Origin of the sequence: Exiguobacterium sp. J17977 (assembly GCF_018616375.1) — a bacterium.
GTDB classification, from domain to species: Bacteria; Bacillota; Bacilli; order Exiguobacteriales; family Exiguobacteriaceae; genus Exiguobacterium; species Exiguobacterium mexicanum.
In genome coordinates, this window is sequence record NZ_JAEQBB010000010.1 from 1 (window position 1) to 57,671 (window position 57,671).

47 protein-coding genes, 1 tRNA gene and 1 pseudogene (1 of these 49 running past the window's edge) are annotated in these 57,671 nt (G+C 39.7%); 19 read left to right on the forward strand and 30 right to left on the reverse strand.

What is annotated here, in order from left to right:
* Positions 1 to 331: 331 nt before the first annotated feature.
* The 14 genes from KNO58_RS14210 to KNO58_RS14275 form a co-directional block, all read right to left on the reverse strand.
* Complete coding sequence (locus tag KNO58_RS14210) at positions 332 to 1,171, reverse strand: hypothetical protein (protein WP_214754945.1); 840 nt, start codon at positions 1,169 to 1,171, stop codon at positions 332 to 334.
* Positions 1,172 to 1,750, reverse strand: coding sequence for a hypothetical protein (locus tag KNO58_RS14215; protein ID WP_214754947.1), 579 nt, complete (start codon positions 1,748 to 1,750; stop codon positions 1,172 to 1,174).
* Positions 1,751 to 1,780: 30 nt separating this feature from the next.
* Positions 1,781 to 2,887: a lysozyme family protein gene (locus tag KNO58_RS14220; protein WP_214754949.1), complete on the reverse strand. Its 1,107-nt coding sequence runs from the start codon at positions 2,885 to 2,887 to the stop codon at positions 1,781 to 1,783.
* Positions 2,887 to 4,839, reverse strand: a complete 1,953-nt coding sequence (locus tag KNO58_RS14225; protein WP_214754951.1) for a VirB4 family type IV secretion system protein — start codon at positions 4,837 to 4,839, stop codon at positions 2,887 to 2,889. The genes KNO58_RS14220 and KNO58_RS14225 overlap by 1 nt, the downstream gene beginning before the upstream one ends.
* A 17-nt stretch (positions 4,840 to 4,856) precedes the next feature.
* Positions 4,857 to 5,477, reverse strand: a complete 621-nt coding sequence (locus KNO58_RS14230) for a hypothetical protein (protein ID WP_214754953.1) — start codon at positions 5,475 to 5,477, stop codon at positions 4,857 to 4,859.
* A 1-nt stretch (position 5,478) separates the two neighbouring features.
* Positions 5,479 to 5,778 (reverse strand): DUF5592 family protein, encoded by a 300-nt coding sequence (locus KNO58_RS14235; protein ID WP_214754955.1) that lies wholly within the window; start codon positions 5,776 to 5,778, stop codon positions 5,479 to 5,481.
* 6 nt (positions 5,779 to 5,784) lie between these two features.
* The gene (locus KNO58_RS14240) at positions 5,785 to 7,746 is read right to left on the reverse strand and encodes a pLS20_p028 family conjugation system transmembrane protein (protein WP_214754957.1); all 1,962 of its coding nucleotides are present in this window, start codon (positions 7,744 to 7,746) and stop codon (positions 5,785 to 5,787) included.
* A 15-nt stretch (positions 7,747 to 7,761) separates the two neighbouring features.
* Positions 7,762 to 8,178, reverse strand: a complete 417-nt coding sequence (locus KNO58_RS14245) for a hypothetical protein (RefSeq protein ID WP_214754959.1) — start codon at positions 8,176 to 8,178, stop codon at positions 7,762 to 7,764.
* A gap of 16 nt (positions 8,179 to 8,194) precedes the next feature.
* A complete protein-coding gene (locus KNO58_RS14250) occupies positions 8,195 to 8,437 on the reverse strand; it encodes a hypothetical protein (RefSeq protein ID WP_131486085.1) in 243 nt (80 codons plus the stop codon).
* Positions 8,438 to 8,453: 16 nt separating this feature from the next.
* A complete protein-coding gene (locus KNO58_RS14255; protein ID WP_214754961.1) occupies positions 8,454 to 10,817 on the reverse strand; it encodes a VirD4-like conjugal transfer protein, CD1115 family in 2,364 nt (787 codons plus the stop codon).
* A gap of 14 nt (positions 10,818 to 10,831) precedes the next feature.
* Positions 10,832 to 11,932: a hypothetical protein gene (locus KNO58_RS14260; RefSeq protein WP_214754963.1), complete on the reverse strand. Its 1,101-nt coding sequence runs from the start codon at positions 11,930 to 11,932 to the stop codon at positions 10,832 to 10,834.
* Positions 11,933 to 11,998: 66 nt separating this feature from the next.
* Positions 11,999 to 12,223 carry a hypothetical protein gene (locus KNO58_RS14265; RefSeq protein ID WP_012390467.1) on the reverse strand — a complete coding sequence of 75 codons (225 nt, stop codon included), beginning with the start codon at positions 12,221 to 12,223 and terminating at the stop codon, positions 11,999 to 12,001.
* Between the two features lie 12 nt (positions 12,224 to 12,235).
* Positions 12,236 to 12,418 (reverse strand): hypothetical protein, encoded by a 183-nt coding sequence (locus tag KNO58_RS14270; protein WP_051627825.1) that lies wholly within the window; start codon positions 12,416 to 12,418, stop codon positions 12,236 to 12,238.
* Between the two features lie 297 nt (positions 12,419 to 12,715).
* On the reverse strand, positions 12,716 to 13,204 hold the full coding sequence (locus tag KNO58_RS14275) for a helix-turn-helix domain-containing protein (protein WP_214754965.1): 489 nt from the start codon (positions 13,202 to 13,204) through the stop codon (positions 12,716 to 12,718).
* A gap of 367 nt (positions 13,205 to 13,571) precedes the next feature.
* Between KNO58_RS14275 and KNO58_RS14280 the strand changes: the two genes are divergently transcribed.
* Positions 13,572 to 13,763, forward strand: a complete 192-nt coding sequence (locus tag KNO58_RS14280; protein WP_260570663.1) for a helix-turn-helix domain-containing protein — start codon at positions 13,572 to 13,574, stop codon at positions 13,761 to 13,763.
* A gap of 206 nt (positions 13,764 to 13,969) precedes the next feature.
* Here the strand turns inward: KNO58_RS14280 and KNO58_RS14285 are convergent, their stop codons facing one another.
* From KNO58_RS14285 to KNO58_RS14295, 3 genes are all read right to left on the reverse strand, one after another.
* A complete protein-coding gene (locus tag KNO58_RS14285) occupies positions 13,970 to 14,998 on the reverse strand; it encodes a hypothetical protein (protein ID WP_214754970.1) in 1,029 nt (342 codons plus the stop codon).
* Positions 14,999 to 15,241: 243 nt separating this feature from the next.
* On the reverse strand, positions 15,242 to 16,108 hold the full coding sequence (locus KNO58_RS14290; protein ID WP_214754972.1) for a hypothetical protein: 867 nt from the start codon (positions 16,106 to 16,108) through the stop codon (positions 15,242 to 15,244).
* A gap of 1,019 nt (positions 16,109 to 17,127) precedes the next feature.
* Complete coding sequence (locus KNO58_RS14295) at positions 17,128 to 17,940, reverse strand: S1 family peptidase (protein WP_214754974.1); 813 nt, start codon at positions 17,938 to 17,940, stop codon at positions 17,128 to 17,130.
* 312 nt (positions 17,941 to 18,252) lie between these two features.
* Between KNO58_RS14295 and KNO58_RS14300 the strand changes: the two genes are divergently transcribed.
* Both KNO58_RS14300 and KNO58_RS14305 read left to right on the forward strand, forming a co-directional pair.
* Positions 18,253 to 19,278: a tyrosine-type recombinase/integrase gene (locus KNO58_RS14300; protein WP_214754976.1), complete on the forward strand. Its 1,026-nt coding sequence runs from the start codon at positions 18,253 to 18,255 to the stop codon at positions 19,276 to 19,278.
* A gap of 639 nt (positions 19,279 to 19,917) precedes the next feature.
* Positions 19,918 to 20,499, forward strand: coding sequence for a YcxB family protein (locus KNO58_RS14305; protein WP_214754978.1), 582 nt, complete (start codon positions 19,918 to 19,920; stop codon positions 20,497 to 20,499).
* Positions 20,500 to 20,773: 274 nt separating this feature from the next.
* Here the strand turns inward: KNO58_RS14305 and KNO58_RS14310 are convergent, their stop codons facing one another.
* The 7 genes from KNO58_RS14310 to KNO58_RS14340 all read right to left on the reverse strand — a co-directional run bounded on the left by KNO58_RS14310 (position 20,774) and on the right by KNO58_RS14340 (position 24,550).
* Positions 20,774 to 20,887 carry an IS3 family transposase gene (locus tag KNO58_RS14310; RefSeq protein ID WP_214754980.1) on the reverse strand — a complete coding sequence of 38 codons (114 nt, stop codon included), beginning with the start codon at positions 20,885 to 20,887 and terminating at the stop codon, positions 20,774 to 20,776.
* 370 nt (positions 20,888 to 21,257) lie between these two features.
* Complete coding sequence (locus KNO58_RS14315; RefSeq protein ID WP_214754982.1) at positions 21,258 to 22,244, reverse strand: N-acetylmuramoyl-L-alanine amidase; 987 nt, start codon at positions 22,242 to 22,244, stop codon at positions 21,258 to 21,260.
* A 15-nt stretch (positions 22,245 to 22,259) separates the two neighbouring features.
* Complete coding sequence (locus KNO58_RS14320) at positions 22,260 to 22,490, reverse strand: BhlA/UviB family holin-like peptide (RefSeq protein WP_214754984.1); 231 nt, start codon at positions 22,488 to 22,490, stop codon at positions 22,260 to 22,262.
* 99 nt (positions 22,491 to 22,589) lie between these two features.
* Positions 22,590 to 23,108: a hypothetical protein gene (locus tag KNO58_RS14325; protein ID WP_214754986.1), complete on the reverse strand. Its 519-nt coding sequence runs from the start codon at positions 23,106 to 23,108 to the stop codon at positions 22,590 to 22,592.
* A 24-nt stretch (positions 23,109 to 23,132) separates the two neighbouring features.
* Positions 23,133 to 23,654, reverse strand: a complete 522-nt coding sequence (locus KNO58_RS14330; protein ID WP_214754988.1) for a hypothetical protein — start codon at positions 23,652 to 23,654, stop codon at positions 23,133 to 23,135.
* Positions 23,655 to 23,671: 17 nt separating this feature from the next.
* A complete protein-coding gene (locus tag KNO58_RS14335; RefSeq protein WP_214754990.1) occupies positions 23,672 to 24,208 on the reverse strand; it encodes a hypothetical protein in 537 nt (178 codons plus the stop codon).
* 268 nt (positions 24,209 to 24,476) lie between these two features.
* A tRNA-Arg gene (locus KNO58_RS14340) sits at positions 24,477 to 24,550 on the reverse strand.
* An 859-nt stretch (positions 24,551 to 25,409) separates the two neighbouring features.
* On the opposite strand from KNO58_RS14340, the gene KNO58_RS14345 reads away from it, so the two are divergent.
* From KNO58_RS14345 to KNO58_RS14360, 4 genes are all read left to right on the forward strand, one after another.
* On the forward strand, positions 25,410 to 26,477 hold the full coding sequence (locus KNO58_RS14345) for a hypothetical protein (RefSeq protein WP_214754992.1): 1,068 nt from the start codon (positions 25,410 to 25,412) through the stop codon (positions 26,475 to 26,477).
* 690 nt (positions 26,478 to 27,167) lie between these two features.
* Positions 27,168 to 28,052 carry an FAD-dependent thymidylate synthase gene (locus KNO58_RS14350; protein ID WP_214754994.1) on the forward strand — a complete coding sequence of 295 codons (885 nt, stop codon included), beginning with the start codon at positions 27,168 to 27,170 and terminating at the stop codon, positions 28,050 to 28,052.
* Positions 28,053 to 29,683: 1,631 nt separating this feature from the next.
* Entirely contained in the window at positions 29,684 to 30,283 is a 600-nt protein-coding gene (locus tag KNO58_RS14355) for a sigma-70 family RNA polymerase sigma factor (RefSeq protein ID WP_214754996.1), read from the forward strand.
* 1,712 nt (positions 30,284 to 31,995) lie between these two features.
* On the forward strand, positions 31,996 to 32,364 hold the full coding sequence (locus tag KNO58_RS14360; RefSeq protein WP_214754999.1) for a hypothetical protein: 369 nt from the start codon (positions 31,996 to 31,998) through the stop codon (positions 32,362 to 32,364).
* Positions 32,365 to 34,008: 1,644 nt separating this feature from the next.
* Here the strand turns inward: KNO58_RS14360 and KNO58_RS14365 are convergent.
* Positions 34,009 to 35,820 (reverse strand): hypothetical protein, encoded by a 1,812-nt coding sequence (locus tag KNO58_RS14365; protein ID WP_214755001.1) that lies wholly within the window; start codon positions 35,818 to 35,820, stop codon positions 34,009 to 34,011.
* A 244-nt stretch (positions 35,821 to 36,064) separates the two neighbouring features.
* Between KNO58_RS14365 and KNO58_RS14370 the strand changes: the two genes are divergently transcribed.
* From KNO58_RS14370 to KNO58_RS14395, 6 genes are all read left to right on the forward strand, one after another.
* Positions 36,065 to 37,501, forward strand: a complete 1,437-nt coding sequence (locus tag KNO58_RS14370) for a hypothetical protein (protein WP_214755003.1) — start codon at positions 36,065 to 36,067, stop codon at positions 37,499 to 37,501.
* An 866-nt stretch (positions 37,502 to 38,367) separates the two neighbouring features.
* Positions 38,368 to 39,435, forward strand: a complete 1,068-nt coding sequence (locus tag KNO58_RS14375) for a hypothetical protein (RefSeq protein ID WP_214755005.1) — start codon at positions 38,368 to 38,370, stop codon at positions 39,433 to 39,435.
* 703 nt (positions 39,436 to 40,138) lie between these two features.
* The gene (locus KNO58_RS14380) at positions 40,139 to 40,921 is read left to right on the forward strand and encodes a ParA family protein (protein ID WP_214755007.1); all 783 of its coding nucleotides are present in this window, start codon (positions 40,139 to 40,141) and stop codon (positions 40,919 to 40,921) included.
* The gene (locus KNO58_RS14385) at positions 40,918 to 41,607 is read left to right on the forward strand and encodes a hypothetical protein (protein WP_214755010.1); all 690 of its coding nucleotides are present in this window, start codon (positions 40,918 to 40,920) and stop codon (positions 41,605 to 41,607) included. The genes KNO58_RS14380 and KNO58_RS14385 overlap by 4 nt, the downstream gene beginning before the upstream one ends.
* The gene (locus KNO58_RS14390) at positions 41,604 to 42,380 is read left to right on the forward strand and encodes a ParA family protein (protein WP_214755012.1); all 777 of its coding nucleotides are present in this window, start codon (positions 41,604 to 41,606) and stop codon (positions 42,378 to 42,380) included. The genes KNO58_RS14385 and KNO58_RS14390 overlap by 4 nt, the downstream gene beginning before the upstream one ends.
* Positions 42,377 to 43,180 (forward strand): hypothetical protein, encoded by an 804-nt coding sequence (locus KNO58_RS14395; protein ID WP_214755014.1) that lies wholly within the window; start codon positions 42,377 to 42,379, stop codon positions 43,178 to 43,180. The genes KNO58_RS14390 and KNO58_RS14395 overlap by 4 nt, the downstream gene beginning before the upstream one ends.
* An 895-nt stretch (positions 43,181 to 44,075) precedes the next feature.
* Here the strand turns inward: KNO58_RS14395 and KNO58_RS14400 are convergent.
* Positions 44,076 to 46,289, reverse strand: coding sequence for a glycoside hydrolase domain-containing protein (locus KNO58_RS14400; protein WP_214755016.1), 2,214 nt, complete (start codon positions 46,287 to 46,289; stop codon positions 44,076 to 44,078).
* Between the two features lie 450 nt (positions 46,290 to 46,739).
* Between KNO58_RS14400 and KNO58_RS14405 the strand changes: the two genes are divergently transcribed.
* On the forward strand, positions 46,740 to 46,964 hold the full coding sequence (locus tag KNO58_RS14405) for a hypothetical protein (RefSeq protein ID WP_214755018.1): 225 nt from the start codon (positions 46,740 to 46,742) through the stop codon (positions 46,962 to 46,964).
* A 749-nt stretch (positions 46,965 to 47,713) separates the two neighbouring features.
* Here the strand turns inward: KNO58_RS14405 and KNO58_RS14410 are convergent.
* The gene (locus tag KNO58_RS14410) at positions 47,714 to 48,460 is read right to left on the reverse strand and encodes a coiled-coil domain-containing protein (RefSeq protein WP_214755020.1); all 747 of its coding nucleotides are present in this window, start codon (positions 48,458 to 48,460) and stop codon (positions 47,714 to 47,716) included.
* A gap of 522 nt (positions 48,461 to 48,982) precedes the next feature.
* Entirely contained in the window at positions 48,983 to 49,396 is a 414-nt protein-coding gene (locus KNO58_RS14415; protein ID WP_214755022.1) for a hypothetical protein, read from the reverse strand.
* A 481-nt stretch (positions 49,397 to 49,877) separates the two neighbouring features.
* Here KNO58_RS14415 and KNO58_RS15495 point away from each other — a divergent pair, with 481 nt between their 5' ends.
* The 5 genes from KNO58_RS15495 to KNO58_RS14435 all read left to right on the forward strand — a co-directional run bounded on the left by KNO58_RS15495 (position 49,878) and on the right by KNO58_RS14435 (position 56,892).
* Entirely contained in the window at positions 49,878 to 50,282 is a 405-nt protein-coding gene (locus KNO58_RS15495) for a BA5345 family protein (RefSeq protein ID WP_483297509.1), read from the forward strand.
* A gap of 905 nt (positions 50,283 to 51,187) precedes the next feature.
* Complete coding sequence (locus KNO58_RS14420) at positions 51,188 to 51,865, forward strand: hypothetical protein (protein WP_214755024.1); 678 nt, start codon at positions 51,188 to 51,190, stop codon at positions 51,863 to 51,865.
* 228 nt (positions 51,866 to 52,093) lie between these two features.
* Positions 52,094 to 52,921, forward strand: coding sequence for a hypothetical protein (locus KNO58_RS14425; protein ID WP_214755026.1), 828 nt, complete (start codon positions 52,094 to 52,096; stop codon positions 52,919 to 52,921).
* A 246-nt stretch (positions 52,922 to 53,167) separates the two neighbouring features.
* Positions 53,168 to 55,045 carry an ATP-dependent nuclease gene (locus KNO58_RS14430; protein WP_214755028.1) on the forward strand — a complete coding sequence of 626 codons (1,878 nt, stop codon included), beginning with the start codon at positions 53,168 to 53,170 and terminating at the stop codon, positions 55,043 to 55,045.
* Positions 55,042 to 56,892 (forward strand): ATP-dependent helicase, encoded by a 1,851-nt coding sequence (locus KNO58_RS14435; RefSeq protein ID WP_214755030.1) that lies wholly within the window; start codon positions 55,042 to 55,044, stop codon positions 56,890 to 56,892. Before KNO58_RS14430 ends, KNO58_RS14435 begins: the two co-directional genes overlap by 4 nt.
* A 29-nt stretch (positions 56,893 to 56,921) precedes the next feature.
* On the opposite strand, the pseudogene KNO58_RS14440 reads toward KNO58_RS14435, so the two are convergent.
* Positions 56,922 to 57,462, reverse strand: a pseudogene (locus tag KNO58_RS14440) (recombinase family protein).
* 174 nt (positions 57,463 to 57,636) lie between these two features.
* Positions 57,637 to 57,671: the 3' portion of an STM4504/CBY_0614 family protein gene (locus KNO58_RS14445; RefSeq protein ID WP_214755032.1), read on the reverse strand. It continues 871 nt past the right edge of the window; the window shows 35 of its 906 coding nt (coding positions 872–906); the start codon falls outside the window, past its right edge; its stop codon occupies positions 57,637 to 57,639.

Genomic DNA, 57,671 nt, shown 5'->3' on the forward strand with positions numbered 1-57,671 from the left:
GCGTCGATTGGATGCCGTTCGCGCACCAGGAGGCGAGCAGTTCTTTCAAATATTGTTGCCGGGAGCGGTTGTGTTCCTTCGCCCAGTCATCGATCTGCTTCACGATGACTGGGTCGATGTCGCGGAGCAACAGGTTCATCTGCCTGACCACCTTTCTAGAGGCTGTATATTGCTGAGGTCCTAAAAGTTCGTTCAAAGAGCATAAGGGGAAACTGCTATCACTTGTCGTGATAGCCCAGGCAGAGCCTGGGGTTTCCGTGATATCACCAAAAGTCCGAAAGTGGCACGAAATGTGCCAGTAAAACCAGCGATTTGACACGAAATGTGCCACTTAAATCGATAGTTCCCGGAGCCGGACGCGCAATTTGTCGTGCTTTTCTTCGAGCGCTACGACCGACTGTTCGAGCTTTTCAAGTTCTAGTGTGAGCTCGTCACGCTTCCGGCCGAGGTCGAAAATCTCGTTCTCCTGTTCGACCTGTTCGTCGAGCGAGAGGTAGGGAATTTCGTCTTCGAGTTCCTCTTTGTCACGGTCGAGTCGCTCGATCTGTTGCCGTTGTGCTTCGACTGACTGCTGTGCTGTTTCCAAATGCCGTTCGGTCTCCGCGAGCTCGTCCTCGACGAATAGTCTCGTGAAAGTTGTCTCGTCAGATGAGGAGTGACTCGCCTGTTCGATGGTCCGGCGGTCGGTATAGAGTGACGTCAAAAGACTGTTCTCCCGTTCCTCGGATGTGAGTGTGTCGATTGATTGTGACTCATCCAATCCGTAAATCCGGACCGCGAGCTGGTCGAAGTCGCTCGGTACATCTTTCAATTCGAGCACGTATTGATCGTTCCGGTCATACAGCACCATGACTTCCTTCTCGGAATCCGGACGTGCCTTATAGACATAGCGGAAGAGATGATCGTTCATGTTACCTGGTGCTTCATCGAGCGAGAGTCGGATGCGTATTGTCTTGGCCTCCGTATCGTAACTGGACGCGTGGAGCGTCAAGGTATCCCCGTTCGAGAGACGGATTGCCTCGTTGATCGGCGTCTCATTGACCGGTGTCTCCTCGGCGAAGAAGAACGACGAGGTACCGAAAAAGAGGAAGCCGACGACAAAGAATACGCCGAGTACGAGGTAGAACCGGGAGACGTTCTGGGTGAGACGCCGTCGTGTTTGTCGTCGCATCTAGATTCCTCCTTCAGGTGTCAGGTCTTCCATTTCGGTGACAACTAAACGTCCTTCGATGGACTCGAACGTCAGGGCCACCAGTTCTTGCGTCGTCTCTTCATAACCCGTCTCGGTGATCAACAGGTGCTGTTCGAACCGTACGAGGCAATCTTCTCCGGAGAGAGAAGGGAACACCTCGATGTCGCGGACGGTCGTCTCGAACGTGCCGATGTCACTGCCGTCAGCGGCAAAGAGCGTGACCGCGAGTTCTTCCGACATGACATCTGTCGCCTGTCGTTTCTGAGTCGTGTAACTGTCCTTCGAGATGGTGAAGGCATACTCGACGAAGCGCGTCGCGCGTGTCGTCAGCTCCTCCATTCGTTCCGTCTCCGTCGAAGCGACGACTTGTTCGGTGTCCGCTGACGTATCCTCGGAGGTTGCCGATTCAAGGGAAGTGACGCTCTCATTTTTCGTCTCGCTAGGGTCTGAAGTACTCGTGACAGCCGTCACTTGTTGATAGAAAAAGGCGTTCGCCGCGAGTGAAATGAGAAGCAGTACCCCGAACAGATACGCGAGGTGACGTGCGGTGAAGTTCATTCTTCTTCCTCCTTTCCATACATCCATGACTCAAAATCCGAAGACCGGGGCGGGGTCGATATGACCGGACCATTCGCTCGTCTTGATCTCGAAATGCAGATGGTTCCCGCTCGATCGGCCTGTCGTGCCGCAGTACCCGAGCGCCTGCCCAGCGTCGATCTGTTGCCCGGTCTGGACGCCGAGACGACTCAGGTGCGCGTACGCCGTGATGTAGTTGCCGTGTCGGATTTGGACGAGATTGCCGTACGGTCCGCGGTTCCCGCTATAGATGACGGTGCCGCTCTTGACCGCGTGGATCGTGTCGGACGGGGTGCAACTGAAATCGATCCCGGTGTGGTTGTCCCGTTGTCCGAAGACGACGCGCCACCCGAAACGCGATGTCACGTTGAGCGGGATGGCGAGCGGGGAACGTAACCCCGACATCAGTTCTTTCGTGATGACCCCGTCGGCGACGGCGACCGGCGCGAGGTATTTCAACACCGCGTCGACGTATTCGATGTCCCCATAACAGGCACCGTGCTGGACCGCGCTCGGACGATGACAGCGGTAGATGCCGGTGTGTTTCACGCGTTGGTACATCATTTGGGAGAACGAGATAGCGAGCTCTTTCGAGTACCGTCCTCCGTTCTGTTGCACATAGTCAATAAAGCCGCCGCCGAAGTTGTAGCTCTGTAACGTAAGCTGCACGTCACGGTTCGCCCGTTCGAAGACGGACGCGAAATGTTTGACGCCATAGACGATACTTTCTTCGGGCGAGGTGATGCACCCAATCCGTCCACACTTCGATTCGCTCGCCTGCATCGGGTCGTTCCCGCGTCCGCCGCTCTCCTGCATCATGAGCGCGAGCACGAGGTTCGTCTGTTCGGCCAGCCCGTGCTTCGTCAGTTCCGATTCGACCAAGGCTCGATATTGGAGCACCTGGTCACTCACCTGGAGACCGCCTGTTGTGTCGAACGTGACGTCGGTCGGTTGTTCGTTCTGGACACCTGTGAGCGTGTCGAGGATTCCGACGATGAGGATGACCAGGAACAAGACGAGTGCCGCGATGCCGAGCAGGATGAGCCGCCACTTGAGCGTCGCGAGCTGCCATTTCGCCGTGATGGCAAAGTGAGCGGTCCGTTTCGCGGCCGCCCACATCAGGCACCTCCACCGAACAAGGCGAGTTCTTCGGGCGCGACATCGACGTCAAAGATGAGGTTCTGCACGCCGGAGATGCTGAGGACGACACGTCCCGTCTCGAGCGAGGGGATAATCCGCATCTCCGAATTCGAGAGTTGGCCATCAAACACCGTCTGGATGATCGGGATGCTCTCTGCGTCTTGTTCCCCGATGATCTTGTATTGCGTGAGCTGGAAGAGCGACTTGACGTTCTCGGCATTCTCGGACTTCGATCCGGCCGGCACGAAGTCGGTGATCAGATGCGACACGAAGAAGATGCCACCGAAGTACTTGCGCGCCTCGCGCATACATCGTTGCAGATACAGGATGGCCGGTTGCGCGATGTCGCGCGTGTTGATTAAGTGGTGTGCTTCGTCGATGACGATGAGGTACTTGCATGCCTCTTCCGTCCGGAGCACGCCCTGGTTATAGGCCTTCAGTTGACTCGAGCCGTTGGCGATCATCCCGTCCCACAGCATGTTCATGAGCGAGAACACCTGCGCCTGGAACACCTCGTCCCGTAAGCTTGTCAAGTTCCGGAGTGGGAATGAGACGATGAGTGCCTCGTCGAACCGGTCGATCGAGGAGTGGCCGTCGAAGATGTTGCCGTAGTTATGGACGAGGTTCGTGACCGCGAGCTCGATGTTCTCGAGACGCCGTACCCGGTTCGGACTGATCGAATCTTTGATCGACGTGCGTGTGTCATCCGTGTAGAGCTCACGACGCACGAGCTTCAAGAAGTCGGAGAACGTCGGGTACCGGTTCGCCGGATGCGTCGTGATCGGCAGTTCGCCTTGTTCGTCCCAGAGCCCGTGCCGGACGTACAGGTCCCGAAGCAAAATCTCGAACTCGTTCGTCTCTTCCTGCGTCGCTGCCGGGTTGATGTAGTGATAGAACACGGCCATCTTCGAGAGGTGCTGCATGAACGAGAGTGCCTCGTTGGCGCTGCCGTCGTTATTGGTCACCGTCTTATAGACATGGAGCGGATTGATGAGTCCGGCCGATCCGTCGAGCGCGATCTCTTTCCCGCCGAGCTGGCGCACGAGGTCCGAGAACTCGCCCGTGACGTCGAGGATGCGGATCTTGTTGCCCTTGATCGCCTGGTCGAGCACCGTCTTTTTGAGGAGCGTCGACTTGCCGGACCCCATCTTGCCGATCATGAGCGCGTTATAGAACTTGCGCTGTTTGTCCTTATGGAACAGGTCAAAGATGACGCTGCCGTTCGTGTCGGTCGTCCCGTAATACGTGCCGGTCGCGTCCTGGAGCGACGTGAAGTGGAACGGGTAGCCGCCGGCGATAGAGAGGGAAGGAATCTCTTTCCCGCGGCGCCGGTTCGGGAGCTTTTGTTGTTGATCATAGCTCGTGAACAGGCTCTGCCATTCCCATTCCTGTTCGTTCAGGAAAATTGTCGAACGGAAGTTTCGGGCCTCGAGCTCTTCCATCACTTCCTGCACCTTCACCTCGAGCGTGTCGAGCGTCTTCGCCTTTACATAGAGGCGTAGGTGCAGATATTTCATCGTCTCGCCCTGGGTGATCTGTTCGTAGAGCTCGTTCAGCTCCTTATACGTCTCCCGGGCGTCGATGCGGTCGATGTTGTCCTTCGCGTTCTCGAAGCGTGTATTTTGTTCGGCCATCGACTTGTTGATGGTCTGGATGATCTCACGCTTGTCGGCCGTCCCGATGTCGAGCGTCGTCAAAACGCCCGGCATGTTCAAAATCGGTTCGAGCCAGTAGTCATAGACAAGCGACTGATATTTATAGACATGGAGACACGACAGGTAGCCGTCACCGAGCCGGACGAAGTTGGCGTCGAACTTAATGCCGCCTTGCGGCTGGATCTTGGCGATGACATCGGGATTGTAGCCCTTCTCGATCTTGACGGTCTCTGGGTCCTGTTGTTTGGATAACTTGTCACGCAGGCGTTGCCACATATACGTCACTCCTTTCTTCAGGCGTCGAGTTGTGGTTTCGTGTTCGGGTTGTTCAGTTGATAGAGCACATGCACCTTCTGGTCGAGCGTCAGCTCGCGCATCGGGTTCGAGCGGCGGAGCAGTTTATAGAGATGCGTCTTCCGCTCGCGTAGCGTCCGCTCGTCGTCGGCATAAAAAAAGAGGAGATAATCGCGATTGGTGCGATGCTCCTCGAGGTATTCGAGCTCCTGCTTCTTTTTGAGTAAAAAGGGCAGGTAGGCCGGTGTCTGATTTTGTCGAATCTGTCGTTCGATGCTGATCTTCTGCCGCTCGAGACTGAGCGGTGTGTTCAGTGGCACGACCTTGAGCGGGTGCGTGTACGCTTGCAGAAGATAGGCGAGCGAGAACACATCATGGTCCTTTTCCTCCTCGTTCAACGAATAGATGTCTTTCGAGGTGAGCTGGACCATGTCGAGATAGGTCCCATCGCGCATCTCGAACGACTCGAACCCGGTGATGTCGACGACCGGCATCAGTTCGGCGACCGTCGATTTGACGACGACCTTGTCTTTGACCTTCCGTTTCTCGACCACGTCCTGTTCGTCGAGCCAGGTGCCTGTGCGTCTCGGTTCTTGTAGCGTGTCTTCGATGAAAGCCATCTCAATCACCTCCTTTCGTCTGCGCATCGAGCGCGAGATAGGTGTCTTTGCGTTTGATGAGCGCGTAGTAGAGTGCATGGACCATCCGCTTCTGCGGATTCGTCGCCGGCCGGAGTACCATGAACAGCCCGAAGACGATGAGGAAGACCGTGAACGGGATGTGGAGCACGGACGGGATGAACGGGAGCGTCACGAGCCGGAGCACGATGAGCCCGACGAGGAACAGGAAATCATGCAGATAGAGCATCTTGTTGATCTTCAGTTCGGTCGTGACCTCGTTCGGGATCCGATAGTTGCGCATGGGTCATCACTCCTTTTTCTTCATATTGTCAGGTTTAGGCGGCGAGGTCGGATAGATTCGTCGCGACTCTTCCTGGTGCTGGCTATGACGGTGCGTCTGATTTTCACGCACCTGTTCGATGACTTCGGTCTCGACGTCGAGGACGGTGTCCTGATGAATGGTCCGTCGGGCGCGTCCTTGATGTTTCGCTGTTGCCGTATCACTCGAGTCCGTCGTAGAGGACGAAGATGAGGATGAGCCGTTTGAGTGTGGTGCCTCATGAGGTGTCGGTGAAGTCGCGTCGTTTCTGGCTACCAATTCACTGTGACGATGGTCTGGTCCGGATGCTGCATCGATGGACCCGGTGACCGATTCGAGAGGCGATGAAGCTGAGCTTGGAGAATGGCCAGAGATCGAATGATTATGAATCGATTCCGGTCTTTGTGTCTCCGATGACGTAGTTTGATGGTCGGGTCCACGTCCGGGATTCGATTCCGGGTTCGTCGCATGGATTGATTCGGGAGACGTGCGGCCTGACGCTTCCTTCCCGTGTGGAGAGCCTTGCGCTTCCGGTTCTGATTCTTGACCACTGATTGGTTGCGCAACGTCCTTCGGAATTGTCGGTTTGTCTTGATTAGGTTGAGTACGACTTTCGGTTTGATTCGCTTGAGCGATACTGTCTGGATCGTGTTGTCTCTCCGTGTCCGCTCGCTGTGAATCTTGGGTCGCCACACTAAGCGGTGAATCACTTTGCGGCATGGCATTCGAATCCATCCGAGCCGTCGCGGCCTCATGGAGCGAGGGCATCTTTGGTGCGCCTTGTGTGGCACGCGCGACCTTCGAGACCGCATGGGCACCTGCCGAGGTCACGCCTTTCCCGGCGGCATAGGCGCCGAGCGCGACACCCCAGCCCCGTTTTAGCCCCGCATCGATTCCGAACAGCCGCTCGACCACGTTCGGTCCATCAATCAAGGCGACCGAGAAGGCGATGAGGGCGATCAGGTAGGCGAATTCGTCCAAAGTCTCTGCGAGATAGGCGGTCCCGATCGTGTACAACTTGATGGAGACGAAGATCAGGATGATCACGAGGAACGTGTTCAAAATGCTCTGAATGACCTTCTTTGTCTTTTGGCCACTGTGCAGATCGGCCGGTGCGACGAGGATCGCCAAGACATAGTTGAAGGCAAGCTCGAACGAGAGACGCGCCAGTTTGTAGGCGATCGAGAACAGCGTGAAGCCCATGATCCCGAGCGTCACGAAGATGGTCAACCAGTTCGGCTGATAGCGGTAGTAATACTGGTTGTTCCATTCGACGCCACTTTGATCGAGTTTACCGAGACTTGTCTCTTTTCCGTTCCATAGAATATAGGACCCGGCCAACTTGTTTCCGGTTGCCGATAAGTCATAGTTGTTCTTGTCGAAAATCTCGTTGATTCGGATGTTATCAATCAACTCAGTCGGAATGGCATTTAATGATTCGCCTGTATTAGCATCAAAATTCTTCGAATCGTGCTCAATCAAATCATGTACATTCCGCTTTAAGATACTCTCAGATAATGAGGCTTCTCCGTCGTAAAGCGAGTCTGTTCCGATTTCTGCGATTGCCTCATCAGAAAATTCCTGAATTCGGCTCATAGTTGGTGAAAGTAAACCTAAGATCAATAGTGTGATGAACAGGTTGATCAAAAAACTCTCACGTTCAAATTTCTTTTGGAAAATCAACAAGTACCCAGTGAACAAGAAACTTCCTGCTAAAAGAACATACAAAAAAGGTTGAATCGTAAGAACGAACTCAACCACTTGTTCATTATTGAAGAATGTATTGGTTAATAGGATTTGATTCGTGATTGATTCAAGGCCGTCAATCAAGACTGATAGTCCTCTGACAAGAATCCATCCCATTGAGCGCAGTGCGTCATTGACCATACTACTGATTTGGAGTACATCTTCGTATTCCTGTAATTTGGTGATTAAATCGGAATCAGCCATTGAAAGACCCCCAATCTACTGAGTCCTAGTAAAGAAGTCCGCTAACTGTTGTTCGTAATTGTCCGCCGTCAACATTCCAACATTGACTTCATCTGTGACGTTTCCATCTTGAATCGAGTATAGAACGGCACCTTTTAGTTCGTCAGTGTATTCAAAGTTACCACGATCGACAAGTGTCTCGCCATCTGGCTGAAACGTATTATAAAGCGTGACTTGTTGGTTCTCTTCGTTCGCTACCTCTTTTACGAATTCAACGAACTCTTCGAATTCACCATCTTCTTCTTTTACAATCAGCAAATAATCATCCTCTTTGGCTGTCATGACCTTCTCAACGTGTTCAATATCACGTTGAACCAAAGACTCATTGGAATTTGAGCAAGCTCCAAGTAAAAACAAGCTGATTCCTAAAGTACCCGCAAGTAGTTTCCTCATAACGTTTACCCCTCCGTCAGACGATTTTCCCCTTCAATAGATCCGCGACTTTTAAGTTGACGCGGAAGTCGAACTTATCTATTAGTGTAACAGTTTTCGGGATGTCTGAGGTGTCGTCCTGATAGACGGTCAGAAAGCCATCGGTCGTCTGAATGTTGAGAACATCGCCCCGTTCGAGGCGGACACGTTGCGTCTCGATGATCCTCGCGACGACACGCAATTCGTTCTGGATTCGCTTCTCTCTCGCACTCTCGGCCATGGGTTCGGCCTCCTCTCTACGGTGTGCCTTGCTTCAGTTTCTCGAGTCGTTTCGCGATCATCGTGCTCAAAAAGCTCTTCTGGCTGTCGGTGACGGCGTAAACTCCTAGGTTCAGGTTCGTCTCGAACTCAGGGAGGGACATCCCGCCGATGTCATGCCCTTCGAACATCGAGCGGAGGATGCTGTCCTGCAGCACGTCTCGTACCGTCAAGGACTTATCTTCCTGATTCGATGGAGCGTTGATTTCCGTTTCGTCCTTTTTCTTCGCAAAACGGATACGGATCTGTTCGAAGTCGAGACCGGCGTGACGGCATGGGATGTCGATGTCATGCAGGGAGCGGTCCGTGTCGAAGTCGTCCGCCAGGTATTCGTAACGATATTTCATCGCCGTCTTGCCGCTCAGGAAGATCGGATACGACTGGATACGTCGTTTCTTCGTGTCCTGACGCTTGATGACACGGATGATGAGCATCTCGCCCTCTTTGAGTCCCATGACCTCGGTCGCTGTCATGAGCCGACGGCCGTCCACGTTCTCCGTCTTCGATTTCTTGAGCGAGAATGTCTGCCCGGACCGCGATTTCGTGACGATGGTCGCCTCACCGAGCTTCTTCGATATCAGTTCGGCGGTCGACTCATCCGCGGTCAACAGATAGTGCGTGTTCCCACAGTTGCCGTCAATCGTCTTCCAATCCTCTCCGTATAGGTTCTCGAGTTGGGAATAGGCCTGGATAACGAGATTGAAGCGCATGTTGCGCCCGAGACAGACGGTGATGATGTTGGCCATGCCTTCGATCGGCGGCATGTTGCCGAACTCGTCGAGTAAGAAGACGACTTGGCGCTCGCATTTGCCTTGTTTCGTCTGCGAGGCGACCCGGGCGAGCGCCGTGTATACCTGTTTGATGTAGAGCGACGCGATGACGTTGAATGTCGGGTCATAGTCCGGGACGATGAGAAACACCGCCACGGGACGCATATGATACATCACTTCACGGACCTGTATCATCCCATCGATTGCGTAACGGAAACGTCCACTCTCCTCATCATGCGTTTCCAGCTGGATCGTCGCAGTGCTTGAGTCAGTCGAGATTTGAACGGCGTCTCCTGTTCTAAGTGACGACGCGTGGTACACGATGAAGCTGCCATCGTCGTCTGTCGTGAGCGCATGGGTCGTCCCATCGGGAAACGTGAACGTGAGTCGTGTCAAAGGTTCAGTCCGTCCACTGATCCAGCGGTTGAATCCGATGCGTCGCATGTCGAGCGAGTTCATCGACGTCAGCTTCCCGGTCCCGTTCAACGTGAAGATCCCGAGTTTCGCATTCGTATTGGCCAGGATACTGGCCCGTGTCTGCCCACCCGAGAAATGGAGTGTCGCGAACTGGAGCCGGGCTGGGTGGTTCTCCGGGAACCGTTGAAAGAACTCGTCGAGTGCCGAAATCTCCTGCCCTTGCCGCGTCACGACCGTCCGCGACCCGAGGTCCGAGAGCATGAGGGCAACGTTGTACATGTTGATCTTCTCCGGCGTGTCCTTCGCCTCTTCACAGAGACCGAGGATGAGCGCCGTGCACAGGTCGATCGACGAGTTGGCCCAGAACGGGTCCCGTGCCTTCGGGTCATGGTACAACATGAACGCGACCGAGCGCGCATACTGTTGGGCGAGCGAGTAGTTTTCCTCAAGGAACGCATCGATTGTCAGTTGCAACAGGTTGTACGACATCGATTGGAGCGGGTTCATCAGGTTCAACACCTCGACCTGATAGCCGCGTTGTTCGAGCGTCTCCTTCGAGGCGGCGAAGAGCTCGCCTTTCGGGTCGTTGACAATCAGGCTCGCCTGATAACGCGCCCGGCTGTACAGGTCGATTGTCGAGAAGACGAACGTCTCGCCCTTCCCGGATCGGGTTGTGCCGATGATCAGGTTGTTGACGGGGGAGTCATCGATGAACAGCTCGTTCTTGACCCGTCCGACGGGGACACCGCCCAATCCGTCATAGCGCTTCTTCCGATCCGGAACACGACGGTACTGTTGCTTCAATTCATCGAATGAGGTGAAGCGGGCGCTCCCTTTCTGATTCTTTCGCAGATCCCGGAAGTTCAGCCATACCTTGCCGAACACGACAAGACCGATGAACAGACTGAACGCGATCAGTCCGAGCAAGACGATCGAAGAGGGAAGACTCACCTCCAAGAACAAGGAGGGTGAGAGCTTCGGAATCGTCGCTCCGGCCAAAAGCCCTTCTTTTAGAATCGGGGTCATGATTTGTCGAATGATGTTGTAGACCCCGTTCAGCAGATAAAAAATTCCGGCCGGCAACACCAACAGGCAGAACAGGGCGGGGAAGATCAGACGTATCGGGAATCGTGGAGATTGGGACGGAGTTCTCAATTATTTCACCTACCTTAATCTGAATAAAGAATTGTTTGCAGGTCAATTTCTTCTGCAGCGATAGCGACTTGAATCTTCTCACGGGCCGAAGTGTCCTTACTAGAAATTTTCTTTAGTTTCTCGTTCAGTCCGTCGATTGTGGCCTTGATGTTTTGGTACTTGTCGATTTTTTCTTGTACGGCAGGGTCGTTCGTCTTGGACGCCCATTCGTTTGCAAACTCGATGTCCTTGAGAAAGAGATACGCGGTCACTTTTGCCGAAACGCGAGGAGCGGTCCATTCCACGTCATCCGACTTGACCACGGTCTCGTGGTCCCGTTCCAGTGCGGCGATATCGAAGGCGCCCTCATCGGTGGGATGTGACGCTTGAAAGTCTTGAAGACGTTCCAATCTCTCCTGATCCGATAGATTGAGGCCGGCCAGCTTCGTTTCGATCAGGATGGGGTCATCCGTGAGCTCGAGCGCCTTCTGGTCTTCTTCTTCTGCCAGATAAAGGTCGACCAATAAGGCATTCTCTTCCTCGGACCGGTCTTTCCGTTCCAGTAAATCGATTAGTGAGGATTCCTCACCTTTGAGCGCCTGGTCGTAGGCGTCTAACCATGTCTCTTCTCCACCGGTCACTTGTTCGGCGTGTGCCTCTTTATCGATGAACCATTGCGCGGCAGTGAAGAGTGAGGTGAAGAGAATCCCGGCCGTGGCCGCCCCGTAGATGAGGCGGCGTTGCAGGCGGTTGAGGCGTGACTGATAGGTCGACGACACAATCGGGTTCGATTTGACGGACGGACGCTTATAGTCGTCCGGTGTCTCGGACTCGATTTCGTCGAGGAGCCACATCTTCTTCGCGTTATCCTCTTTCTTCGTCCTTATCCGTTGTACCCGGTCATTCACTTGATGATACAGGTTCGGATAGGTCCCTCCGGTCCCGAACGTGAACGTCCCTCGATAGAGCAGTTCATCTTTTTGGTCGAAGAGCCGAAAGTCACCGGAACAGCTCGTCCCTTCCTCGCTACGTGCCTGGTGCAGGTCATGGGTCGCGATGACTGCCTCGACGAAAGTGAGCCGTTCATAGTTTTGGATCCGTGTGTCGGGCACGTCCGTAAATCGTACAAACAACATCTCGTTCCTCCTCTCGTTTCAAGCAACAAAAAAAGCCTTCCGATTGGAACGCTGCGTGCGTGTGCATTAGAATTTGATGTTCTGGTCGACCATTTCGGCGAGCGTGAACGCGCCCATGACGATGATCAGGCCGACGGCGCCCCCGACGAGCCAACCGACCGCCTTCGATCGGCCGCGATCCCCGCCGAAGATGAAGTAGAAGCCCCCAATCGCGAAGGCGATGGCCGCGGCGATGACAGCGAGTCCCTGGAAGAACTGAAGCAAGCTGAGCCCTGTCTCATTGAGTCCCATGTCGTTTCCTCCTTAGTCCTGGTGCGCCGGCGATTTGAAGCTGAGCTTCGCCTCGAGCGCCTCCATGATGAGTTCCTGGTTGTCCTGGATGACCTGTTGATGTTGCTCGTCGAGCCACTCCTCGTAGTCCTTCCCACGGATGCGTAAGAGTTTTTCGGCAAAACTACGGTTCTGTTTCTGTTCTTTTGATGCCACAGTACACACTTCCTTCCCTTGATCTCTAGATGTGCAGCAGCACATCATTAAGGACAGTCGGATTCGGTGCGGTGGGTTTCTAGCCGTTCCCCCACGAACTCTACTCCTCGCTGAGAGAGGAGCTGTACAGGGTTTTTCGATGACCCGGAACGATACGGTGACCTTGTGGCGAGTTTTAGGCGACTCTCGCCGAACCATCTATGCGTAGATCCCGCCCACCCGGTCACTGGTGAGGGACACGCAGGTATGTGATTGGATTAGACCATCCTTAAGGATGTGCTGCTACGTCGGTGTCGGTTACTGTCGGACTCGTTTCCGTTTCTTGACGTGGATGAGCTCGTCATTTGGGTTCTTCCGTTTGGCGAGGACGTGGGCGTCACAGACGACCGTGCGGATCCGATAGTAGAGTTGCGTCAGCTGGACCGCCTCTCCGCTCGCCTTCTCGATGCCGATAAAGCCGTGCAGTTCATACGTCTTCCCGTCGAACGTGCGGACCGAGTCGGCTTGCGGCAGTTCCTTCAGGTCGAACCGGCGTCGCTCGAGCTTTGTGACGGACCGCTTCGCCCCGTATCCGAAGTCGATGGCATCCCACGGGACCGTCGCGAGCGTGTGCCCGAATGCGCGGGCCAGGTGATCGATGTCCGCAATAGACGGTACCGAACGGTTTTGTTCATACTGGCTGATGGCGGGTTGTGAAATCTCTCCAAATGTCCTCTCTGACAGTTCGACCTGTGACCAGCCCGAGAGCCGGCGGTTCTCCTTCAACCACTCCCCGAATCGATACATAAGCCTTCCCCTTTCTGTAAACCAGAGCGGCGACCAAACAGATGTTTCCTTTTGTTGGTTCCAATATAACAGGGTTAGGAAGAAAAATCATCAGTTTTCTGATATGTCAGAAATTTTACAATTGACGATTCTTGTCGAATCCGCTCTACACAAGGGATATCTAGCAACAGCAACTCAATATTTTTAGTTTTGTCGCACAACTGTAAAAAAATAATGCTTTTAGTATAGAAAATAATGACAAGTATTTTGATTTCAAGAGATCGTGGTAGGGTAGAGGAATAGAAAGTTTCGTAAAGAATAAGTGATGAAGAAAGTACTTTGATCGTGGGGTGAGCAAATGGAGTTGAACGAGGCAATCATCGAGCGGATGAAGGAGCTCGCAGCGGAACGAAACATGACGATTCATCAAGTGATTCAAAAAGGTGGGTTAAATCAAGCGACGATTTCAGAACTGATGAGTGGACGTACAAAGCATCCAAAGGTGAGTACAATTCAAAAGTTTTGTAACGGATTAAATATTACCTTAAATGATTTTTTTAATGACAAAAAATTTTTATAGATTATGAATTTTTCTTTCATCTGTTTATCTATTGGGGAGCATATCAAGTCGGGCCAATCGCTTTTTCACTTTCTCATGCTCGTATAGAGCAAAGGTTTTTCAGAGTCCTCAATAATTATTGTTGTTTAACAGTAGAAAAGGACATTACGTTTAGCAATATCCATCTTACTGGATAAACGCAGTGCCCGTTTTCTTTAATGAAAAATTCAAGACCGTTTGTATGTCTTTAAGCGTTCCTTAACCCAAACCAAAGTGTCTTCCGTCATCCTTAAACATAGAAGTGCATCGTAATTTGAAACTGTTTCACGATATAGGACGCCGTCAATTTTCGGTCCCTCTGTAATGTGAGGTCCCAAATTAGAAGTAATTGAATACAGTTGATAAAAAAGTTTAAACCGTGAATATTCAAACCTGTGATCTGTCTGAAATGATATACCCTTATCAGCGGTTCCTTGCATAATATTGTTAGGAACTTTAACTTTTTCAATATGTGTGTCCGTACTTAAGTTAAGTAATCCTTTGACCCACTTATTATCTCCATCATCCTTAAAATGGCTAAACAATCCAGTAATAATGCTTCTGCAGTTAGAGACACAAGAAACATTTTCACCGGCAATATAGTTCTCAATCGCTTCTTGATATAACTCTGCAATTTCAGGATATTTATATGTTAACCAACCATCAATTGAAGAAGGATTTCTAGGGACAATTGAAGTACTTTCAGTGAAAGGAACCACTTTGAATTTACCATCAACATACTTAACGTCTAGATTAAAAACGTTCAGGTTTTTTGATAATATTTTGAAGTCCTCGTTACTCCCTTCAATAATAAAATCACTAACTACATCAGGACCAAGGCTAATTGCTAATTCGAAATTTTCTATCAATGTTGGATCATCCCAAAAACCTTTTTTAAATACATTGACTATATTAATTTCAGACACTATTTCTGCCATAAGTGCAGTGAATCCTTCTATATTTTTCCCGTTTGAATATGATATATCTAAGATTCTTTTGATTACAGAATAAAATTCATCATACATTGGATTTTCGTTTCTACGAGAAGCGAAATAGGAATATGGATTTAGCTTGTTCTCATAAGCGTGATAAAGTCCACTATAACCAGCATTGGATAAAATTCGTTCCCACATTGAGTTGTTGTTTGCACGTAACACAAGTTGATTATTTAAGATAGTCGCGATTTTAGATAATGAAATCATTTCAAAGTTATCCAAAAAGTTCCTCCTATGTAATGTATTCATTGTATGTCTTCAAATCATGATCTGAAAGGTACTTTCTAGCGTTTTTACGAATTAACGTTTAATATTCTTGTAGTCCTCATTCTTAATCTTCACGCCGGCGACGCTAAACTTGATTGATTTCAGTACAGGGGCTTCTTATAATTCGTCCTTTTCAAATATATTTACAATGATTGAAAAATTATCGAACATCTCTACTTTGTTGAATTAAAGTTTTACTTAATCAATTTCACCACGGAACCGCGGTTCTTGTTGTTTCTCTTTCTTCTGTTCTTCTATCCATTCCTCCTCATATTCTCTTTGTTTAAAGTCATACCATTCATTTTGCATTTTAATATAGCGTTCATCTTTTTTCCTCATTTTTTCAGTTTCTTCCCCTGAACCTATCGGACCATAAACTGATTCCCTGCTGTCTTCCTCACCCCACACATTCTTTAAATAAGGATAAGTGTAGTGATAAATAATCGTAGGATTATAAGATTTCCCTTTAAAATATGTATGCCCATTAGAACGAATCTTTGTTAGAACTAGTTCTACTTCTCTAACTTGTCCATATAAACTGACGATACTGTATAATCGTTCTTCATCAGCTCCCATATAATCAATCGTAATATCAATATTTTGTATTTCATGTAACTTTCTTTCCCCCGTTAAAAATTTCCGTCCTTCTTTACTTATTAAAGAAGCAGTAATTATCGTCTTATAGATTTTTAACTTCATTTGAATTTTTACTTTTGTCGAAGGTAACTCGCCACGGTTTTTTACCCGAATGTATAAGTTCTCCTGGTTAAAACGAAGCGGACTTTTTCTAACAGGAAAACCATCTTCCCTGTACTCAAACGCAGTTTCGAAGTCCAAGTTAGCATCCTTGTATTTAATTTCGTCATTATTTAAATCAACTTCTGGAGATAAAGAAAGCTTTGATTGACTCATCTTTTGTGTAAATCGGAAAACAATAAAAACTAGAATAAGATTGAAAAATGCTAAAGCAAACGTCGTAACCGGGTCGAATTTATCGAAGAAATCAATGAACGTATTTATTCCCGTCATCTTTTTTATCCCTACCACATTAAGAACTATACTCATTATTAACATCCCCTTTAAATTCATAATATTGTACAAACATAAGAGGATATACTATTTATTGGTAATCCACTTCATTATCATAATTCATGGCACACAATAGCGGCTACCTTTAAGTGCAAAATTAGTTCTTACACGGGCCTTATCGCACACAATACTGGGTCTTGTTTTAAGATAAGTAATTTTTTACTGAATAGACAATGAAGACATGTAATGAATTATTTAAGACAGCAGAAACCTTACAAGGCGCAACACAGCTGGCTTCTAAATTGCTGATAACAGTAATTAGCCCGTAACGATAAAATTCGTTGCAATTCACAGGGCGAATATACGTATGACAGTTAACAAAAATCCGGAAATACTTTTCAACAAAAACATTCAAGGGTGACTAAGGTAGAAGGGGTCGAAATAAGCGGGGTAGTCGAAAACATTAATAAGTAGCCGGTTAGAGCGTGTCGAACGAGTACGTTAGGGACGCTAAGATACTCCTTGATTCTTCCAGACAGAAATTCTGAATAGCTGTAGTGCCCGAAGTTTCTCGGTTTCTCTTCCACGTGCTGATGATGTTTTTCATAAAGTTGTAGGATCTTCATCAAGTTCCATCTTAAGACGACATTTACTTACTCATAACAGGCCTCTGAAAGACCAAAGCTTTTGCCTTATCATATCGGGTGTTATTTCACCGTATTTACACTTTTAAAAATTTTTCTTTGAATGCTGGGAAGTCTTCTTGCGGTAATTGAATGAGATGTTTTTGCTCCTTCTCGAAGAATTTATAGATCAGCATGTTCTTTTCGTATTACACTCTCCATGTTGCCCTGTAGGAAGGCCGCGAGCTCATGACTCATGGAATCTCGAGTAATGCATGACAGGCGCCAGGATAAGAAGATTGTATCGTATATCCGACCTTGTTCTCGACACTCTCTTTTTCGTTCCCGCTGTAAGAATTATAACTTTGGACTTGGAAATCATAATGGGTCATAAATTGTAGAATTGTGATAGGAGCTCGAGATTTAACATTTTTACAATGAGTAAATTTGTTTTTGAATATCCCATAAGCTTTTGGCTTTTATGACTATTCCTAGATTAATCTCGATTTGAAATTTACTAATTCTATTACTTTGACTATCATCCAACTCCATTATTTCTTTAATCATCACTCCTTTTAAAATCCCCAAAAATAAAGGCTTTCGGTCTCTTTCTTTTGTATTTGTAAAATTTAAGAAAACCGGAGACCCGCTCGATCCTCCCGTTATGTACATATCAATCAGGCACTCAGGTAAACCTTCAAAATCTACTCTTGAATGTGTCGCGGTAATTCCACGTCTAAAAATTGGAAGGTTATTTTTTTCATCATACAAACCATTGGGATATCCCACCATTAAAACATCTTCTACGTAATTTAATTCTTCTAACTGGCTCTCATCAGGAATATGTTTGATACTTAAAGGCTCAAAATATGCGTCAAAAGGCTCGAAATATGGGTTCGGTGATGAAATATAATTTAGTGCGTTTGTAATTTTAATTGCACACAAATCAATATCCGGATCACTATGCATAATCACATGATTTTTTAAAGGATAATTAAGTTTAAATACTTCAGACTTTGTACCCCAGGATTGATTGTAATGTTCCTTCGAAAAAATAATCTTTATATTATTTCCGTTTTCTATTACGTGCTTGTTAGTGACAATTGTTATATATGGTGTTTCACTATCTGCAGATATTTTGTGTACTTTTTTATTGAGAAAGGAAAAGAAAAATCCAGTACCGACTAATCCATTGTCACATTCAATACGAATCACTGAGTAAACGGCAAAGTTAAATATATCCATTAAGATTCTCCTTTTGAAAAAAAATAGTTTTATATGTATTATAATTGAATTCAGTTCATAATAAAAATATCGAATTAATTATCTTAGATTTAATCATATTAAAAAATAATTAACTTGTGATAATATAAGATTATCACAAGTTAATTGATTTTAATTTATCTTAGACAATATAAGTAATACATAAACACTTAATTTATTAATTTAATTACATATGTATTTTATATAAAATACATATGTAATACTTGTTTTCATCAAGTGTTTTATCAAATACGCATTTTGAATTTTAAATATATAGTGAAAAGAGGGAGAAGTATGGAGCTTGAGAAAAAACAACAAGCGTTCGACATAGCGTTGCGAGAACTGACCGGTGCGAACCCAAAATTGGCTGAGGCATTAAGGAAGGACCATATCGATCTAAAAACGTTGACTGACATCGAAATTATCGAATTGTTCTGGGCGACGGAACTGTTCCCAATCTATGCGGACAAGAGCCCGCACACGCGACGCGCATATAAACTGGACCTCGAGTTTATCCTTAATTTTGTGATGACGAAGACCGACGGGTTAAAATACCTAACCGTGCTCGACATCCATCGCTACCTATTCGAGGTGAACGAACAGTATGCCCCACGCACGGCGCAGCGGAAGAACCATATGCTAAAGCGTCTCTTGACCTACCTTCACGTCAACCAGTACCATCTACATAATCTGGCCTTCCACGTGAAGAACCAGCAACGTTCGGAACCGCTCCGGCGTGAGGTCGACTTCGACGAGATCGAGCGGATCGCCGAGTCGTTCCGCCATACCGTCAAGCGGACACAAAAAAAAGAGCTCATGGAGCTCCGGAACGAGACAATCGGTTATTTGTTGTTGACCACAGGTATGCGGGCGGCGGAACTGTTATCAATCAAATTCACCGACGTGAAGCGAAATCAACACACAATCTATCTCGAGGTGAAGGGGAAACGCGACAAGTGGCGTCGCATCCCGCTCACCAAGAAAGCGAGCCATCTCGTGAACCGACTGCAGACATTGATGATGATTGAGGAAGTCTCGTCCCCTTTCATCGCCTTCAGCACGAAAAAAGTTAATAAAGCTATCACCTATGAGACCCTGCGGCTAATGACTCATCAGGCGGTTAGCCATGTCGCGAACGAAGAGAAGATCCCGCCCCACTGGTTCCGCCGGGCTTACATTACAAAGCTCCTGGCGAACGGAAATTCGTTGATAGGGGTGATGCAACTGGTCGGCCATAACTCAATTAACACGACGAATAGTTACTTGCAATCATTAAATCAGCTTTTAGATATTTCAAATAATAAATTGCCATTTAAATAATTTAATATTTTTCGTCGTTTAAAGTGGTTTATTTGGAAATTATCTTTATTACTGTTAACCTAAGGTTAACCTTGACTAGAAACTGCATATCTCTATACTCTTTTATTTTTTATAAAGAGAGTTGATATAGAAAAGTTTTTATTTTCGGTTTTTGACCTAAAAATCCATAAGTCTAGCAGAGTGTAGATTAAGTGCTATGTCTGAATTAGTTGATGAGAGACAGTCCATTGATTTCAATATTGATAGAATTCTCTCTCTTAGTATAATTATTGAATCTAGATTTTAATGTTAATTAGTCTGCTATCAGATATACTTTCTATATTAATGCTATTGATAATTTTCATGAGATGAAAGTTGTGAACAAGCTATATCAACAAAAAATCTAAAATCTTTAATCTGTTATAGAAAGTCTTTCAATCTGTTATTCGACAGAATCACTTTATTTAGAAGAAGAGGCTAGATTGTCAAAATTCAAATAACACCGAGATAAGTATTTGATATCTTCAAAAAAATAAAAAAGTGTACTGGTAATAGAAAGTAGCTTTTTTATTCTTGCTTTAAACCGCCCATTTTTGAAAATACAATAATTTCCACATACTTAAAAGTAATTAAATCTAAGTAGAAAAGAGGAATAAATGGATGATTGTAAAGTATCAAATGTCATATGAAGATTATATGGCGTTACAAAGAGATTCTTTAAAAAGAACAAAATTTCATAGAATAAAATCTAGTATTCTCTTTATATTGCTAACAGCAATGGTGTTTTTATTTGGAATTGTGCTCTCTATTCTTGTTTTGCCTCAATCATCGTACTTAATGTCATTTAAATTGTACCAACTTCTCCCGATATTTATAGGAATCCTGCTTGCCTTGGTAATGATGCGTTATGTTAAAAAGTTTTATGCTTTTGCTACAATTGCAAAACTAAAATTCATGCTTAGAAACGATAAACGTTGGCCTCATGACATCACCTTGAATATACATGAAATCGGTATCGATTTAACATATTCTCGGGAGAATTCAGATACAACGACTAAAGTAGTCTGGGACTCGGTTAAAATAATCGGTCAAGACAAAAATCATCTTTTTTTGTATTATGAAGAAACCGAAGCAATTATTATACCTACAAGTCATAATGTATTAGAAAAAGAACAACACGAAATACTCCGAAAACTACTTAAGCAACATTTAAATTATGAGCTCCAAAATAATAGTGACTAAATCTACCTTCGGGATAATTATCTTTACTATTCAATTTCATACAAAAATAAAAATTATAATTAATTATATATGTTTGTAACTTGATATTACCAAATATTATTTAAATAAACTCAAAAGATTAACACTCTATGAAAATTCAGCTTTCATGGGGTGTTTTTGATAATCAAATATTTAAAGACGTCGAAAATTGGTCTCGGCGAGCACTATTTGAATGGAAGAGTTTAGAATACAGTCCACAAAAAATGAGACACTAAATAATTTAGTTAGGCGACCTTTAGAAACTGAGTCGTTTCTTGATGCGACGATGATTGTAAACCTCGATGTAGCGCTCGAGCTCCTGTTTGAAATGAGCCATAGCCTTAAACTTCTTGAGCTCGGACTTGAGCACGGGGAAGAAGCTTGAAGGTCATCTCCACAAGAATTTACATCCCGAGGCGACGATCCATTTGGACCAAAGGTTCCGCTATACTCATCCGGCTTATCAATCGCGGTTCGTGGGAACTGTATCGACAACGCACCAATCGAGTCCTTCTTCGGGAATCTAAAAAATAATGTCGACTATTACAACTGCGAACGCAAGCAACGGAACCTTAAAAAAATAACCCCGGAACAATACCAGGGCCATCTGATCGCCGCATAGAAATCGATGCACTTTATATTAATCTGTCCATAAAATTAGGCTCAGTTCATCAATGTTACGAAGCTCTTTTTATTTCGCCTCATGCTCTGTCTCATCTATACTCTTTTCTAAATTTCAATTAAATTAATTTCCCGTATTCTTCTTTAACATAACTCCTTCGGTTGTTAAAAATCACTTCCCACCAGCCTTCTACACTTCCGGAAATCTCAAATTTATCTCCCTTCATTGTCTTACCCATTTTTTTAGATTTATCTGTTGTTTTTTCATAAATGTAAGTAAAATTATCTAAATTGTGAATTTCAATAGTGCCTAGAGATTTTATAGAATTTGAGTCGTTGGAATCCATTGAATTCAAAGCTACTCGATCAATATACAATAGTGCTCCAATTTGAAGATTGTGAGGTATAACTTCTGGATTATTCATCTCCAGTTGTTTTACGGGCACATTGTATTTTTGACTTATAGACCAAAGGGTATCTCCTGAAACAATTTTGTAAGTTCGATTCTTTGTTTGAGTTGTTTGCAACTCAGTCTTAGTCTTAAGAACAAGGCTGTAATGTTTAGCCACTGCATCTGCCACAAGAGCTCCTGCAGTTCTCAGTTTTTCCTTCTTTCTAAGAACCTGAATATCAGTAGTAGAATCCATAAATCCGCCTTCAATAAGAACAGCTGGCATGTGATGATGGTTAATAACTTGCCAGTTTGTGTGTTTAATCCCCCTATCTCTAAGGCCATAACCTTTAACAAGAGCTGGATGAACCGCATTAGCAAGAGCCAATGAAGCTGCATTTGGATTTACTTTTGTAAATGTCTCTGTTCCTCCATGTGAGCCCCACACGCCTAAATAAGCATTATGATGAAATGAGATGTATGCTTTACCTCCGAGATTAACCGCCTTTTTAACTCGTTCTGCTAACGCAACATCGACAACGCCTGTTCTATCGTCTACTCGCTCGACTTTGGCGTCTTTATATTGAATCATTCGTGCTTCAAACCCACTAGCAATTTCATTGTTAAATGTCCATTCTCTCTCTCCATCCGGAGATCTTTTCCCCGGGGTACTTATGGCATGACCCGCATCTATGATAAAAAGTATATCGGACATCACTATATCCTCCTTTCATTTTTTATCTTTGAATTCATGAAGTTCTTGACGTATCTCTGTAACATCTTCCGTCAGACTTCCATAACTAGTCACTAATTTTGAAAATTCAAATTTCATATCATTTAAGAATCCATACAGTTTCTCTTCACGCCTTGAAGAAGTATTCAAAACATAAATTAAGAGCCAGATAAATAGCCCTACGAAGATACTGTCCTTCATTCCAAACTCTAAAAGCAATAGTTCCAAATTCCCTCTCCTCTCAAATGTGCCTTTCTTAATTCAAATCTTATTTTAAATTTAAATAGAAAAAGAAAAAGACGGGATTAAATCCCGTCTATCCTATATTTAATTTTTAATAGATGGCGTTGTATAATAGCCCGCTCGAATCCCCGTCTCTGCCCACGTGTTTGATGAGAAGTATTTCCACTGTGTAGCGCCTGCCCGACGATATCCCGTAATGTACAAGCGATCTGGATAAGTAGCTCCAGAAGTCGAGGTTCCATCTGTTCGGATTTCTGATCCTGTTGGAAGCGTCTCAATCAAAGTAGTTCCACTGTAAACCCGTACCTGTCTTCGAGTTTCAAAGATCAGTTGAGACGAAGAAATAACTCTTTTCGCAAACTTCGAGCCATACGCCAAAGATGTTCCAATTTTGTTAGAGCTATATGCCTCTTCATAACAAGGAATAAATCCTTCTGTAGTGTATGCATAAATCACTGAATACTTGATGTAATTCTGATCGGTATGAAGATAACTTGATCTGGCAAACGTTTCACCTACGCCAAAGTATCCGACTTTTTTGTTATTTAAATTGTAAAGATCAATTTGAGATGACAATGAAGTAATTTTATGAAGGGTCGGCATTAAAATTCACTCTCCTATTTTTAATTAGTTTTTAATTGATGGCCATGTGTAATAGCCCGCTCGAATTCCTGTCTCTGCCCACGTATTTGAAGAAAAATATTTCCACTGTGTAGCGCCTGCTCGACGATATCCTGTGATATATAAGCGGTCTGGGTAAGTAGAGCCAGCAGTCGAAGTGCCATCTGTTCGGATTTCCGATCCTGTTGTAAGCGTCTCGATTAAAGTAGTCCCACTATATACTCGAACTTGTCTTCGTGTTTCAAAAATGAGTTGAGAAGGCGACTGAACACTTTTAGCATTCGACTGTCCATACGCTAGTTCATGAGTCCATTTTCCAGGGTTATGTCCTGGGTTAAAGCACACTGTGAAACCTTTAGTAGTATAGGCGTAAAGCATACGACTGTCATAATTCCAGTAATCTCTAGCAATACCAGCATAGGCAAGTGTTTCACCTTGACCGATATAGCCAATCGTATTTCCATTAAGATCTTGAAGCCTTGGATTATCTGCAACACTAGTAACTTTCCATAATACGGGGTTTGCCATAATAAACACTCTCCTAATTAGTTTTTAATTGATGGCCATGTATAATAACCAGCTTTGATACCCGTTTCTGCCCACGTGTTTGATGAGAAGTATTTCCATTGCGTTGCCCCCGCTCTTTTGTACCCCGTGATATATAAACGATCCGGTTGAGAATAACCAGCTGTCGAAGTACCATCTGTTCGAATTTCTGAACCTGTTGGAAGGGTTTCAATTAAAGTTGTTCCGTTATAAACTCGCACTTGTCTCCGCGTTTCAAAAATAATTTGAGATGAAGAAATGACTCTCTTAGCGTTTGAAGCACCATAAGCAAGTTCTTTTTCTGCTTTAAAAAGATTTCTTACCGGACAAGCATAGGTAGCTCGCCATCCTACTGTTGTATAAGATGCAACTTTAAAATAATCTGTGATGGGATAATGCTTATCGCTAAAGTACTCAATACCATACTCAGTATAGGTTTCACCAGGAGATAAATAACCTACTTTCACATAATCTGGCGTTGTATATAGATCGCAATTACTAGTCCCTTTCAACTTCATTAATACTGGATTTGCCATAATAAACACTCTCCTAATTAGTTTTTAATTGATGGCCATTTGTAATAGCCTGTTCTAAATCCTGTCTCTGCCTACGTGTTTGAAGAAAATATTCCCACATCGTTTCCTCTAGCTAAAACTTCATAACTTACAACCCCCTCAACTCCTTTATTTAAAAAATTGTGTAACTAGATAAACACTTCACCTCTTTTCGTGTTTTAAATAGTAAGGAGACATAAATTAATAATTCTAGATTTGTTATGTTACTCCAATACTATCTATGATTAAGTGTTCCTTGAGAGATTTGAACTCCCGACCGTTAGTTTAGAAGACTAATGCTCTATCCAACTGAGCTAAAGGAACAAAACCTAATTCTGGAGCTTTTGCAAGATGAGGTGGTAGACACTCTTCTGTTTTGGCTCTCTACTGTATATGTATATAGCTAAAAGTTTTGTATCAGTTTTTAAATACCGGATCCAGTTCTCCAATAAACTCAAAATCATATTGTATTGATGCTTCCTATTCAGAAGCAGTGAATAACAAGCGTTGCCGCATTGCTCTCAATCAAACAATTACATATTATGTTTAGACTTTGATCCTATGAAACGCCTGTCCCTTAGCATGAGATTAATATGACTAGCTGATATTTTTTAAGAAAAGCTTTAAAAAATCAACAAATTAATATCTCGTTCTAAAATAGCCATTTACAGTAAGTCTTCTTTGGCTTTTACATAATAAAGCATCCAATTTCTTAAAATATAAAAAAGAATCAATACGCCTTTGCGAATTGATTCAACGCACTATAGACAAAAAAACTGTCTGTAGCCTTTTTTATTTATCCTAACGGTCACAGCTCGTTTTTATGGGAGGAGCAGAGCCGCATCGCAACTTTTCTGTTGCTAAATTTCGGACTTTGTCACCTCCTTAAAAACCCTTCATTAAATCCTTTCTAGTTTTCTCAACAAACTTCAGAAGTTTATTTTCTAATGAATTCACAATGGAGAAATTTTTATATACAGTCATTATCTGATTGATTCGACCTTTATTTTTATTTCGATTGAAAATACCTCGCAATTCACTCTACATTTTCCTCTATCCTTATGTCTCATCGACTCTTAATAACTTTACAAATTTATTTAACTAGATATAAATACTCCAATTAATATTCCCACAAAATTTTTATCTGAATTATTTTGAATATTGAATAGATGGAGGATTTATCATGACACTACCGCATCAAAAAAAAATAATAAAGAGTTCCTCATCAGCAACTGTAAACGAATTAAAACAGAGTCTTGATTATCAAAAAGTACATCTTAAGGATCGAATAGACGTTGTTGAAAAAATGTTGAATCAAAGTGACTTTTACGAAGACTACTTTTCAACCCTTTTTAAATCAAATATTACTTCGCAAGACCCTTTGTCTGAGGAAGTAAATGTATGCCGCTCTTTGTCGCGAATGGCCGACTATATTCTTAGCTCTAAAGAAGTTAAGGATGAAAAGGACGCTAAAAAAAACAACTATGTATTCTACACAGACAATCAGTACTTTCGCCGGAAAATGGAAAGGGAAGTTAATTTTTCTGAACTAGGCGGATCAACATCATTCAATAACGAAGAGGACTTGATTCATCTATTGAAATGCTCTGAGAAGAACTATAAAGCGGAAAAGGTTCAAAAGATTGTTTCGGAGGATTTAGAACGGACAGATTTTCTTGGGCAAATTTTAAAAGATTATAAACAATTAAATGATTATCTAAGTAATGAGTTGAAATCAAAGAGTAATAACTACAATCGATATCTCTTATCCAGAATGAAAGGACAAACGGCACGCGATATGATTTACTGCAAAGATACGCTTTCTGGTGTATTTGCATACAATCCAAAGAACGTTTCTGAATCTACTAAACCCGATTACGATGTTTTTGATTTTACAGATAAAGATCACTTATTGGGGAAGTCAATCGCTGCTGAAGAGTCTAGACCTGCGCTAAAAGTGAAAGGGCTTTTATATTTTGAACCACAACCGTTGAGTAATGGAGATTTTGCTCTTGTTCTGCATGACTTGAATGAAACTATTAAAAAGGCTGGATTAACAAATCGAGAAAAATTTGTTCTTAGTAAAGTGCGAGATGGTGCTTCCAATACCTCTATTGCAGATTCTCTAGAAATTAACAAGATGGAAATAACTCGAGTTATCCAACGAATTGCAAAGAAAGTCATCAAAGTTGGCAATAAATACGACAAACGTAATGGGTCTGATAAAGAGAGCCATCTAGAATCTAATTAAGAGTCAAACAAATCTAAACTAATAAAATTCTCATTAGTACAAAGAGAAGGTAGTTACAGATTTAAAATGGTAAACACTATTTTTAAAGGTAGTTAAATCTAACTATCTTTTCAAAAGTCTATTCCTAAGACTCTAAAAAAATGAGAAATCGTATGTATAGAGTTAATGTAGTAAAAACAAAAAAATAAAGTTACCTTGGTTTAAAAGCTTTTTATATACGCATTTTACGAAAAAAATAGGACCGCAAGTACAAAAAATAAAAACAAACGGAGATAGAAATGGTTAAAAAATTTCATTTAAAGAGGCAACATCTATGGATTTCACTTCTATTAATAATTACGTTCATTCGGCTATACGTTCGATTTAATCAGGCACTTAACAATACAATTTTCCCAGAAGATGAAAATGAAGATCTTGGTGAGGAAGAGACTTCTCGTCTCAATGATTTGCAACGCAAAATTACTCGCGACTCTGTTTTTAACTACTAAGGCTAAGTTTTAGAATTGAACTATACTACACAACGTTTAAATTCATCTAAACCATAATTGAAATTACTAATTACTTAAGAGTTTTCAAATTGGATATTTCATGTTTTTCCCCACGAATCTAAAGTAAGTTATTTACGTTTATATTAGTAAAGATATAAATATCTAGTAACATAAATCATATTACTTGAAGGAGTTTTATATTATGTCAAAAAATATTAATCTTATACCTGTCACCGACTCTTCGAAGATTTTATCTGATGAGAAAACCGAAATCGAAATTATGAATGATCTTGAAAATATTAAAGTTTCATTAATTGATCACACACCATGGCCTCACATTGTTCAATATTTACCTAACTACGTAAATACCAAAGTATCTGCTGATTCAAACCTTGCCTATCCACCAAGCCAAAATGCAGATAATCTTGAAAAAGCGTTTAAATCCAAGACACTTCCATCAATTCTGGAAACGATCCGACTTACCTTTCGGGTTAAAGGCATTAGTGTGCAAGACGCGCTACGTTTAATTCGTCACCATACTTTATCCTTCTCCGCACAATGTACAGATGATCATTTATCACCTGACTTTAAAACCGTTGTTCCTGAGTCGATTGAAAATTCACCAAAATTCTATAAACGTTATAAAGATTTGACTCAACTGTGTCATGAACTCTATGCTGACATGATTGAATCTAAAAAGATTTCAACCACGGACGCTCGTCTTATTTTAAACAAAAATCATGACAATTTTTATCACGTGAGCTGTAACTTCAAAGATTTGCTTGGATTTGTTGAACAACATATTGATCAACAAAATCAATCGAAATCAATTAACATTCTTGCTTATCAGATGTGGCTTGCGGTTTGTCAGCAATACCCAATTGCCCATTTAAATCTTGTAGACTTTGAACAACCTTCACATTGCAACAGTGAAAATTTAAATGGCACAAATCCACCTAATGAAAAAACGAAGTTTGAATCAATGCTTACAGAATATAAAGGAGACCTGGTTTTCTTTTCTGAAACAGCAACCGACCATATCGAAATGATTCGCAAGGGTGAAATCTTTACCACACAACCCGAATGATACTGACTTTCACATATTTAAAAAATCGAGAACACAACTATTAATAAGCTTGCTCATAATTAGAGGCTTATAAACATATAACAATACAGAAAGTCTCATTGCTTTATTTTTGTCTAAAAGTGCCAAGAAGAAAGTTTTATATCGGTAATAGAGCCCGACCGTTCAGTTCGTGAACCTATATCTCATGATAAATTTACAATTCGTATTTTAGATCCTAATTTATCAACTTATTAAAAAGTGAAAAATGACATCTTACTGAGGATAGCGAAACTATCCTCTTTTTATAAATAAAAGAAACTTTAAAGTATACAAGGTACCTTTCTAACATCACATTAATATAATATATACGCAATTATCCCATAAATTTTTGACATGAAAATCCAGCTTTTATGTTTTATATATGATCAAATATTTAACGGCATTCAAATACAAAATCGCCAACCTCTATTTGATAGGAAGAGACAAGTACTAAGTTTTGCAGAGAAGTATTAGGATATATTCAACTCACCTACATTTAAACTAAAGATAGTAAACGATATGCCGACCAATTGACTATCCCAGATGAGGAACTGAGGCAACGAATCTCCCCCCAGTAATCTCTAACTTAAGATCGGTTGAGAGTTTAGATAGTGAGGTGAGTATGAGTAATCCTCCCCTCTGACCCAGGCTAGCAATACAATTACCGTGCAAGCAAAGCTTCACGATTACGGTATTACTCAAAATCATATCACGTAAATATAACTGTCTCGACAACACAACCTTGAAGGCTTTTTCACTGCTCTATAATCCATGCTATTCTATCTCAGGAGTTCGATGGCATGCTCACTTTAAGCTACATCCATTACTATAACTGGAAACGACTTCAATCACCTGAGCCTTGTAGAATAGCAGACCTAGGTGATTTACGTAGCCTGATGAATCATTCATTGTCTAACTTATTCGATTTGGTTTACACTTAAACTGTTATCATTCCTTCGACAGTTCGACAATTTTATAAAATATGATTCCCTTTTAATGTTAAAAAAAAAATAAAAATTCACATTTATAAAAATGTACAATAGTTTATATGAATTAATTAATCTCAAAAAATCACATTATATTCTTTCATAGAGATAATTTTGTCATAAAATGTCGATTAAAAAGGTGTCATATACTCCTTCACACTAGAGGGGCTTAATGTTATTATTTAAAACGTATTCATTAGGTCTAAATGTATGCTTGCTTATTTCCTCATGACTTCAGCACTAAAATTTTACAACTTTGTAATTTGTAGTTCTTTGAAGATTAACTTACAACTTTAATTAAAAGTAAAAAAATAAGTCGGATTTTTTCAGTTCATTACTTATGTACGAGTTAGTTAGAAAATTGTTCGTATAATCCAGCATGATCTACTGGTTTGTTCAACTTTCTAAATCTAAAACTTCTCTACATACCATGAAACAAATAGTCGAGTTTCTCATATGGTAGCGAAATTCAGCCGAAAATTAGCACCACTTTTTGTTTGCCTAAAAAAAGAACATACGTTCCCTTTTTTGATAAAAAATTAAAAAGATATGAGATTTTGATTTACGTTTCCCCAGATCAAGATATAAACGTATCGTATATTTAAAATAAATTGGGGGAATAGAATAATGACAGAAACGAAGTTAATCCTATTTTCTGACGGTACTTCTAAAGAACTTACATTTGAGGAAGTACGAAAATTGCACCGACCTATGGCGATTAAAGAAATGCGCAAAGCCAATTCAAAGTCGCTTTATAATCCAATTGAAGAAGAAGACTTTATGCAGGAAATGGAATTAGAAATTTGGAGAGCGTTTGAACAGTACGACCCAGATCTAAATTATTGTTTCAGCACATATCTCCAATACAAACTGTTAAAAGGAGTTCGAAATGTAACTTATTCTCGATATGCAAAAAAAAACCAGCATAATGGGTTGTTCTCAATGAATGCTACACAAAATGAAAATGATTTAAGATTAGAAGATATGTTTGTCTCTGAAGAATCAGCATCAAATAATTTTTTTTTCAAAGAATTATTTGAAATCATACAAAAAAATGTTCCTTCTGATAGTGAGAAAGAGTTATTACTCATTCTACTAAATAAGAAAGAACATTCAGTCCAAGACTATGCAACAAGACATAGAATTACTCGACAGGCTGCCAACCAACGAGTAGTAAAGCTTCGAAAAAAACTTCAAAAAATAATTAAAAACGAATACCTTACCTAAGTATCGACTCTTATCTGCCAATAAGACTATCAATACTTTTGCTTAGCAAGAGCCCTGCCAGGCTCTTGCTTTTTATATTATAGAGGGCCTTTAAATCATTGTCTACCTGATATCTGATTATTTTATCATCAAAAAAATACCAATATAGAAACCTCTTCTTATTAGAACAGTAGCATAGTGTATATGTATTAAATAGTATATTAATTATTTTTTATTACTTTCTAATACTTTATTTATTGTCTACTCCTTAAACTACGGTTTTAAATTAATCAGAAAAATACTAAGCAAAATTATGTATAATTCTTTATATATTGCTACGTACATAACCACTGCTGTTAAAATTTTTTATCGTTTTTGTTGAAACTATCTTCGGGAATTAACTTACTAAACTAAAAGGTTTGAAGAAATTCATCATGTTGAATAAGTTTTTCTGGAACTGGGACTTGTCGACGTGAACGGTTGCGTCAAGCGTATCTATTCGTTTGGAATATAGACTATGGTGGTTTTTACGTAGAATGAGTTCAATCGGGCTGGAATATATCTTAGACATAATTAGTGATAGGACAATACTCCGAAGGTTTATACGTTAAGAACACATTTGGATCTTGCAAACCCTTCGCGTAAGTTGTTATTAATGCCTTGCTTGGAGAAAAAAACAGGACAATTATCCGAGATTTCGAGACCAGACGTCCGACTTCCTTCCTTCCTTACTTCCTTCTCGAGATGTTAACAAGGTCTCTACCTGTACTCTCTCACCTCTTATCATTTAGGTTGTGGCATGGGACGGATCCTTCCAGTCCCGCTAGGCCATCCATTTTCCGATGAAACGAGACTGCGAGCTCGAGTTTCAGAACTTTAAAAAGAATAATGAGAGCATAATTAAACATTGTTTTCTATTTAACAAAATGAATCTTCTCGAATCGTTTGATCTGCAAACTATCAGACGCTGAGAGCAACAAATTGACACTTATTCCAGACTGCAAAAATATAAAAGACAAGACGTCCCGATTTAGAAATTAGTCCACAATACAAGAATTATTTAAAGACGCACTACATACATCTAAAAGATGACTGAGCGACAACGATAAGAATAAATCGATTACATCCACAAGTTAATTCGTCAATCTAGAACGATAAAATTGACGCATCGAACATTGCAAGGTTGAATAAAGAAATTCTTTTAAGGAGACGAGCCTTTCAACAAACCTTTCCTCCTAAAAAAAAGATATTAGACATCTTTCTCTTCTTAATGCAATAGAACGCACTGGTACGTTCATATAAGAAATTTTTTGACACATAGATAGCCATAATGAACGAAACGCCACTATCCTTTTTCGCAAATTATATATACGGTCGATAATGTTTCCCATGAAAAAGGGCCCAATTAGTTGGTGAATTAGTAATGAATCACGTCATCGCCACTGCGATACTGTACTCCATACTTTATCACATCGAAATCATCCATATGGATGACGACAGACATCAGATAAGAAAGCGGGAAACGTTGTCTGCGTCAGAAGTATCAAAATCAATTGGACGTTTAAAGCCTTTTATCAATAACTTACAACGAAGGAGTAAAGCATCAAAAAATTACATTGTTTTGAATTTAATTCACATTTTAACTCCTTAAAGATAATATGAAGGGTTTTATCTGATTTGTTTACAGTAAATTATGTGAGTGCTAAAATTATATTCATCGTGGAGGTGAATTCATGAAAGTGAAAATCCGGGAAGATGCCCCAGATTATTATTCTATAATGTCTGCTGACTTCGGCTGGGATACGGGTTGGGAGAATATCTTCTCGTACTTAAAAGGGAGATGGGTAGAGGTAGATACAAATCATTTACACAAGTATGAATACTATCTAAAACCTATAAAAGGACTATTTGACGAGCCTTTGAGGGTAGATGAAGATTTTATAGAGGATATTATGTGCGATGTGAGATACGGAAAGGCAAGATGCGATTTTTGTAACTCTATATCTTTGAATAGAAAAATATGTACTAATTGTGGCCGGAAAGATTATTTAAATCCTTTTTTTGAAGATGATGAGGAAAAGGCGCATAAAAATTGTAAATAACGGAACTGTTATTTATTTTTTTAACATACCTTAGCATTACTGTATACTATTTTATTATATGAAACCTAAGTATAATGTCAACCTGCTAATATGTAATTTTTATTTCCTAACCTGTTAGTGATAAGTCATTTACTAATCTTCAATACTTCACAATTAGCTTATAAATTTAATAAATTTAGAATCATTATTTATACTGACCTAGCCATACTAGACAATATTAATAATGTTTTGCTTAGGACATCATCATACCGGATTTTACTGGTATGATGATGTCCTATTTTTTTTTAGATAATGTCCTCATTAAATAGTAGGTTATGACTCACACTTTATGGATTGCTTTATGAGTTGAATGTGACGTACTAAAACCTCTAAAACTCCAAATTCGAATGGAATGATTAGATCGCCTCATCGTCTCAATAGTTGTCTTTTCGAGACACGATGCTAGTCAGATAGTTCCTCATGACGAAACCTTGAAAGATATACGAGGTACATAAACACTAACTTAATTTGAATGAATAATAGTCCTCGAGGTTTGTACCGAATCTCTAAATGCATATTTGACGTATCGATGACTAGTGGGATCTGTTGATGCTCGTATAACTTATGGGCTATGATTTCATTGTTAAATAGGTGGATGATTGTAAAAAGGTATTTCGTAGTGTTTCCATATTGGATTTAGGTGGTGTCCATGACTCATTCCTTCCTCGGTCTTTTGACCATGAAGTCTCGTTTGAGGAAATCAAGCGCTCAGCCTAAGACTTCCATTTGATTCGGGCTTGATCAATGACAATTTTTCATGAGTTTCTATTTGCTATTCCGGTTCGGCTGCAAACTAGTAGTTTTTCTTTAACAGGGTGCCCTTTACATTTCGATGTCCATTTTGATATTTTATATGCTTGCATCCTCGATGAATGTTTGCTTTAGCACTAGAGCGTGCTTCACGATAAGCTGGTCAAGTCGATAGATTTCATTGAACTGATACCATCTCATTCATGTGTGAATTTTACATTCGTTTTTGATGTCGAATTTTCTATGATTTCTTTATTAGCCAACTCTCCGCTTAGTTTATTTTTTTAACTGTGTCCACTTTATTTTATTTCCCTTAACCATACGTTCTCCCCACTAAAAAAACACCTACGATGCTAGCGCTTGTTTAAGTGTACCACCGCGAGGTGTTTTTATATTGTGGCGAAATTTAGGCCTGTCTCATATCGAAGTGAAAATTGATTACATTTATATTTATCTAGAAATAATAAGATTCAATTTTTTTGAACTTTAACAACGTTTTTATTTTTTTAAGTTGAAAATCTTTCATGGGGAACCTATTTGAAACAAACCATTTCGGAAATACATATCTTTCAAATTTTGTAGTTTCTGATTTGAAGAACCCCTATGGCTTATCTTCTGCTCTTTGACTTCAACTGTCATATAATAGACAATCTCTAACGTAAATTTACTCTTAAATGTTTTGAAGAGATCCTTTCAAATAATAAGATTAACTTCTCGTCTTTTCTTTTCACCTAAATAAATATAGTATAACTCATTTCGTTTTTTGCATCCGTGAATTAAAACCCATTTCTAAAAGATATCACGTTAATACATTAAAACTATTTCTTTAAATAAGTATGCGCCGGCGCATACTTTTTAGTCATTTTTTTCTAATGTTCTATTAAGGTAACTTAACATGAACTCTTTTTCTTCTTCTATTTCATAATCGTCAGGACTCCAAAGTTTTAAAACTTCTTCACTTGCACCTGAAAATTTTGAAAATAATATGTCCGCGCTAAAATAAAATGGAGAATGTGAAACTTCAGTATCATGGTTTAAATTTCTTACTATGAATATATCTGCCTCTTTTACATCATGGTTGTATCTGGGTAAAATAGAAAACAATTCATTGTAATACGCACTGTCGTCAACGATAACAATTTTATTAAGATGAAAATAATTTTCTTTAGTGTAATAATTGTGAACTAACTTATTTATAAATAACTCACATTCATGTTTTTCTTCAATATAACGGTCTTCGTACTCAAAGATCAAATTATCCAAAGTGGATTCTCTCGTCCAAAAAAACATAAATCGAAATTCAATATCAAATTGTTCATTCAAAAAATTATATAAACGGTTCAAAACATTATTGTAATCAAAATTTAAGTTCAATCCTTTATAAAAAAATATCAACTCATTAATTTTCTTTTCGAAATAATTCATATTAATTATGACTAGATTTTCATAATCATCTAAAGTTGTATTATTAAAGTAGTTTTCAATTTCCTTAAAGTCCACTTTTACTGTCTCGAATGGAAAATCAAAATCATCATAACTATAATCAACATCTTCAAAATTTCCAGTTGAGTCTATTAAATCTTGTCGCGATTTATAATCACTTTCTAAACCCAACACCCGATAGACATCAGGTAAAAAATCATTTTCATTCTTTTTATGAGCTAACAAATAATATTCTATAAAATCTGGATCTAAAAACATTTCCCACTTCACCTCAATATTACTTCTGCGAGCAAGTAATTTAACAAAGTGAGTCTGAGTAACTCTTTGAGTATCATAAAAATGAATTACGTTATAAAAAAAACTATAGAAAATTATATACTTCGGTATATGCGAAGACATATTTTTAATATTGTATCTTTTCAATTTTCTTATTTCATGCTCACTGTATTTTTTATCAGAATCAGGTAGTCTAAACATTTTCGTTTGTTGAGAATAATCAGACCCTGTGATAAGTGTATTTTTTCTAGTAAGAACGTTTATTAATTTTTTATCTTTCAAATTTTCATCGTAAAAAAAGTAAAGAAAATCATCTGCCCACTCTATTGTTTCATGGATACAGACTCCCGTTATTGTCCCTCCTACTCCATAATCTAAAAAATTATTTTTTAATGATATTATTTGAAATAATGATGCTGTCATACTTAGCTTCATTCGAACAATATCTTCTAATGCATCATAATTATAAAGTGAAAGAGTTCCAACAAAATTATTTAATGAAGTATCTAATCCTTCTATTTTTTTCCCACTTCCAATGGATATGAATGTATCAATTTCTTGATGCGTTTTGCTATTTATGTAAAATAATTTGTTGGTTGAATTATGAGAAACTAAAAGTACTTCTTGATTAGAATTTTCAGAACTGCTCAAGTAATTCTTTATGTATTGAATTATCTCATTTAATTGCAAAGTATCGCTCATCAAGTCCATTTGTTTTTTTAATTGATAAAATACTTCGAGATTACCTGCAAAAGCCATCGCATAATTATTTATCACATGAATTTTCACATCAGTTTCTTCTATAAAATAAGAGTTATAGAGTCCATAATTTTCTCCCATACTAGAGCATTCTTTTTCGTCTACTTCATTACTTACAAGGGATGAGGAAACAGAATCTGCAATCATATACACATCATTTTTATCTTTCCAAGCAAAACAATAAGTCATTTTAGTTTCTCCTTTAGCTTTAAATCACATGTTGAGCGAATGGTATAGTAATCAATTATATGTAACTTATATATTACAATAATAGTGAAATATATGCATGACTAATTCAAATATTTGGTTAAATTCTAAAATATACAATAAATCATATTTGTAACACAAATACGGTAATTGAAATAAATAGAATTGGTTAGAAAATTTGATTGTTTAATAATATGCTATATTTAGTGAAGAAGAGGTGATTAACATGGAGAACCATTCATCCTCCAACAGCCGCTCTCAACAACTCATTATTACGCAAGCGGTGAATACAATTAAGCAACATGGCATGGAGAAAATCCTCCAAGGTGTCTCTATTTTTGATATCAACGAATTCGTCGCATCGCTCTATCAAAAACACTATGCGCTTGAGAACATTGAGAGTGCTTATAAAAAGATCCGTTATTACTCCTTCATGAAGTTGAAACGGAGATGGGTGAAAACGGCTGTCCGTAATTATCAGGAGACGCGTGGTTACAATAAGGAACTTCGCGCTAAACATGACATGATCTCAGCCTATGTGAAAGTCGCAGGTCTTGAAGGACTCCATAAAGAGTTTCACGTGAAAACGATAGAGGACTATATGAATCTCTGCATCAGCGAAATCGAGGAGTGGGCCGAGGATCCAAACCAACTGATTCATACGTATCCGTATTGGTCTCAAAAAACAGTAAATCAAAAGACCACTACGCTGAAAACGGATATTCTTATGATTTTAGGAGAAGTAGCGAAAGAGATTGATTCGATGCAACGGGTGGCACATCATTCACCGACACTTGCTGTCGACATCCCGTTTTTCGGGATGTCTGATCGCATCAAGAACAAAACCGATCAACTTGACGAGAAGCTTAACGATGCGACACAGCTCAACCTAGAGCTTCTGAACTATGACTCGGTCGTCCCGAAGTACAAAGAGGGGGTTCCACAAAATCTCTCCGTCTTGGTCAGTAAAGAGTTTATCCAAGAGTTGAACGGTAAAGTGCCTGATCTTGATTCGAAAGACTTTGAAGCTTTCACCGAGATTTTGTCTTACCGTGACATCTCCTTCCAGACGAGTCGCAAAATCATCTTTCCGTTAGTTCACTTGGTCGAAAAGCTCTATGCCAACAAGAGTGGTAAAAGCTATGACCTGACGACGAAGCGACTGATGAAGCTTGGCTACTACCGTGTCGCAGGACACAACGATGAAGGGGACTTCTTTATCCGTGGACTCTTCTCTTCTGTCACCATCAAGAATGCGACGACACTCGCAGACAGCCAAGTGATCGTCACGGTGACTGAGGAGGTCTATGATGATCTGCTCAAGCAACAGATCGTTAGTATATACGGCGAACAGATTGAACAGTTGAAAGGCAGCTTCGCTTATCACTTAGCGTTTGTCCTTCAAAAGGAACGAATGGCTGCCATCCAGACAGGGGAACAAAGTCCGGTCCGCCGACATTGGCGTCAATTTACTTATTCGATTCGCTTTAATAAATCTCGTAAATCGGAGAACTTACTAGAACTTGAGGCAAATCTTAACCGCATCAAAGAACATGAGTTCATCTTGAAAGACTGGCACCGTTCCGGCGATTACTATTTCTTCACGTTCTATCCGCTCGAATCATGGGAGTTATTAAACCATACAGACACATTACTCCTTTAATAGAAGCAAATGCTCAAAAGAAGCCTTTTTATAAATGGGCTTCTTTTTTTTATATACTGGTTATTCAGCTACTGTTTCACATGGAACATTGGCGTATTATATTCTCTGTAATGACAGGAAAATTAGTGGATACTAGCAATGATTCAATCAAGTCACATCAGATTTTATGATCATATATTTCTCTCATTAACAGTCATTTTCGTTACATTTTGGTGCAAAGTCAATCGTACTGAAACGACATTGATTTATTGTTTGAGAGATAAAATCGACAATAAATCATTTCTGTACATTCAACTTGGTCGTAAAACATCGTACCGAAACAACATTATCACTGAATTTGGTCGCGAATCATCGTACTGAAACGACATCTCTATCAATTTGGTCGCAAATCATCGTACCGAAACGACATTTTCGTTAATTTGGTCGTAAACCATCGTACCAAAACGACATCTTTCACTTTTTTAATGAATTTTTAAAATAGTTTAAAGTTGTCATTTCTTAAAAATGGTCGCAAATCGTCGTACTGAAACGACATTTTTGACGGTTTGGTCGCAAATCGTCGTACTGAAACGACATTTTCATCAATTTGGTCGCAAACCGTCGTACTGAAATGACATTTCGCACTCTTTTTCGATGAAAATTCTACTCTGCATAAAGTTAAAATGGCTTGATAAAGCCGTTCTTATTAATTTGGTCGTAAACCGTCGTACTGAAACGACACCCTATTCCCCTGTAAAAATGGCTCAACATCAACGCTTTATAAAATTTGGTCGCAAAACATCGTACTGAAACCGCACTTTGACACCAATTGAAAAGAACAAGATACTGAAACTAGCATATTTTAGGATAGGGGAGGTGTAGGAGAGATGACGGAGACGAATCGACATATTTTGGTCGCAAACAAGTTATTAGTCGCAATGAGCGGATTAACGCGTTGGACGAAGCGCGCAGATCACTATCGCTACGAGCAGCATTACTATAATATTCCGGCCTGTTTCACGGCCTTCAAATGGACCAAGTCTCGGATCCGTCATATTCTCTCTATTCTCGCCTATGCCGATGACCAAGGGAAGATTGAATTTGCAGAAGACAACACGCTTGCGGATTTTGCATGCACGTCGATCCGCTCCCTACATAACAACCTGAAGACATTCGAGCAGAATGGCCTCATGACGGTCGTCCGTCACTTCCCAGGAGTGTTTTCAATCCAATTGACGGATTACCTTGAAAACTATCGCGATTTGTTTGTAGACGGTGCTACGGTCGGTTCGAAGACTGGATATACGTCTGTTTGGCACGGTCTCTTGGCCGAACTGATCGCACTCGATAATGTAAACACGTTGCGACTCGCGCTACGGACAATCGTCCAGGTCGAAAAAGATGTTCATGTCCAGTCAAATGAACAGGCCATCCTGACGTATGATGAGATCAAAGGCTTCCTTCCTAAATATTGTGGCCATAAGCTCGCCATCCAAAAGATGATGTCTGGTCTCAAATTCTTGCAGGTCTCGCTTGTCGAAGACAGTAAGCGTTTCTTAAATATGGTCAAACAGAACATCTCGCTCAAAAAACGAGTTCAAGACGTGACGCGACCGCTCTTACTTGAAGTCCAGCTATCGGCTGCGCAAGACAGTAAGCAGATCAAAGAAAAAGACCGCACTGATGTTCAACTCCTTTGGTTCGAGTTGCGCAAGCGAGTAGGGGAGTTCTTCGACTTTGACGTGCTCAAGGTCAACCGTGATTCACTCTTCTCGATGAGCGATACATTCGGGGCCGAGACATTCAAATGGGTCGTCGAAGAGTTAAAACAGGCATTCCTACACCATCGTGAGGAATTGGTCCACTCGAGCACCCATAAGCTGTTCTTTGAGGAGCCGATCTTCTATCTCCATCAACGACTAAAAGAGACCCAGGCAAATTTGGCTATCACATGATGGTCTATTTGTCATGTCCATTTTTGAAAATATATATGAAAACAACCCATTATTGCAGGGATTTCCGCCTGTTTGTTTTGTTTTCCATTCATTCTAAGTCATCATTGCTTGTTGACTGTACCATTTTTACTTTTTAGGAAAAAAAACAAAGCAGGTAGTTAAATAATCAAGAATTTGTTGAATTAAATCCTCTCATGTTTTTCAATTCTCAAATCAAGGTTGATAAAAAAAGAACCCTTTCGAACGAAACGATGGCCCTTTTGAAATATCTCTTTTCACTTAAATCGTCAGAAGGATTGGTATGACTGGCTTGAGAGACCCTCTTCTTTTTCTAATTCTATTAATCTTTATTTAACTCTCTCTAATCTATTTATATTTTTTTAATTCAGAAGAATATGGTTTTATCTCTTCTTCTATTATTTAAATCATGTCCAGATGTGCCACGTATTTCTTCTATAAAAAAGATCTACAAATATGTTTGACGTTCGCACCGGAACTTGTATAAATACCTATACAAAAAACACCTCTGTATACAATTCGACGTCGAAACGTATACAGAAAAAATTTAGATTCAAAAATCGTATACATATAAAAAATTACTACTGTATACATTTTTATATTGGATTTATCAGTGTCTTTGCTGTTTTTATGTTGAATGCAAAGAGTGAATATGACATGATATGAAAGAGAAAGGGGAGAGAAGATGAACATACTCACGTTTTACATATCGAAAGGTGGATCAGGCAAGACGACCTGTTCTTTGAATATGGCTTACGCGTTGGGTGAGCTGGGACAACGAGTCCTCATCATTGATTTAGATCCCCAAGGCTCGCTCAGTAAGCTGATGTTAAAAGAGTCTGACACAATCAAATATATGACGATGTTTGATGTACATACACGCAATCTCGATATCCGAGAAGTCCTGTTTGATGATGAAACGTATCACGTGAGTCTTCTCCCCTCGAATGAACGAAATGCGAGGTTGATCAATTTAATCTCTGAGCAAGATAAGCTCTTCCTATTAAAGGACATGATCGCACCGCTCGAGGATGAGTTTGATTGGATCATCTTAGATTCGGTTCCATCAATCAACGAACTCTCGAAAGTCGTGCTTTCGACGTCAAACATGACGGTCATCCCGTTCATGCCGAAAAAGCTCGTGTTCGACCAACTTGCGAGTACGGTACGGACCGTACAAAAAGTGAAAAAGTTCTATAACCCGGACCTTGTCATCACAGGTATACTTCCCGTCGCCATGGATGCTTCTTTAAAGGCAGATAAAGAGTATTATGAGGCGATGGAAGTCATCGCGAAGGAAGAGGAGTTAGACATTCTTCCGATGATCAAGCGCTCCACATTCATCGAGAAAGCTGCCGATAGTGGAAAGAGTGTCATCCAGTACCGCTCCAAGGAATCGAAGGTACTTGCTGAACCGTTTCGACTATTGGCTAAGCAAGTCGTTGAACAGGCAGGTGAGACATCATGAAGGCACGGAATCGTAACATTCATAAAATCAAGCCGAGTGAGCAGCACCCGTATCAAAGTGGTTTGACGAATATCAGCGGGCTCGTCCAAAAACTTCCGGTCTCTAAAGAAGTCGAGGACCTCGTTCATGAAATCAATGAGCTTTCAAAAGTTCAAACGATTTCTGTATTTGAGATCGGGAAGCGGCTCGTCATCGCTCGTTCTGAGATGCATGACAAAAAAGAGTGGATGGGGTTCCTCGAAGCCGTGACCATGTCGAGTTCTCTTGCCTCTCGGTACGTCAAAGCCTATGAGACGTTACATCCACTCGAATCATCACTTGCGAGCTTACCGGCTTCCAAACTGTTTGAACTGATGTATCTCGACAACGTCGAAGAGGTAGTCGAACAGGGACTCTATATTGATGGAGAGTCACGAAGCGTCGACGAGTTGACGGTCAAACAAATCCGTGAGGCCCGTAAGACCCGTGAGCCTGTGCAACAGGTCAAAGTCAGCCCGTTTCAAAAAACAAAGAAACCATCTGCCGTTCTTTCAGCACGAATCCCGTCCGAGTTGTCCGATCAGTTCCAACAATATGCACATGCCCAAAATCGGAGTGTGAGTGAACTCCTGACGGAAATCATCGAGCGGACCGTGAACGACAATATCATCGACGTCACAGACGAGAAGCGAGGAGACGAATCATGAAGAAAATCGCATTGTACAATCGAAAGGGCGGCGTCGGGAAGTCGACGACCACCATCAATTTGGCTCATGCCTATGCGCGTGACGGATTACGTGTCCTCGTCATCGACGCGGACGACCAGGCGTCTTCGACAAACGGGCTCGGTCTGACAAACGATTACGAAGGGAAAGTCTTACTCGATTGTCTACTAGAAGAAAATGATCCGTTTTATACACCAATCGAACATGTCATTGTGACATGTGAGTATGAGACAGGTACCGTCTATCTTGTGCCAACCAGACGTTCGGCTTCACCAAGTGACTTGACGAGCCAAATTGGGTACGAGTATCGACTCAGTGAAGAACTCACCAAGATTGACGAGCTGTTTGATATCTGCTTAATCGATTGCCCAGGATCGACTTCAGCGCTTAACCCGTATGCTCGCTGCGCACTCGTCGCCCAGGATCGAATCGTTATGCCTGTCCAGATGCAGAAGTTCTCGATGGACGCCGTCTACTCGGCTCCAGAAGAGCTCGAAGAGATGAAGCGCTTCCGGGAAGACATCCATATCGCAGCATTCATCCCGACGATGGTGAGCGCCCGCTCAAAAGGGGATGTCACGACAGTCGAGGAACTTGAAGAACTCGGAAAAGAAGTCGGTATTCCGGTTTTGACGACGATACCTTACGCGGTGAAGGTTCAGACACTACAACGGGAGTCTCGTCCGGTCATTGATCACAAGAGCCCAGCAACCGATGCATATCTAAAACTTGCTCAGGAGGTCCTTTCGTTATGACACGAAACCAAAAGAAACATACACCTAAAATCTCGACATTCAGTGCCAACCTTCCAGTGAATCAGGGTCAACAAGCGACGGATAGCCGTATGGAACAAGTGGAGGCCGTGAAAGAGTTCTCTGCGACGACGACCGTGTCGAACCCTTATCAGGCCCTCCCAGCGACGGGATTGTCACGTATCATTACGAAGAAGCTGCCCGAGGACATGGATGGAATCGTTCAGTATTACAACCACATCGATGCGATTCAAGCGACTAGTTTTGTCGAAAAGTGTCGTATCCTTGCTCATGCGAACAGTCTATTCCGGGATCCGGAAACAAAAAAAGAGTTCCAAAAAGAACAAGGAACGTGGAAGGACTTCTTAAATAAAATCGGGATGTCTCAGCCACAAGTCAGTCGATTCGTCTCATTTTGGAACACGTTTGGTCCGAACATTTTAGAGAAGACACTTAAGCAGGACTTTAGTGCAACAAAGCTTGCTGAGTTGTTATCGTGGCCAGAAGATCCAAAGCTCGCGTTACTTGAACATAAAAAATACTTCACACCTTCAGGAGATAAAACTGTTTATGATATGACTCGTGAAGAACTTCGTGAAGTCAAACGCATGTTGATTGAACGTGAGAAAGAACGAGTGCTTAAAGTCGATGCTCAATTGCTTAAGCCAAAGCGTGTACAGATTCGTTTTGTTGATTTGACAGATCCTATATATGTTGGATTAATACAAGTTGCTCAAAAAGAGTGTGTGTCAGAAGACGAGATTATTCGGCGTGCATTAAGCAAGTATTTAAATGAGTTATAATTAAATTGTATATATTTTACACATAGTTTACACATTAAAATATTTCGATATAGATTAAACTCTTTATAACTTTGAGTTCAATCTATAAAAACCGTAAATATATATCATTCATCATACGGATATATACGGTCAATATTATTCTAAATGTACTAGATGTGCCGCGAGCAACCTATAAGCATTGGTGTACGAGAGCAGTGATGAAAAACTCTTCAGTGTTAAAAGAGGCGCTTATCAAACTATGTAAACATATAATGTATCGAAACGACACCAAAAAATAAAATTGCTGTTTACGCAAACCTAAGCGAATGTGAAAGAGCGTTTCATCGTTCCCCTCACCTTCCCCAGCGAGAACCGACTAAGATGTGGGTGACGGACATCACCTATATTCAATAGGGTAACACGACGAAATACTTCTCCACGATTATCTACCTATTAAACAATGAGGTTTTCGCTTACAAGATACACGAGGACCAACAGACGCTTCTCGTCATCAATACGTTAAAGAAGGCGTTGAAGGTTTGAGAACATCCCAAGGGGGTTATCATACATTCTGACCAAGCAAGTGTCTATGATCCTATACCATTCAAGAGTACGTGTATAGGAACTATCTTATGAGTAACATGTACCGCGAAGGGAGGTAACTGTTGAGACAATACAGTATGCGAATCGTTATCCTTGAATTTGAAGTCTGAGGAATTCTAATACGTCAAATTCAACTCATTGGGATACAACGAGGTCTATGAAAGGGAGACACAATATTTAAATTACTACAACGAAAAACGGATTCAATAAAAATTAGGCTACCTAATACTGTTAAAATACGGTACTAGGCAGCCTAATTAAGGTGTTTTTATATGTGTCTCAAATCCCTAGGTCATTCTGATTAAGAGAGTTTTTAACCCCCAATATCAGGTCCTTCAGGCAGTTCTCCATTTATCAAGAAGTATACTACCGCTGCAGCACTACCAATAGCCCCGATAGCTACTAACTTAGGTAAAGCAAACACTAACAATGCAGCAGTACCTATAACTACAAGCCCTGTCCCAGCTGTTACAAGAAGTTCATTCCAAATAGGAGATGGTGCAGGAGATGGTGTTCCTCCTGGTTGATCATTTCTAAGAATTAGTGTGACAGTAATCTCGAGTAACATTTTATCTTTTGTCATACTAACTTCCACTTCTTCACTAAACACTTTAAGATCAATGGTTAATTCATTTCCTACAGCAGTTAAAGAAGCAGCTAAAAATCCATTATTTGCTGAAAGAGCGATGTTTTTCAAAAAATTGTCGTAATCCTCAATTTCTTGTACTGAAAGTTTAGAGGCAGTTCCTTCTAGAAGTGTCTTAGCGTCTACACTTGTTTGACCGTTCGTATTTGTTAATTGGACAAAAGAAAGTTCCGGAAGCCCTGGCATCACAACTGCTGCGTCGGCTTTTACGAATACATCGAGGTTTGGAGTTCCTAGAACTTGATATTGCTGATTAAATTTAAACTCAATATCAAATAAATTAATTGGACCTTCATGTAAAAGCGGGATTTGAGAAGCAATTTCTTTAAACTTATTATATAGTGCTGTGTATGCCATTGAATCTTCATTAGGATCAATTTCACGTGGCCCTACAGATGATTGACCGCTGTCTCTACCAGAATTAATATTATTATCGATTTCAATAAATCCATCCCCACTGCCTAGTGAGATAGTAGAAATCTGATCAAACGCCCAGTTCTTTGGAAGTGGATACCCTAAGTTTCCACTGAAGCCGTTTGACATTCCACTTACGAAACTTGTTACTGCGAATCCTCTATCAGAAACACCACTACACACACTACGAGGACCGTAAACTCCTACGCGATATCTCCCACCGAGTTCTTGTAGTTTTTGATTGATTCCTTCAAAGTGTGGAATGATATTGTCAGTGATTTGATAACCTAAAGCATCAAAATCGACTGCGAAATAGATGATAGTATCTTTTTTAAAACCATAACTGCTAGCTGCTTTATGGGCTTCTGTAGCTGCAGTCATCCCTTGAGATTTACTGAAGTCTTCAACCCGTGATCCCCGAGTTTGGAAAATTGGGAAGACAGTCATTCCAGCATCAAAAATTGTGTCCAGCTCTCCGGGTTGGATTTTTTTATTTAGTCCTCCAGGAACATTAGATAGATAACGACCGACTGTTTTATAGCCAGCATTGACTAATGTCTGAGCACGAGCTGGCGTTACTTCGGTGATACAATCAGAGGCCGTTCCTCGTCGAGTAGGGTCTCCAGAACTCACAAGTAAAGAAAGCCAAGTTTGGCGACCAACTGAGCCATTTGGTACCAATCCTACAAATTCTTGAAATTCAAATACTTTTGATTGTACTGATGAAGTAAATGAACTGCCAAACGAACCAGTATCAAAATTGTTTACATACATCGCGTATTGAAGGAATTTTACAAATACGCCAGAGTCTCCGAGCGAAAGATTTGGAAGACGATCTCTTGTTGTCGGACCGACTGAACCAGTTTGTTGATACGCAGGAATTCCTTGTTCCGTTTGAATGCCATAAATTAAAGCTCGATTAGTCCCACGCTGATAATGGCCATCTGCCGGTTGAATACCTGATGTAGTGTAATAATGGTAGTTTAAATCTCGTTGCATTTGCTGGATGCGAGGATCTCCTCCAAAAGTGAGACGATAAGCGTCCATTGTTAGGAGGGCTTTAAAAATATAATCATACACTTTTCCGTCCCGTACTGGTAATCCTGCCTCTGTTTGAAGATTCAGAATAGCTTGTTGTGTTTGCTCCGTAAATTGTCCGTTGAATGCACCAGGATTATAGCCCTTGCACCAGCATGCACCTTGCAAAATTCGAACAATTCGCTGCCCTTTAGCATCCGTTGGAACTCGTCCAAGTTCCATTTCTCCCCATTGCTTATATTGAGAAGCCGTCATAGGACCAAAACTATCACTAGGTGATGTAATACCAAGTTCAATCTGTAAAGCTCGAGTGAGGGAATACATTGTCGACCAACCCGTTTTTCCGGTTTCGGGTGCTACTGTATAGCCAGCCCGGCCTCCGTATGTGTTATTTAAATACTCTTGGACCTGTAATACCATTGGATCCATGCTAATTCCTCCTTGTAGTTGGCAACTTTTTATTTGCCTTAATGTCGTACGTCGTATTTATATCCTATAAATTTAAACTGTAAATTCTCTTGTAAGTCTTTTTAAGAAATTAAGACAGTTTTTTTCTGGAGTATTTTTAAAGCTAATTTTTTTGGTGTAAAAAAAGAGACTATATTAAAGGAAGCGTTACATATTGACGCAAAAATCTAATTTCATCACTTTTATTAAGCAGTTCTTGAGCCTTTAAATTGAAATTTATGAGGTTGATTTTGGGACTATTCTTTACATCAAATAAAAAAGCGATATAAATGATTACTACTGCGGAGATTTATCTAGTAGGAATGCAGTGGGAAATAAGAAGGAGGAAAGAGAAACCAGTGGTCTAACAAAAGATAAATCCTACTTGAAAGAATTGGACAAAGGAATGAATGTAGATAAGGAGGAATTATTATGATAGAAAAAATAGTAACGAGAATCCAAAATCCTAAAGTTGTTATTGGAGTGGTATCGGGAGTACTATTGATTTTAGTTAATTTCGAAATCATTAGTATGGATTTGTCTAACCAAATTACAGACTTAGTAAACGCTATTCTAAGCATTGGTATTTCAATTGGTATATTCGCCAATCCAGATAGTCACATTGAAAAGAAACAATATCAACAAAGCTCAGAGTAATCAAATTAAGTAATAAAAATTGACTTGTGTATCGAGCAACATGAATTCAATAGGATACGAACTATCCAAATTGGTACCACTCGTTCAATGTATGTAAAGACTTTTTAACCCGTTGAATGTGAGAGTATTATTTAATTATTTCAAAATGATGCTATTAATGAATAGTGAACTGAGCCAAAAAATAGATACTAAATCATTAAGAAAAACTGCGTCTGGTATTCTGCCAGACGCAGTTTTTTAGCCTTTTCTTTGATATATTGCTGGTCATAGAGGCTGATGTAACAAATCATCTCATTTTTGAGATGTAATAAGTTGTCGAGTGTCGAGTAGTTATCAGAACGTTCGATTTAGTATATTGCCAAAGTTTAAAATTGAGTATGTTTAGGATCACATTAACAAAGGCTCTTTCGAGTCAATAGAAAAAGATTGAAAATCACATAAGCTGAATGTAAAAAATACGGTAGAACAATATCAAGATAATTTAATTGATAGGTAAACCATATGTGCTTTTGATTAAATTGCCGATTTTATTGGGCACAGTTTAGGGTGCACTACAGTCTTTTTTTTCATATATTGAAATACGTCTAGTTGCGCACCAAGATTGGGTCTGTCTCTTAGGAGTTAACTATGCTATTCGTACTATCAGTCCCGTTCAAAGGTCTCTATCTTTTGATGAGTGGTAAATTTAGTCATAAAAAACTGCACCCTAGTGATTAGATACATCTAACCACTAGGGTGCAGTTAACGTCTTATTTACCATCTGATGATTTATTACGCTCTCGAAGAACGGCGAGCTCGACCTGTTCCTGTAAGCGGTTCTCGAACGTCTCTTTTTCACGGCGAAGAATCTGAACTTCCAAGTGAAGCTTCTGATTTACTTCCTCGAGCTGTTCACTGCGGCGCGATCGTGCCTTCAATTCGTCAACTAGGTCTATCAGGCTTTGATTCTGACGATTAATTTGGCTCCGCTCTTGCTCGAGCGTCTTCAGTTCACCCTCTAGATGAAAAACTGTTCTCTTCTGATTTTTTAACTCTTCTTTATATGAGTTTATCTCTGTATCCAACGTTTCTTCAGCGATTTTTTTCTCAGTGATCAGTTGGCTGATTTGATCTTGTAATTGAGTGAGTTCATTTTCATGTGACGTTGCTTTTTGTTCATACTCTTCTTTGAGTCGTTCAGCTTCTATAATCACGCTTTGTTCAAGCGCTTGAACTGTATTTTTATAGCGAGCGTTGACCCGATCATGTTCTTTTTGTTGAGATTCAAGTCTTGTGGCTCGTTCATAAAATAGTGCAAGGACTTGGTTCAATGCTGCTTCAAGCGCAGCGTTCTCTTCCACGATTAAGGAATCAGGTGCTTGTTGGTCGGCCAATGTAATCAATTGTTCGAACAGTTGATTTGTCGACAGCTGTCGTTGTTCCGCTAGGCGTTGGATGTGTTCTTTGACCTCTTGAGAGACACGGAACGATGTCACTTTGATTTCGTTTGATTGCATCAATATCACCACTTTACGTTTTTATGTATACAAGAATTAGAGATGTCGGATTGATCTTCTTTTATCTTCCTGTACTTTTAAATTAAACACAAGATATGAAGAACAAAGTGATTTAGGAGTGTATACATTTCGGCGTCGAAATGTATACACGTGTTTAAAAATTTATCTTTGTCAAAGATATCATCATTTTTCACAGCATATAATTATAAATTGAGTGTCTTAAATAAGCAGATCTCTTTATCGAGCTTAATGGTTGAATGGAACTCGATTAAAGTTATAAAGATTCAGTTCAGTTTATCAAGTTGAGCATTTTCTAGTTCAAATTTGTCTTGTTTTCTGCTTTTAAGATATTTTTAATTCAGGAAAAAGTATTAGATTAAAGTTTTGGTGAAACGAAATTAACTTTATAGACTCAATACAGATTTATGCCGCTAAATAAGTTGTCAGATAGGATAATAAACTTTTCTTTTCTAAGGATATCTTACAGCGGATAGATCTAAAAGATTTTTATGTGTATATAAATTATAACTCAGCGAAATACTTATTAAAGTCATAGGAAATCACTTCATTTTTATGAATTATTGGAACTATTAATTCGTTAAGTCGGTTTTTATTAACTAAATAATTGAAAGCGTATTGATTAGCTTCGTATTCAAATTGATTTTGTTTGTATGAGGTCTGATTGTATATTTCATAAGTTAATCCATCATTCTTAATTTGCTTTACATGGACTAATTCGTGGACAAGTACATACTTAATAAAAACTTCTAAAAATTGTGAAGCGATACTTGAGTATATAACTTTTGAAAATAAATAATTTGCTTTCTCACTAATGGCTGTTTTGTAAAATATTAGTTCTGACTTATCATCGAACATGTTACAAGAAGCTAAAGTATTAAATTCAATATAGCCATTTTCTGTGTACTTATAATCCATAATGTTCACTTCAAAATCTAAAATGAATATTCCGAGATGACATTTAGCATCAATGTACCAACTAGTGTCAAGTAGTTGATTTAGGATCTGCTCTACTGAATCGGAAGTTGAGTTAAAGTATTGAATGGGTATATGAATCACCTAAATTCTATAAAGTATCATTTCTTAAATTAAAAATTTGATTTGATATTAATATACTATAAAAAATATTATACTATGAACTAGATTAGTATTCATATTCAGAACAAATTAAGGAGATGAAGAATACCTACAGATAAAATAGTGCGGTGGGGTATACCTGGTTGAATCTTAATGACCTGGATATTCATATTGAATTTTGAAGTGGTTATTAGTTTTTTAACAAATGAAGCATTGAAGTCATTGAGCTTAACAGCAGTTTTTTGCAGGTATTGGTGTTCCGATAGATTACATAATCCATGAATTATACTTTTCCTTTTCTTGATCAATTCGAAAATTGAAGTTGACTGACATTACTGAGAAAATTGAGAATTTTCCTAAACCGCTTAACTGGGAAGCTTTAGATAATAAAGAAAAATACTATTATATAGAATTTCTTTGGAACAAGTGTTTAAACGAGTTAGAGAATGAAGGATATCGTGACTTTTTAAAGGTACGTTATAGGGATCGTTTAACGTTGATTCATAGTTTGGGGACATTATTTACTAGTATAATTCTAGCTACTATATTCACAATAGTTATATGTCTTTCATCCCACATATCCTTTATTTACATTCTAATAGTTACCTTACTTCAAAGTTTGTTTGCTTTCACTATTATTCAAAACTATAGATATCATTCAAAACAGTTAAAGAGTTACCAAGGTTATTATTTAAATGATTTACTCAATAAAGAGGCTAAGATATAATTATAAATTTTTCAGTTTTCAAAAGGGGGTCCTTTCACCGAGATTCGGTAAAAGGACCCCCTTCGTAATTCAATCAACGCCTATGGAATGGAAATCCCCAAGTTCATAGATTCGAGGGTGAAGTAGACTCGCGTTTTTTCACGTTTGGTTCTGCTGATCCAAAAATGGGTGAAAACTAAGCTGGTCTTCTGATATCTAATAAAAGGTTATACGTCCGTCTGGCGGTGTTTTTATCTATATTCTTTTAATCTTCTCAAGACTCTTTCTTTGTTCATAGGTCGCGATGTTGAGGGGTTAACACGTTTCCGACAATGACGACATAATTGTTACTCGTCAGTCATGATCTGACTCTTCAGAAAGCTTATAACATCCTGGGATGAACTCATAATCCATTTGTAACTATTCTAGATCGATCTATTGGAGGAGACTCGGGTCGTAAAGGTCAAGACTATTCTGTAGGTGTTTTGTTTAACTTCAAATCATTTATAGGTAATTAACACTTTTGATTGTTAGGACGCTAATTTTTAAAAGAGTACACCAAAAGTATTTCAGTTTACTTTTCCAATAAGGTACAAATCAATCTACCATACTATTGAAGATATTTAAAAGAAATTCGATTATAATTTTAGACGTGATATGCTTGTTCAATTCCGTTTTATAGTAGTCCGATTTTTTCACGTAAGAAAAACAGCTTAGATGAGTAGGCGTAACAAAATATGAAGTGCGTAAAAGGGAGGGAAACAGGAATATTTACAGACCCATGGCCAACTGTTCGTCAATACGTAGACAAGTATAAAAAGCGGAATATAAGGGTTTCAATGCGTTTGAAGAGGCGAAAAACTTCAGGAGAACAAAGATTGAATGAAAGAACAATCCTTTAGTAAAATTTAAAAAGGGGAACGGATATGTTAAATTTCCTAAAGTTTTTTTTTATGAGTGTAAGACATATTGAATTATTTCTTTCAGAAAAAATATATAAAGAGATGACAGGATTAAATTTATTGATGACAGTAGCTGTTATCGTAGCTATCTCCATTTATTCATTGACTGAAGCAATCCCTGATATATTTGTAAGCATCTTCATTATTATTATGGCAATAATTGTCTTTTTAGGAACGATACAAACTAAAATTTTAAATCAATACAGTTTGAGAGATCTCTTTAAGCATTTTTCATTTAAGTCTTACATATTGTGTTTGATTTTTATGAGTTTTGTTATATATATAGCCACAATGGGCCTCGCGTTTGCCATTTTTGTGGTCACTGGAGAGATAATTGCTCCTCAATCTATTGATGGAATAACTGTTACATTTCTTATCATTGTTTGTATTGAATCCGTCTTATGGTTCTCCTTTCACATTATCTCCGATAAAGTACCTCTACAAGATATAAAAGTTAAAATAGCACAATACTCTGCTGTTTTTGCCACGCTCCTTTTAGGTGGAGAACTGATCTATGGTGAAGGGTTCCTTAAATTACCAATAGGTTTCATTGTTTTAAGCTATCTTTGGATTACATACATAGTGGAGTTAAAAGTACGTGAACAAGAAAACATGAAGTTAAACAGACATCATTCAGCATAAATAAAATAGATTGTAGCTTGGGAAACTAAAAGTTTGATTAGATTAATGATGCTATTATAAAGGTTAATCATAATACTGATTTGTTTTATGCAAAGTATTAGTATAGAAAAGTTCATGCTAATGAATGTTACAAATTGCTCAATAAAGATTTCAGTATATAAAAGTGAGAATTATGAACTGAAAAAGTTCTTTCATTTTTAGTTATCAATTTATGAAATGAGGACCTTCATGACTATCGAAGAAATTCAACGAATAGCTAAAGCCCTGAAAACAAAGTTTAAGGAAATGCAACCATACATTGAACCTGGTAAAAAAATCACTAAACAAATCAATATGTCGATTGTTAAGGGTACTAGTGATATTGATTTTTCACGTTTAGATGAAGTTATAAATGAAGCTCATGAAAAGGTGAAAGACAGAACAGAGCAGATGATCGAAAATAATATTTTTCCTAACATAGATATTTTAGATTCTATCTCCTTTGCGGAAATGGATGAAAATTTTTCATCTTCATGGGTTTTAAAATGGATGGAAGAACATTTAGAATCGAAGATCGATATATTGGTTAAAGACAAAAGTTGTTTCGGGAGCACCACCATTCTTCTTCATCAATCGTTCAATGCCTATAAAAGAGGGGATTTTATTCTTGGATTCATGGCTTTGTATCCAGTAATCGATACATTTGTTAGTCATTGGCACGAAAGTAAGGATGGGAGAGTCCAAATACAGGGAGATAAAATTAAATCCCTTCAGTATGTGGACAAAAAGAAGATGATTGAGAGGCAGAAAACATTTAGAGACAGTCTAGATCCGCTTGAGGGGTTTGCCTTTCATTTGCTTTTCGTTTCTCATGCCCTTAGTGCCTTCCCAGATATGTACAGTGAGAGGGGGCATCGGGGATTTAAGAGACATCACACCATGCATGGCAGTTTGAACTATTCACTTGTTAAAAAAGAAGACTATGTAAAATTATTCTTTTATTTATACTCCCTATACCAAGTAACAATTTTTTCGTTAGATGATAATTCTTTAATACGTGCAATCGAGCATAAATAACGAAATTACGACTAACTCGTCATGAAATGATAACAAGACAATTAATAAATAAAAAAGTAGAGATTATATGTATCATGTAGGTGAAAAGATTTTGCTGACTTTCCGAGTCTGAAAAACAGATGAAGGTCCTTTCGCTAGTCTCATTATCGAAGAGGTAAAGTTTTGGCATGAAGGCATGGGCACATTACTTATCGAAGACGATACATGATACATAAAAATATATTGATTAGAATTGGGAGTGATTAGATGTCTCTGATGCTTTCTGCTGTTCGTGTTCGTAATTTTAGATCTTTAGCGTTTGCTGATTTTTCTTGTAACTCTTCTTCCGGTACTGTATTAATTGGGGCCAACAACGTTGGTAAAACAGCTTTTTTGTCTGCTCTAAGGTTAGTTTTCGATCCTAGATTTCCTGTTTCTTCTGAAGATGTTTATCGTGCTCCAGGTGACCTTGATGCAGAGATGGAATCTAGAGAGGCCATCGTTGATGTTTTAATTACCCCTACTAACTTGTCGGAGGATGGAGCATTAGAGTTTACACCAGAGTGGCAATTACATTTTGGAAGGTTTATTTCTTTAGATGAAAATTCAAATCAATCTGTTTCGATTCGAGCGAAAATTGTTTTCAATCGTTCTAAGGGTGAGTATGAAGTAGAGAGAAGAATTCTTTTAGATTGGCCGGATTCAAAAAATCTTAATGATTATGTAGATTATAATAAAATTTTACCTAGAGAATCTTTTTTCGAACCATTACCGGTTTTTTATCTGGATGCAAGAAGAGATATAGTTGCTGACATGAGAGATAAGTTTTCTTATTTCGCAAGGTTAGTTAAAGATATAAAAATTGATCAGTCTTTAGTGTTAGATTTTGAAAAAGAACTGGAAAGTATTAATTCTAAAATAGTTGATGAAAGTGATATTCTTAAACATTTAACAGATAAGTTGGGAATGATTTCTAAAACTTTGGATAGTGAAGATTCAAAAATTTTGATTCATCCGGTTACTCAAAAATTGAGTGAGTTAGGAAAAAATCTTACTATTAACTTTCAGGATGAGCACTCAGATGCTTTTTCAATGAGTAACCATGGTATGGGTACAAGAAGTTGGATTACCTTTTTAACACTTTTTTCATATGTTGATTGGCAAATCGGTCTTAGACAACAAGCAGATAAATGTTATTATCCGATTGTGTTATTAGAAGAACCAGAAGCCCATTTGCATCCCAATTCACAAAGAAATATTTATAAACAAATGAAGTCATTAAGCGGACAAATTTTTGTTAGTACACACTCGCCTAGTATAGTTTCTCAGACTGATTTAATTGAGATTCTTTTTTTAACTAAAAAATATGGTAAGACTACAGTGAAGAGTGTAAATGATAATTTAATGGGAGACGAATTAAGAAAAATCAAACAAGAAATTCTTAAGTCCAGAGGAGAACTGTTATTTTCTGAAGCACTTATTTTATGTGAAGGAGAAACAGAAGAACAATCTATCCCTACATTCTTTAAAGAAAAATTTAAAAAAGAGATTTATGAATGTGGTTTTAATGTTATATCAGTAAATGGATATGGAAAATATAAGCCTTTTTTGAAATTTGCAAAAGTATTTGATATACCTGTTTATATTTTTAGTGACGGAGAAAAAATAGTAAAGGAATCTATAGAGAACGTTATTGAAGAAGTGTTTGGAGAGTCGTCTGATGATCAAAAAGATAAAACAGTTTTTCTTCCTATGGGAGACAATTTTGAAAGGTATTTAGTTTCGGAGAACTATGACAAAGAATTAGTTCAAGCTCTTGAAGCGGAATTAGGTGAAGGAGTAATTGAAAATTATATTAAAACTAAAAACGGTACTTTTATTAAAAGGAAGCCAACCAAAGATACTTGTTCATGTTGCGGACAAAAAATTTTTTCGGATAGAGTAAGAGATTATCCAGAGAACGATGCTGGTTATAAAAAAGCTTTATTGGATTGTTTAAAAGATAACAAAACAGCGTATTCATTTACTATCGCGGATAATATTATTTTAAAAAACAAAGATACAGGACGTGCTATTCCTAATAAACTACTAGAGCTGTTTGTGATAATAAACAATCATCATGAAATTCTTAAGGAGAAAATATGAAACTTACTAAAAATCAAGTAGATATAGTGAACTTTGAAAAAGGCTCCTTACTGGTTACTGCTGGTCCTGGAAGCGGTAAAACTAGAGTGCTAATTGAAAGGACCGCTCGATTAGTAAGTGAAACACAATCGAGTGTATTGGCATTGACTTTTAGTAACAAAGCAGCCGAAGAAATTCTAGAAAGGTTAGAACTTAGATTGGATGAAGAAGAAATGGAGAATGTAAGCATTGGTACCATTCATTCATTTTGTTTAGATGTAGTGCTTACAAGAGGAAAAATGATAGGCTTACCTACAAATCTAACTGTTATTGAGAATGATAAAGACAAGATTGAAATAATGAAAAAAGTGTTATCTGATGCAGAAATTTCTAAAATGAAAAAATATAATGTTCAAGAACTTCTGTCTGAAATATCTCGTTTTAAACAACACTTATTTAAACAAGGATTAGGGGAAGAGGATATCAGTTTAGAAGAAGATTTTATGACCATCTTTGAGGCTTATAACAATCTTTTAATTGAACATCACTTAATAGATTACGATGATATTTTGTTCTATGCGTATAAATTGTTAACGGAAAAACCTCAAATCGTTAAACTATACTCTCAATTGTATAAGCATGTTTTTGTTGATGAGGCTCAAGACTTAAATTTAAGTCAGTACCTAATAATAAAAGCTTTGTGTTCAAACCATAAAAATTTAATGATGATTGGCGACGAAAATCAATCAATTTATGGTTTTAACGGTTCAGATAGTAAATATATGTCTCATTTTTTTGTAATAGATTTTTCTCCAGAAATCAAAAAATTAAGTGAAAACTTTCGCTCTACAAAAAAAATCATTAATGCAGCTAAAAGTCTTATAAACACCGTGGATGGAGATGTGGTTTACCCTATAGAAGGCGATTTGCAGATACAGAAGTTTGATAATGGTTTTTTTGAAGCGGAATGGATTGCTGATCAAATCATTAATGAAGTATCTGACGGTAATAAATGGATTGAAGAAAAAGTAAGGTTTGATAATATAGCAGTTATTGCAAGAAATCGTTATATTCTAAAACCATTAGAGGAAGCATTGAAGATAAGAAAGATCCCGTACAATTTTAGAATGCCCAATAAACCTATAGAAAGTTTAACGCTTGAAGGTAAAGCATTTGAGAACGGTATCAAACTTCTAGTGAACCCTAAAGATCAAATGACTCAAAGCAAACTAACTCCTTTGTTCATAGAAGGTTTTGATGATAATGAACAAAGGAGTGAAATTACTAAACTGCCTTTTCGTGATTTACCCACCTATAAACTAGAAGTTCTTCAAGAAATTCAATTAGCATGGGAACGAATTATGATGGACATTTCCTCCTTCCCAAATGCTATAAAAAAAATCACTTCCGTTGTTCGGACTATGGAACCAGAAATCAATGATATCGACTTTAACATTTGGAAAGAACAACTAATGAATGACATGGATGTTTGGACAAATCATTGGGATAAATATTGTCGAATGACTTCCGTTGACCAAAGAAATTTAGCACATTTTAAGCATCAAATTTCTTTGGGAAGGACATCAAATTTCAATTCAGAAGGTGTGACACTCTCAACAGTTCACATGACTAAAGGATTAGAATACGATATGGTTTTTATAATGGGTTTATGTGAGGGTGTTTTTCCAGACTATAGAGCAAAAACCCCTCAAGATATGAGTGAAGAATTAAACAATATGTTCGTTGCTATTACTAGAGCAAAAAGAGTTTGCTATCTAACATATCCAGAATCGCGAATGATGCCATGGGGTGATGTGAAAAAACAATCTCGTTCAAGGTTTTTAACGCGAATTCAAAATGCAATATAATAGTTTAACCACTAGATGATATTTTATAATCATCTAGTGGTTTTTAAGTATTTATAAAAAGTAGATCTTGAAATATCTAGAGTTTTTGTAATGTCATCTACCGTCATCTTGGCCTCATACATCATCATGGCTCTGGTCATGACTTGTTCATCGATTGGTTTTCTTCCACCCATTCTCCCCCGGGTCCGGGCAGCTTGAAGTCCAGCGTTCGCGAATCAATTCACGTTCCATCTCTGCCAACCCAGCCATCATGGTGAAGAATAGTCGGCCAGCAGCAGTAGAAGTGTCTACACCGAGTGTGATGATTTGAAGATTGATTCCGCAATCTTTCAAGTCATCAATCAATTCTAGAAGCTTCTTCGTTGTTCTCCCTAACCGATCTAGCTTCTAGACGACTAGCGTATCACCTTCTCGTAAATAATCTAAGCACTTCTCAAATTCTGGTCTCTTGTTAACACTGGATGTCTTCTCTTGAAAGATTTTAGTACAACCGGATTTTTTTAGTTCATCTAGTTGGTAGTCCAAGTTCTGATCAAGGGTTGATACTCGTGCATATCCAATTCTCGTCATGAAGTACCTCCATTTGTTTGTTTACTCATTAAGTATAACGGAAAACGAACATTGATAAAAAGATGGGTTAATGGACAAATTAGATAAAATGAAAAGGGCTATGTAAAGCCCTTTTCATTTCCATGTGAATCAATAAACGAAAGTGTCTTTTTAACGTTCGTTTAAAATACATGATTAATCAGTGTTTTCTTCAAAGACTTTAATTAAAA

Bases quoted from the DNA above. Each gene is read 5' to 3' on its own strand.
- KNO58_RS14220 (WP_214754949.1), bottom strand. From the start codon at position 2,887: ATGTGGGCGGCCGCGAAACGGACCGCTCACTTTGCCATCACGGCGAAA.
- KNO58_RS14230 (WP_214754953.1), bottom strand. From the start codon at position 5,477: ATGGCTTTCATCGAAGACACGCTACAAGAACCGAGACGCACAGGCACC.
- KNO58_RS14215 (WP_214754947.1), bottom strand. From the start codon at position 1,750: ATGAACTTCACCGCACGTCACCTCGCGTATCTGTTCGGGGTACTGCTT.
- KNO58_RS14405 (WP_214755018.1), top strand. From the start codon at position 46,740: ATGATAGAAAAAATAGTAACGAGAATCCAAAATCCTAAAGTTGTTATT.
- KNO58_RS14420 (WP_214755024.1), top strand. From the start codon at position 51,188: ATGTTAAATTTCCTAAAGTTTTTTTTTATGAGTGTAAGACATATTGAA.
- KNO58_RS14235 (WP_214754955.1), bottom strand. From the start codon at position 5,778: ATGCGCAACTATCGGATCCCGAACGAGGTCACGACCGAACTGAAGATC.
- KNO58_RS14240 (WP_214754957.1), bottom strand. From the start codon at position 7,746: ATGGCTGATTCCGATTTAATCACCAAATTACAGGAATACGAAGATGTA.
- KNO58_RS14380 (WP_214755007.1), top strand. From the start codon at position 40,139: ATGAACATACTCACGTTTTACATATCGAAAGGTGGATCAGGCAAGACG.
- KNO58_RS14415 (WP_214755022.1), bottom strand. From the start codon at position 49,396: ATGGATTATAAGTACACAGAAAATGGCTATATTGAATTTAATACTTTA.
- KNO58_RS14305 (WP_214754978.1), top strand. From the start codon at position 19,918: ATGATTGTAAAGTATCAAATGTCATATGAAGATTATATGGCGTTACAA.
- KNO58_RS14390 (WP_214755012.1), top strand. From the start codon at position 41,604: ATGAAGAAAATCGCATTGTACAATCGAAAGGGCGGCGTCGGGAAGTCG.
- KNO58_RS14400 (WP_214755016.1), bottom strand. From the start codon at position 46,289: ATGGATCCAATGGTATTACAGGTCCAAGAGTATTTAAATAACACATAC.
- KNO58_RS14275 (WP_214754965.1), bottom strand. From the start codon at position 13,204: ATGTATCGATTCGGGGAGTGGTTGAAGGAGAACCGCCGGCTCTCGGGC.
- KNO58_RS14350 (WP_214754994.1), top strand. From the start codon at position 27,168: ATGTCAAAAAATATTAATCTTATACCTGTCACCGACTCTTCGAAGATT.
- KNO58_RS14295 (WP_214754974.1), bottom strand. From the start codon at position 17,940: ATGGATATATTTAACTTTGCCGTTTACTCAGTGATTCGTATTGAATGT.
- KNO58_RS14280 (WP_260570663.1), top strand. From the start codon at position 13,572: ATGAAGGAGCTCGCAGCGGAACGAAACATGACGATTCATCAAGTGATT.
- KNO58_RS14260 (WP_214754963.1), bottom strand. From the start codon at position 11,932: ATGTTGTTTGTACGATTTACGGACGTGCCCGACACACGGATCCAAAAC.
- KNO58_RS14330 (WP_214754988.1), bottom strand. From the start codon at position 23,654: ATGGCAAACCCCGTATTATGGAAAGTTACTAGTGTTGCAGATAATCCA.
- KNO58_RS14265 (WP_012390467.1), bottom strand. From the start codon at position 12,223: ATGGGACTCAATGAGACAGGGCTCAGCTTGCTTCAGTTCTTCCAGGGA.
- KNO58_RS14385 (WP_214755010.1), top strand. From the start codon at position 40,918: ATGAAGGCACGGAATCGTAACATTCATAAAATCAAGCCGAGTGAGCAG.
- KNO58_RS14435 (WP_214755030.1), top strand. From the start codon at position 55,042: ATGAAACTTACTAAAAATCAAGTAGATATAGTGAACTTTGAAAAAGGC.
- KNO58_RS14355 (WP_214754996.1), top strand. From the start codon at position 29,684: ATGACAGAAACGAAGTTAATCCTATTTTCTGACGGTACTTCTAAAGAA.
- KNO58_RS14290 (WP_214754972.1), bottom strand. From the start codon at position 16,108: ATGAGTATAGTTCTTAATGTGGTAGGGATAAAAAAGATGACGGGAATA.
- KNO58_RS14365 (WP_214755001.1), bottom strand. From the start codon at position 35,820: ATGACTTATTGTTTTGCTTGGAAAGATAAAAATGATGTGTATATGATT.
- KNO58_RS14425 (WP_214755026.1), top strand. From the start codon at position 52,094: ATGACTATCGAAGAAATTCAACGAATAGCTAAAGCCCTGAAAACAAAG.
- KNO58_RS14335 (WP_214754990.1), bottom strand. From the start codon at position 24,208: ATGGCAAATCCAGTATTAATGAAGTTGAAAGGGACTAGTAATTGCGAT.
- KNO58_RS14315 (WP_214754982.1), bottom strand. From the start codon at position 22,244: ATGTCCGATATACTTTTTATCATAGATGCGGGTCATGCCATAAGTACC.
- KNO58_RS14345 (WP_214754992.1), top strand. From the start codon at position 25,410: ATGACACTACCGCATCAAAAAAAAATAATAAAGAGTTCCTCATCAGCA.
- KNO58_RS14370 (WP_214755003.1), top strand. From the start codon at position 36,065: ATGGAGAACCATTCATCCTCCAACAGCCGCTCTCAACAACTCATTATT.
- KNO58_RS14300 (WP_214754976.1), top strand. From the start codon at position 18,253: ATGGAGCTTGAGAAAAAACAACAAGCGTTCGACATAGCGTTGCGAGAA.
- KNO58_RS14250 (WP_131486085.1), bottom strand. From the start codon at position 8,437: ATGGCCGAGAGTGCGAGAGAGAAGCGAATCCAGAACGAATTGCGTGTC.
- KNO58_RS14375 (WP_214755005.1), top strand. From the start codon at position 38,368: ATGACGGAGACGAATCGACATATTTTGGTCGCAAACAAGTTATTAGTC.
- KNO58_RS14395 (WP_214755014.1), top strand. From the start codon at position 42,377: ATGACACGAAACCAAAAGAAACATACACCTAAAATCTCGACATTCAGT.
- KNO58_RS14430 (WP_214755028.1), top strand. From the start codon at position 53,168: ATGTCTCTGATGCTTTCTGCTGTTCGTGTTCGTAATTTTAGATCTTTA.
- KNO58_RS14245 (WP_214754959.1), bottom strand. From the start codon at position 8,178: ATGAGGAAACTACTTGCGGGTACTTTAGGAATCAGCTTGTTTTTACTT.
- KNO58_RS14210 (WP_214754945.1), bottom strand. From the start codon at position 1,171: ATGCGACGACAAACACGACGGCGTCTCACCCAGAACGTCTCCCGGTTC.
- KNO58_RS14325 (WP_214754986.1), bottom strand. From the start codon at position 23,108: ATGCCGACCCTTCATAAAATTACTTCATTGTCATCTCAAATTGATCTT.
- KNO58_RS14225 (WP_214754951.1), bottom strand. From the start codon at position 4,839: ATGTGGCAACGCCTGCGTGACAAGTTATCCAAACAACAGGACCCAGAG.
- KNO58_RS14360 (WP_214754999.1), top strand. From the start codon at position 31,996: ATGAAAGTGAAAATCCGGGAAGATGCCCCAGATTATTATTCTATAATG.
- KNO58_RS14410 (WP_214755020.1), bottom strand. From the start codon at position 48,460: ATGCAATCAAACGAAATCAAAGTGACATCGTTCCGTGTCTCTCAAGAG.